The 49,809-nt window shown below is 42.8% G+C and carries 52 protein-coding genes and 3 pseudogenes; 16 read left to right on the forward strand and 39 right to left on the reverse strand.

From position 1 onward, the window contains the following. The 3 genes from K941_RS17490 to cmoA all read right to left on the reverse strand — a co-directional run. A partial coding sequence (locus K941_RS17490) for an IS1/IS1595 family N-terminal zinc-binding domain-containing protein (protein ID WP_029103026.1) occupies positions 1 to 218 on the reverse strand: 218 nt, incomplete at its 3' end. Positions 219 to 649: 431 nt separating this feature from the next. Further along, entirely contained in the window at positions 650 to 1,654 is a 1,005-nt protein-coding gene (gene cmoB, locus K941_RS0106815; RefSeq protein ID WP_029103027.1) for a tRNA 5-methoxyuridine(34)/uridine 5-oxyacetic acid(34) synthase CmoB, read from the reverse strand. Positions 1,655 to 1,773: 119 nt separating this feature from the next. After that, on the reverse strand, positions 1,774 to 2,574 hold the full coding sequence (gene cmoA / locus K941_RS0106820) for a carboxy-S-adenosyl-L-methionine synthase CmoA (protein ID WP_051225934.1): 801 nt from the start codon (positions 2,572 to 2,574) through the stop codon (positions 1,774 to 1,776). A gap of 76 nt (positions 2,575 to 2,650) precedes the next feature. Between cmoA and msrA the strand changes: the two genes are divergently transcribed. Further along, positions 2,651 to 3,169, forward strand: coding sequence for a peptide-methionine (S)-S-oxide reductase MsrA (gene msrA, locus K941_RS0106825; RefSeq protein ID WP_029103029.1), 519 nt, complete (start codon positions 2,651 to 2,653; stop codon positions 3,167 to 3,169). 235 nt (positions 3,170 to 3,404) lie between these two features. Here the strand turns inward: msrA and K941_RS18080 are convergent. Beyond that, positions 3,405 to 4,423: pseudogene (locus K941_RS18080) on the reverse strand (PhoX family protein). Between K941_RS18080 and K941_RS18085 the strand changes: the two are divergent. Then, the gene (locus tag K941_RS18085) at positions 4,352 to 4,573 is read left to right on the forward strand and encodes a hypothetical protein (protein WP_029103032.1); all 222 of its coding nucleotides are present in this window, start codon (positions 4,352 to 4,354) and stop codon (positions 4,571 to 4,573) included. The pseudogene K941_RS18080 and the gene K941_RS18085 sit on opposite strands and share 72 nt — an antisense overlap. A gap of 6 nt (positions 4,574 to 4,579) precedes the next feature. Here the strand turns inward: K941_RS18085 and K941_RS18090 are convergent, their stop codons facing one another. The 26 genes from K941_RS18090 to K941_RS0106970 all read right to left on the reverse strand — a co-directional run bounded on the left by K941_RS18090 (position 4,580) and on the right by K941_RS0106970 (position 26,708). Beyond that, on the reverse strand, positions 4,580 to 5,077 hold the full coding sequence (locus K941_RS18090) for an alkaline phosphatase PhoX (RefSeq protein ID WP_228130380.1): 498 nt from the start codon (positions 5,075 to 5,077) through the stop codon (positions 4,580 to 4,582). Beyond that, positions 5,011 to 5,220, reverse strand: a complete 210-nt coding sequence (locus tag K941_RS17730; RefSeq protein WP_029103034.1) for a DUF839 domain-containing protein — start codon at positions 5,218 to 5,220, stop codon at positions 5,011 to 5,013. The genes K941_RS18090 and K941_RS17730 overlap by 67 nt, the downstream gene beginning before the upstream one ends. Continuing rightward, a complete protein-coding gene (locus tag K941_RS17735) occupies positions 5,217 to 5,498 on the reverse strand; it encodes a hypothetical protein (RefSeq protein WP_029103035.1) in 282 nt (93 codons plus the stop codon). Before K941_RS17735 ends, K941_RS17730 begins: the two co-directional genes overlap by 4 nt. Before the next feature lie 185 nt (positions 5,499 to 5,683). After that, positions 5,684 to 6,634, reverse strand: coding sequence for a glutathione synthase (gene gshB, locus K941_RS0106860; RefSeq protein ID WP_029103036.1), 951 nt, complete (start codon positions 6,632 to 6,634; stop codon positions 5,684 to 5,686). Positions 6,635 to 6,656: 22 nt separating this feature from the next. Next, a complete protein-coding gene (locus K941_RS0106865; protein ID WP_029103037.1) occupies positions 6,657 to 7,118 on the reverse strand; it encodes a type II toxin-antitoxin system VapC family toxin in 462 nt (153 codons plus the stop codon). Further along, a complete protein-coding gene (locus K941_RS0106870) occupies positions 7,111 to 7,353 on the reverse strand; it encodes a hypothetical protein (protein WP_029103038.1) in 243 nt (80 codons plus the stop codon). The genes K941_RS0106865 and K941_RS0106870 overlap by 8 nt, the downstream gene beginning before the upstream one ends. 8 nt (positions 7,354 to 7,361) lie before the next feature. Beyond that, the gene (gene pyrE / locus K941_RS0106875; protein ID WP_036387776.1) at positions 7,362 to 8,000 is read right to left on the reverse strand and encodes an orotate phosphoribosyltransferase; all 639 of its coding nucleotides are present in this window, start codon (positions 7,998 to 8,000) and stop codon (positions 7,362 to 7,364) included. A gap of 122 nt (positions 8,001 to 8,122) precedes the next feature. Then, the gene (locus tag K941_RS0106880; protein ID WP_029103040.1) at positions 8,123 to 10,471 is read right to left on the reverse strand and encodes a TonB-dependent receptor domain-containing protein; all 2,349 of its coding nucleotides are present in this window, start codon (positions 10,469 to 10,471) and stop codon (positions 8,123 to 8,125) included. A gap of 425 nt (positions 10,472 to 10,896) precedes the next feature. Next, positions 10,897 to 11,775, reverse strand: coding sequence for a translation elongation factor Ts (gene tsf / locus K941_RS0106885; protein ID WP_029103041.1), 879 nt, complete (start codon positions 11,773 to 11,775; stop codon positions 10,897 to 10,899). Positions 11,776 to 11,933: 158 nt separating this feature from the next. After that, positions 11,934 to 12,743 (reverse strand): 30S ribosomal protein S2, encoded by an 810-nt coding sequence (gene rpsB, locus K941_RS0106890; RefSeq protein ID WP_029103042.1) that lies wholly within the window; start codon positions 12,741 to 12,743, stop codon positions 11,934 to 11,936. A gap of 300 nt (positions 12,744 to 13,043) precedes the next feature. Further along, positions 13,044 to 13,499 carry a chemotaxis protein CheX gene (locus tag K941_RS0106895; RefSeq protein WP_029103043.1) on the reverse strand — a complete coding sequence of 152 codons (456 nt, stop codon included), beginning with the start codon at positions 13,497 to 13,499 and terminating at the stop codon, positions 13,044 to 13,046. Positions 13,500 to 13,634: 135 nt separating this feature from the next. After that, entirely contained in the window at positions 13,635 to 13,997 is a 363-nt protein-coding gene (locus tag K941_RS0106900; RefSeq protein WP_029103044.1) for a response regulator, read from the reverse strand. 231 nt (positions 13,998 to 14,228) lie between these two features. Beyond that, entirely contained in the window at positions 14,229 to 16,403 is a 2,175-nt protein-coding gene (locus K941_RS0106905; RefSeq protein ID WP_029103045.1) for an ATP-binding protein, read from the reverse strand. An 833-nt stretch (positions 16,404 to 17,236) separates the two neighbouring features. Then, entirely contained in the window at positions 17,237 to 18,319 is a 1,083-nt protein-coding gene (locus tag K941_RS0106910; protein ID WP_167539590.1) for an SPOR and LysM peptidoglycan-binding domain-containing protein, read from the reverse strand. 160 nt (positions 18,320 to 18,479) lie between these two features. Next, entirely contained in the window at positions 18,480 to 19,775 is a 1,296-nt protein-coding gene (locus K941_RS0106915; protein ID WP_029103047.1) for a bifunctional folylpolyglutamate synthase/dihydrofolate synthase, read from the reverse strand. 125 nt (positions 19,776 to 19,900) lie between these two features. After that, positions 19,901 to 20,788: an acetyl-CoA carboxylase, carboxyltransferase subunit beta gene (accD, locus tag K941_RS0106920; protein WP_029103048.1), complete on the reverse strand. Its 888-nt coding sequence runs from the start codon at positions 20,786 to 20,788 to the stop codon at positions 19,901 to 19,903. A 70-nt stretch (positions 20,789 to 20,858) separates the two neighbouring features. After that, the gene (trpA, locus tag K941_RS0106925; protein WP_029103049.1) at positions 20,859 to 21,677 is read right to left on the reverse strand and encodes a tryptophan synthase subunit alpha; all 819 of its coding nucleotides are present in this window, start codon (positions 21,675 to 21,677) and stop codon (positions 20,859 to 20,861) included. A gap of 24 nt (positions 21,678 to 21,701) precedes the next feature. Then, positions 21,702 to 22,301: a hypothetical protein gene (locus tag K941_RS0106930; protein WP_029103050.1), complete on the reverse strand. Its 600-nt coding sequence runs from the start codon at positions 22,299 to 22,301 to the stop codon at positions 21,702 to 21,704. 65 nt (positions 22,302 to 22,366) lie between these two features. Then, on the reverse strand, positions 22,367 to 22,780 hold the full coding sequence (locus K941_RS15025) for a type II toxin-antitoxin system VapC family toxin (RefSeq protein ID WP_051225936.1): 414 nt from the start codon (positions 22,778 to 22,780) through the stop codon (positions 22,367 to 22,369). Further along, on the reverse strand, positions 22,777 to 23,034 hold the full coding sequence (locus tag K941_RS0106940; protein WP_029103051.1) for a hypothetical protein: 258 nt from the start codon (positions 23,032 to 23,034) through the stop codon (positions 22,777 to 22,779). The genes K941_RS15025 and K941_RS0106940 overlap by 4 nt, the downstream gene beginning before the upstream one ends. Positions 23,035 to 23,042: 8 nt before the next feature. Further along, on the reverse strand, positions 23,043 to 24,245 hold the full coding sequence (trpB, locus tag K941_RS0106945) for a tryptophan synthase subunit beta (RefSeq protein ID WP_029103052.1): 1,203 nt from the start codon (positions 24,243 to 24,245) through the stop codon (positions 23,043 to 23,045). A gap of 158 nt (positions 24,246 to 24,403) precedes the next feature. Then, positions 24,404 to 24,673: a PIN domain-containing protein gene (locus tag K941_RS15030; RefSeq protein WP_036387762.1), complete on the reverse strand. Its 270-nt coding sequence runs from the start codon at positions 24,671 to 24,673 to the stop codon at positions 24,404 to 24,406. Further along, positions 24,670 to 24,921 carry a hypothetical protein gene (locus tag K941_RS0106955; RefSeq protein ID WP_019520372.1) on the reverse strand — a complete coding sequence of 84 codons (252 nt, stop codon included), beginning with the start codon at positions 24,919 to 24,921 and terminating at the stop codon, positions 24,670 to 24,672. The genes K941_RS15030 and K941_RS0106955 overlap by 4 nt, the downstream gene beginning before the upstream one ends. An 8-nt stretch (positions 24,922 to 24,929) precedes the next feature. Further along, positions 24,930 to 25,682, reverse strand: coding sequence for an SDR family NAD(P)-dependent oxidoreductase (locus K941_RS0106960; RefSeq protein ID WP_029103053.1), 753 nt, complete (start codon positions 25,680 to 25,682; stop codon positions 24,930 to 24,932). Between the two features lie 29 nt (positions 25,683 to 25,711). Then, the gene (locus K941_RS0106965; protein ID WP_029103054.1) at positions 25,712 to 26,050 is read right to left on the reverse strand and encodes a hypothetical protein; all 339 of its coding nucleotides are present in this window, start codon (positions 26,048 to 26,050) and stop codon (positions 25,712 to 25,714) included. A gap of 1 nt (position 26,051) precedes the next feature. Further along, on the reverse strand, positions 26,052 to 26,708 hold the full coding sequence (locus K941_RS0106970; RefSeq protein ID WP_029103055.1) for a phosphoribosylanthranilate isomerase: 657 nt from the start codon (positions 26,706 to 26,708) through the stop codon (positions 26,052 to 26,054). 313 nt (positions 26,709 to 27,021) lie between these two features. Here K941_RS0106970 and gdhA point away from each other — a divergent pair, with 313 nt between their 5' ends. From gdhA to K941_RS15040, 9 genes are all read left to right on the forward strand, one after another. Continuing rightward, on the forward strand, positions 27,022 to 28,362 hold the full coding sequence (gdhA, locus tag K941_RS0106980) for an NADP-specific glutamate dehydrogenase (protein WP_029103056.1): 1,341 nt from the start codon (positions 27,022 to 27,024) through the stop codon (positions 28,360 to 28,362). 324 nt (positions 28,363 to 28,686) lie between these two features. Beyond that, the gene (locus tag K941_RS0106985; protein WP_051225937.1) at positions 28,687 to 29,715 is read left to right on the forward strand and encodes an aspartate carbamoyltransferase catalytic subunit; all 1,029 of its coding nucleotides are present in this window, start codon (positions 28,687 to 28,689) and stop codon (positions 29,713 to 29,715) included. A 164-nt stretch (positions 29,716 to 29,879) separates the two neighbouring features. Next, the gene (locus K941_RS0106995) at positions 29,880 to 30,284 is read left to right on the forward strand and encodes a nucleotidyltransferase substrate binding protein (protein WP_029103058.1); all 405 of its coding nucleotides are present in this window, start codon (positions 29,880 to 29,882) and stop codon (positions 30,282 to 30,284) included. Then, positions 30,277 to 30,573 (forward strand): nucleotidyltransferase family protein, encoded by a 297-nt coding sequence (locus K941_RS0107000; protein ID WP_019519549.1) that lies wholly within the window; start codon positions 30,277 to 30,279, stop codon positions 30,571 to 30,573. Before K941_RS0106995 ends, K941_RS0107000 begins: the two co-directional genes overlap by 8 nt. Positions 30,574 to 30,640: 67 nt before the next feature. Continuing rightward, positions 30,641 to 31,111, forward strand: coding sequence for a tetratricopeptide repeat protein (locus K941_RS16370; RefSeq protein WP_051225938.1), 471 nt, complete (start codon positions 30,641 to 30,643; stop codon positions 31,109 to 31,111). Continuing rightward, positions 31,089 to 31,430 (forward strand): tetratricopeptide repeat protein, encoded by a 342-nt coding sequence (locus K941_RS16375; protein WP_051225939.1) that lies wholly within the window; start codon positions 31,089 to 31,091, stop codon positions 31,428 to 31,430. The genes K941_RS16370 and K941_RS16375 overlap by 23 nt, the downstream gene beginning before the upstream one ends. 14 nt (positions 31,431 to 31,444) lie before the next feature. Beyond that, positions 31,445 to 32,587, forward strand: a complete 1,143-nt coding sequence (locus K941_RS0107010; protein ID WP_029103059.1) for a dihydroorotase — start codon at positions 31,445 to 31,447, stop codon at positions 32,585 to 32,587. Between the two features lie 259 nt (positions 32,588 to 32,846). Beyond that, the gene (locus K941_RS18030; protein WP_036387765.1) at positions 32,847 to 35,093 is read left to right on the forward strand and encodes a TonB-dependent receptor domain-containing protein; all 2,247 of its coding nucleotides are present in this window, start codon (positions 32,847 to 32,849) and stop codon (positions 35,091 to 35,093) included. A gap of 336 nt (positions 35,094 to 35,429) precedes the next feature. Next, complete coding sequence (locus K941_RS15040) at positions 35,430 to 36,965, forward strand: mechanosensitive ion channel (protein WP_036387767.1); 1,536 nt, start codon at positions 35,430 to 35,432, stop codon at positions 36,963 to 36,965. Between the two features lie 133 nt (positions 36,966 to 37,098). On the opposite strand, the gene efp is transcribed toward K941_RS15040, so the two are convergent. Continuing rightward, entirely contained in the window at positions 37,099 to 37,668 is a 570-nt protein-coding gene (efp, locus tag K941_RS0107025; RefSeq protein ID WP_029103061.1) for an elongation factor P, read from the reverse strand. Between the two features lie 98 nt (positions 37,669 to 37,766). On the opposite strand from efp, the gene epmB reads away from it, so the two are divergent. Then, positions 37,767 to 38,771, forward strand: coding sequence for an EF-P beta-lysylation protein EpmB (epmB, locus tag K941_RS0107030; RefSeq protein WP_029103062.1), 1,005 nt, complete (start codon positions 37,767 to 37,769; stop codon positions 38,769 to 38,771). A 79-nt stretch (positions 38,772 to 38,850) separates the two neighbouring features. Here epmB and K941_RS0107035 read toward each other — a convergent pair whose 3' ends face one another. Continuing rightward, on the reverse strand, positions 38,851 to 39,423 hold the full coding sequence (locus K941_RS0107035) for an FxsA family protein (protein WP_029103063.1): 573 nt from the start codon (positions 39,421 to 39,423) through the stop codon (positions 38,851 to 38,853). A gap of 140 nt (positions 39,424 to 39,563) precedes the next feature. On the opposite strand from K941_RS0107035, the gene ruvC reads away from it, so the two are divergent. Together ruvC and K941_RS0107045 are read left to right on the forward strand one after the other, a co-directional pair. Further along, positions 39,564 to 40,166, forward strand: a complete 603-nt coding sequence (gene ruvC / locus K941_RS0107040) for a crossover junction endodeoxyribonuclease RuvC (protein ID WP_029103064.1) — start codon at positions 39,564 to 39,566, stop codon at positions 40,164 to 40,166. A gap of 144 nt (positions 40,167 to 40,310) precedes the next feature. Beyond that, positions 40,311 to 41,615 (forward strand): solute carrier family 23 protein, encoded by a 1,305-nt coding sequence (locus K941_RS0107045; RefSeq protein ID WP_029103065.1) that lies wholly within the window; start codon positions 40,311 to 40,313, stop codon positions 41,613 to 41,615. A 93-nt stretch (positions 41,616 to 41,708) separates the two neighbouring features. On the opposite strand, the gene K941_RS0107050 is transcribed toward K941_RS0107045, so the two are convergent. The 5 genes from K941_RS0107050 to K941_RS15050 form a co-directional block, all read right to left on the reverse strand. After that, positions 41,709 to 42,209 carry a redoxin domain-containing protein gene (locus K941_RS0107050; RefSeq protein WP_036387769.1) on the reverse strand — a complete coding sequence of 167 codons (501 nt, stop codon included), beginning with the start codon at positions 42,207 to 42,209 and terminating at the stop codon, positions 41,709 to 41,711. A 59-nt stretch (positions 42,210 to 42,268) separates the two neighbouring features. Continuing rightward, positions 42,269 to 43,663 carry an FAD-binding oxidoreductase gene (locus K941_RS0107055; protein WP_029103067.1) on the reverse strand — a complete coding sequence of 465 codons (1,395 nt, stop codon included), beginning with the start codon at positions 43,661 to 43,663 and terminating at the stop codon, positions 42,269 to 42,271. A 390-nt stretch (positions 43,664 to 44,053) separates the two neighbouring features. After that, positions 44,054 to 44,755, reverse strand: coding sequence for an MBL fold metallo-hydrolase (locus K941_RS15045; RefSeq protein ID WP_208854364.1), 702 nt, complete (start codon positions 44,753 to 44,755; stop codon positions 44,054 to 44,056). 156 nt (positions 44,756 to 44,911) lie between these two features. After that, complete coding sequence (locus K941_RS0107065; protein ID WP_029103068.1) at positions 44,912 to 45,652, reverse strand: MvaI/BcnI family restriction endonuclease; 741 nt, start codon at positions 45,650 to 45,652, stop codon at positions 44,912 to 44,914. Continuing rightward, positions 45,642 to 45,899 carry a helix-turn-helix domain-containing protein gene (locus K941_RS15050; RefSeq protein ID WP_167539591.1) on the reverse strand — a complete coding sequence of 86 codons (258 nt, stop codon included), beginning with the start codon at positions 45,897 to 45,899 and terminating at the stop codon, positions 45,642 to 45,644. The genes K941_RS0107065 and K941_RS15050 overlap by 11 nt, the downstream gene beginning before the upstream one ends. Before the next feature lie 95 nt (positions 45,900 to 45,994). On the opposite strand from K941_RS15050, the gene K941_RS15055 reads away from it, so the two are divergent. Continuing rightward, a complete protein-coding gene (locus K941_RS15055) occupies positions 45,995 to 47,287 on the forward strand; it encodes a DNA methyltransferase (protein ID WP_036387773.1) in 1,293 nt (430 codons plus the stop codon). 47 nt (positions 47,288 to 47,334) lie between these two features. Here K941_RS15055 and K941_RS15060 read toward each other — a convergent pair. Continuing rightward, positions 47,335 to 48,392, reverse strand: a pseudogene (locus K941_RS15060) (NAD(P)-dependent alcohol dehydrogenase). 165 nt (positions 48,393 to 48,557) lie between these two features. Further along, a pseudogene (gene fghA / locus K941_RS15065) lies at positions 48,558 to 49,402 on the reverse strand (S-formylglutathione hydrolase). Positions 49,403 to 49,571: 169 nt separating this feature from the next. On the opposite strand from fghA, the gene K941_RS0107090 reads away from it, so the two are divergent. Beyond that, a partial coding sequence (locus tag K941_RS0107090) for a helix-turn-helix domain-containing protein (RefSeq protein WP_029103069.1) occupies positions 49,572 to 49,809 on the forward strand: 238 nt, incomplete at its 3' end.

A 49,809-nucleotide genomic window follows, 5' to 3' on the forward strand; every position in this document is an offset into this window, starting at 1 on the left:
ATACCTAATATGCGACCAATTGAACGAAAGCCCAAACCTTCTAGATACATATTGATTGCCATTTGCTTGGTTTCTTCGCTTTTATGATGCGTTGGTTTATGTACTGAAAAGTAATGATTGCAACCTTTGCACTTATAGCGTTGTCTGCCATTGTTAAAACCTGCTTTGACAAAGTGTTTGTGCTTACATTTAGGACAACTATCAAATGTTTCGTTCATTGGTTTTTACTCTATGGTAAAGTATTGAGCTATTTTAACTTATGTATTTGTTTTTAACAATACCTAAATTTCTACTGTTTGTAGATCCCAATAATGGGCGGTGTGGTCTCACTCGTCTAACGACCTTTTAAATTTCTACTGTTTGTAGATATAGGAGGTAAAGGCTTTGCAACCGTTGGTCTAACGACCTTTTAAATTTCTACTGTTTGTAGATATCACAAATTTTCTCGTATTGGTTGGAAATCTAACGATTTTTTTAAACTTCTAGGTGCAATACTTGTAATCCATTTCAAAATTAAGGGTATCTTTATGAAAACATCAAACCTCTTTCCAAACTAAAAACAAACCCTTATAAACACTGGGGTTGAAGTTTTTAAAAATCTATAAAAATCGGGGGTTGGAAAGAAGTCTATTAAATTTTTAGAATTGCATTAGGGCTTTTTGGCAATCATCACCGCCCGTTTGGGGGCAGGATAACCTTCGGCAGTCTTGGTCTTATCATCTTTATCCAAAAAGTCCACCAATGACTGATAATTCATCCACTCGGTCGCACGCTGTTCATCAGTGCTGGTTACATCAATATCCACACAACGCACATCAACAAAACCCACCTTGCCAAGCCATTTTGTCAACGCAGGCACGCTCGGCAAAAAATACACGTTATTCATCATCGCATAACGCTCAAACGGCACCAACACGGTATGTTCATCGCCATCAACAATGAGTGTTTCTAGGACGAGCGTGCCACCGTGACGTAGCTGAGCCTTTAACTGCTCCAAATGCTCAAAGGGCGATGAGCGATGATACAGCACCCCCATGCTAAACACAACATCAAACCACCCCCCAGATGGCAACACTTCTAGTCCCACAGGCACATAATGCACGTCGCACGCCCCCACAAAGTGCTTGATTGCCATGAACTGATGATAAAACAAGCACGACGGGTCAATGACCACCACCGACGTCGCCCCCGCCCCGAGCATGCGAAAGCCATGATAGCCCGAACCACCACCGACATCTAACACTCGCTTACCTACCAAATCCAAATGCGGAGCAACTCTCTGCCACTTCCAATCCGACCGCCATTCGGTGTCTATATGGATGAGTTTGTCATCCGAACCGATAAAAAAAGGGCCTTTTCGCCACGGCATGAGTGTTTTTAGCAGTGCCGTAGTTTTTTTATACTCGCCCATTTGCCAATCACCGCCCAGCGTAATGGCGACTTTATCGGTCAAATCTGTCGCCACAGGATGAACATTCGGCAGTTTATTGATGGCGGAGGTATAATAAGGAGCGTGGGCGTAACGGGATTTGTCCTTGACATCACCAAGCCATGTCGGCAGATGAGCAAGCCACTCATGAGCGACTGGATTGTTTTTGGCAATGTTTAATAAAAACAGATACAAATCTTTTTCAAAATCGGCAATGGTAGTCATCAGTGATTCATGTAAAAGTTAAAATTTGGTGTATTTTTAGCAATAAGGGCGATTACAATTTATCTTGTAAATGGGTTTTAAAACCATCAATGATTTGTAAGATAAAATAAATACAGACTTTATTTAAAAGCAATGATAGAGATAAAATTTAAAAAGCGAAACCACGTCATCTGTCTGGCAAAACCCACCGCCGTCAGTCGCTCGCTGTGCTGATATTCGCTGTCCGTGATAAGTACATTTTCTAGGGCATTTCGCTTACCGCTGATTTCAAGCTCACTGTACCCATTGGCACGCTTAAAGTCATAGTACCGCTCAACTTGCCATGCGTCATTTTGCTCATCAAGCAAATGCACTTTTTCGGTCAATATCAAAATCCCCCCATCCGCCAATGCGTCATGGCATTTTTGCAAAAGTTCCGCCCGTTTGGCAGGCGGTAAAAATTGCAAAGTCAAATTCAGCACAATCATGTCGCACTCTAAAAGTGCCATCTCATTGATGTCATCGCAGATGATACTGATGTCATGATTGGGATAATGCTCACCCAACAAGGCAGTGGCACGCTCGGTCATGGGGTGCGAGTTGTCAATGCCGATAAGCTCCACTTCATCCGCCCCAAACTCGCCTGCCAATGCAAACAGCACCGCCCCAAGCGATGTGCCTAAGTCATAAACACGGCTGATTTTTTTGCCCTTTTTGTGTTGGCGATGTCTCAGATGACGACGGGCAAAAATCGGCAACATGGCAAGCACCTGCCCATAACCAGGGACGCTTCGGCGTATCATGTCAGGAAAGCACGCCACCACCTGCTCATCAAAGCTAAAACGGGCGTGTTTGTCAAGAGGCGTGGTAAACAGTGTGTCCGCACCAGTATTAATGACTGAGTTAATGGTCGGACTGGGGGTATGGTCGCTGTGTGGCATGGGTCGTTGGATTTTTATAAAATATGTGCTATTCTACCACTATTAATCTATTTTTTCATAAATTAAAGGTGTGATTATGCAAGAGATTATCCTAGGGGGCGGTTGTTTTTGGTGTACCGAGTCAGTATTTTTGGCGGTCAAAGGCGTTATTTCTGTAACTAGTGGTTATGCAGGCGGACAAGCAGAGACGGCAGATTATGAATCAGTGTGCAGTGGACAGACAGGGCATGTGGAAGTCATTAAAGTTGTTTATGATGAGCAGGTCATTGATTTATCAAACATTTTGGATATTTTCTTTGCCACGCACGACCCCACCACCCTAAACCGTCAGGGCAATGACATTGGCACGCAGTATGCGTCTGTGATTTTTTATACCGATGAAGCGGATTTACCCATCATCAACGACAAAATCGCCATGCTAAAAGCAGACGGCATTAACGTGGTCACACGCGTGGAAAAAGCTCCAGCCTTTTATCAAGCAGAAGATTATCATCAAAACTTTTTTGCCAAAAACCCCACCCAAGGTTATTGCAACTTTGCCATCCCACCAAAGTTACAAAAATTAAGGGCAGGATTTAGCACTCTTCTTAAATAATGATTCTCTCTGGTTCAATTGTAAGAGATAATTCCATTATAGAAATATTTTAGAAACAAAGCGATGTTTCTGCATGAAAAACTGTCATTCAACCACTTAATTTAAAAACTTATACAATTCAGTGGTCGGATTATTTTTCATTGCAAATGCAAAAGTTGAGACTGAAGTAGCGTGTACAATGAAAATATCCGTTTAAAAGGCAGGAACCCCTACCCCTCCAGCGACTCCGCCAAAATCACGCCACCGTCTTTTTGGTAATCACCACCGTGCCAGAGCGTGGGGTTTTGCCCCCTGCCACCGCCCCAAATGTACCCTCAGGGTGCTGAATATTGATAAACAACGCCTTACAATCAGGGGTCATGGTAATGCCTGTTACTTCACACCCTTTTGTTCCAACAAAAAAGTGTTTTAGCGTGTCGGGCGTGGCTTTTGCCCCCATGTGGGTGGTTTTGCCTGTGCTTGTGGTCAGGCTCGCCCCGTCTCCGATGTGGTTTGGCAGACTTGCCAGTAGCATACAGTTGGTCGTTTTGGTGTACGCCCCGTCATCGGTCTGAATCCACAGCACGCCACAGGGGTCAAAAACAGCCCGTCAGGGGACGATAAGTTATTCTCGGCGGTCAAGCCCGACAGTTTTTGCTTGTGCTTGTCATGGGGAGATGCAAACAAATAAATATCCCAAACAAACGTACCACCCGCGCCCCCTGCTGTCTCAGCAAAGCGAATGATATGCCCGTGCTGATTACCCTTGCCGTCATAACTTCTGGGGTTGGCTTCGTTCACGCCTACTTCTTTACGCTTAGAATTGTTGGTCAAAGTTACATAAATCTCACGAGTCAAACGGCTTACCGACACCCATTTAGGTCTGTCCATTTTGGTCGCTCCCACCTTGTCGCCTGCCATACGGGCAAACACGGCAATCTCGGCATCGCTCTCAAAGTCGGCAAGCATGGGATTTTTCTTAGAAAGCTCACGCCACTGCCCCATGCCGTCATCGTGAAACACCGCCACAAACAGCGTGCCTTTATCCAGATGTTTATCGCCCACCGCAAGCCCACCGCCCACATCGGCATTTGTCCATTTGGCATCGGAGACAAATTTATAAATGTACTCGCCCCGAGCATCATCGCCCATATAAAACACAAGCGACTCGCCTTCGTTTGGCGGAGCAAAGGCACGGTTTTCATGAGCAAATCGCCCAAGGCTTGTGCGTTTGACCGCCCTTTCTTTTGGATTAAAAGGGTCAATCTCGGTAATGTAGCCAAAGGTGTTAAAGGTATGGCGATAATCGTCCGTGGCGGTTTTGCCTGCCTTGGCAGTGATGTCCCAATGGTCAAACTCGCCTGCCTGTCCGTCTTTTGGCGTGTGCCAACTGTACGCAGGGTCGTCTATCGTGTCTTCTTTTAAGCCATATCAGGCAAGGCGTTTGTCGTTTTTGTCGCCGATGATGTCCTTATCCGCCCCACGAGCGAACACATTCAAAAAATTCTCTTCGGTCGTCAAATACGTCCCCCAAGGCGACAGCCCTGCCCCACATTGGTTGTTAATACCCACGCTCAATAAGCCTTTTGGGTCAAGGCGTGTTTTGACAAATTCACTGCCCTTTGCCACGCCTGACAATCGGGCTGGCGTACCGCTCGTATAGCGTTTGTTAAAGGGCGAATCCTTGATGAGCTCATAACCTGTGGGCGTGCGTTTGACTTCCGCCACCGACACGCCATGAACGTGGATTTCACGGCGAACGTCATTGGCAAGTCGTCTTTTTTGAAAAATCTTGGGAGCAGTGTCGTCTTGGTCGGAGTAGTTTTCAATGGGATTTAGGTTTGAGTTGGTGTATGCGTGGTTCATGGCAAGCAGTCCCCGTTCGGACACATCGGGGCGTAACTGCCGTTTTTTAAGCCAAAAAACCACATTCCGTCATGGTTGTCGCCCATGCGGTATTTAAAAGATTCGCCCACCACCATACGGTCGTCCGTCCACTCGCCAAGTCCGCTGACAATGGGCGTTCCCATGGGCAAAATCAGCTCGGCACGGTAGCCGTCCGCCACAATCATGTCGCCCCCGTGTGATGGGGAACGGCGGTAAATTTTAGGGCGGTTGGGCGTTTTGGGCGTTTGCCTGCCCCATTGGTTGCCATTTTTGCCACTGCCCCTGTTACACAGCCCATAAAAGGCAATGAGCCAAGGAAACTTGCGGTCATAAGCCCTGCCCCACCCTTTAAAATGGAGCGTCTTTTGATGAGCATATTGGCAAATTCAGGGTTGTCGGTCGGGTTTGAGTCTTCGATGATTTCGTCATCGTGGTCTAGGTCGGTGTTGCTGTGCAATGGCATGGCGTACTCCAAAAGTTATCAAAGTACGCATAGGATACGAGCTTTTTATGACGGTTTTGTGAATGGTTTATGATGATTTGATGAAAATTACCGCAGTTGGTAAGGGCGTGATGAACATGCCCCACGTGGCATTTCCTTAGAGTAAATTGCAATTTACCCCACAATCATAATAAATCAACCATAACTTATTTTACCAAATTCTCAATAAATTCAATAAAATCCACCGCAATGGTTGTGCCACATTGCTCGTCAATCTCACGCACGCACGTTGGCGAAGTTACGTTAATCTCGGTAATTTTTGCCCCGATGAGGTCAAGCCCCACAAAATACAAGCCTTTTTCCACCAAAGTAGGGGCGACTTTTTCGGCAACGGCTCGCTCAGCGTCCGTGAGTGGCATGGCAACGCCACGCCCGCCCGCCGCCAGATTGCCCCGAGTCTCGCCCCCTTGCGGGATACGAGCCAAACAAAACGGCACAACCTTACCACCAACAATCAACACTCGCTTATCACCGTCTTTAATCTCGGGCAGGTATTTTTGAGCCATGATAGGCAGAGTTTCTAATTGGGTCAGCATCTCCAAAGTTGAGCCGATATTTGGGCTGTCCGCCATCAAACGAAAAATTCCCATACCGCCCATGCCGTCAAGCGGTTTGACAATCACGTCTTGATGTTCGTCAATAAACGAGCGAATGTGCGACTCTTTGGCGGTAACAATGGTCGGACTCATCAGCTCGCTAAACTGCGTGGCAAAGAGCTTTTCGTTGCACGCACGCACCGAACTTGGGTCGTTTGCCACCAGCACGCCTGCCCGCTTGGCGTATTCTAATAGGTGCAAGGCGTACAAAAAATTCATGTCAAAAGGCGGGTCTTTACGCATCAAAATCACGTCAAATTCAGTGGCTTTGACGGTTGATTTTTCGCTAAGCCTATAAAAATTATCAGGATTTTTAAAGACTTCCACGTCCTGTTTATCCACACACAGCTCGCCCTTATCAAGCCACAAATCATGAATGCCACAATACGCCAAGCCATGCCCACGCTCGGCTATCGCCCACATCATCGCAAGGGACGTGTCTTTTTTGTAGTTAATGGTGGCAATATCGTCCATGACGATAAGAAAGTTAAGTTTTTTCATCAGATTTTCCAGTTAAAAATGGTTAGAAATGTTTAAAAATACCACGCCAATCCGCCAACGCACAGACATTGCCATGCTTTTTGGCTTTGGCGATATGGCGAGTGTCGGCACTGACAAACGTGATGTTGCGATTGATTGCCATTGCTTGATAAATGCTGTCATACATGGACGGATAGCCACTTTTGGCATTGCCGTCTTGGCAGATTTTGGTCGCCAGTTGCCAGTCGTCAAGCGTTGGTTCATACAGACTAAGACTGGCTTTATAATAGACATTTAGGCTAGACAACAACTTATCCAAATCCACGCCTTTTTGCACGCACACGCCAATCACTTCGTATTCAAAAAGCGTGGGGGCGATAAATACTATGTCATTTTGATTGCAAAATGACAAAAATTCACGGGCGGTTTGACTGTCTGGCTCGGGTGCAAAAATTTTGATAAAAATATTGGCATCCACAACCACTTTTGGCAATACGTCATACATGATAATGTGTGTCTCGCAGTTGTCTTAAAAGCTCCGTACCTGTTTTTTCGCCTTGTTTGGGCGTGCTGTCATCAAAATGCCAAATGATATTTTCAATGGCTTCACGGTTTTTTTGCTCAATCAATGACGCAAACAGCCGATTGACATACTCCGACTGCTTGTCAAGCCCATATATCTTATCCAACGCCACGGCAAGCTCTTCATCAATCACAAAAGTTCTTTCAACCACCGCCATAACGCCCCCTATACGCCATATTGCTCACGGTAGGCTTGCATTTTTGCCAAATGCTCAGTCTCGCCTTTGTCTTGCAAAAAGGCAATAATATCATCAATATCCACCAAGGCAAACACAGGCACGCCAAAATCATCTTTGATTTGCTCTACTGCCGAACGCTCGTCCTGTCCACGCTCTTTGCGGTCAAGGGCGATGACAATCCCAGCTAGGCTTGCCCCTGCATTCCTTAAAACCTCCACCACTTCACGCACAGCCGTCCCTGCGGTCATGACATCGTCAATCACCCACACCGATTTGCCTGACAAATCCGCTCCAACAAGGTTACCCCCTTCGCCATGCGTTTTGGCTTCTTTGCGGTTATAGCCCCAAGCGGTGTCAATGCCATGCGAACGCCATAGAGTCTGAGCGGTGGTCGCCACAAACGGAATGCCCTTGTACGCCGCCCCAAAAATCGTGGGATTATCGCCCAACTGTCCTGCCAAAATAGCGGCATAACCATTTGAGAGCATATCCAACGCCTTACCGCTAGACAGTAGCCCTGCATTAAAAAAATAGGGACTCACCCGCCCTGATTTTAGGGTAAATTCACCAAATTTTAAAACGCCATAGTCAAGCAGCAGCCCAATAAATTCGTTTTTGTTAAACATAAAAATCTCCGATAAAATAACGATTAAAATAAATGATAAAATAATCTCTATTGTACTCTGTTTTGACAAATTTCCCAAATTTTTTACAATAAAAAACGCACTGAGATAGTGCGTTTTTGTCATTAAAATCGTGCTGTGACACCAACGGTAAAAGCTCTGGCAGGTAGCGGGGCGATATAACGCAAGGGTGAGTTATGCGGGCGAGCATCCTCATTAAGCAAATTTGTACCACCAAAACGCAACGTCATCGGACTGCCCAACCAATACACGTCTTTTTTCACATCTGCACTGATAAGTGTGTAGGCAGGTAGTGCTGTCTCGCTCTTGGCGTTTTGATAACGCGGCTCATCATAATACACACCATCAATACCCACTTGCCAATCCTGATACTGCCACTTCACCCCAAGTCCGTAGCGATTGGTTGGCATATTTGGCATATAGATACCGTCGTTATGTAAAGCCACTTCACTAGCATTTAGATGTTTGTTTTTAACCAAATCAGCAAATGACGATATCGTCATACTGCCATAACGCCCCAAATCAAAATCCCGACTCACATCTACCTCAAAACCCGTTACCTGAACGTCATTTTGTTGCCAGTATTTTAATGGCATCCTCGCTCCACCTGTAATCGCCCCACTTGACGCCATATGAATGTAGTCGGTGAACTTATTTGCATACACTGATGCATTTACATCAAAATCCGAACCATCAAATGATACAGACAATTCTTTGCTTTTTACCCGCTCTGGTTTTAGGTTTTGATTGCCTTCTTCGTGTGCCATGATGCTATAATGTAAATTGGATGCATAAAGCTCATTAATGTCGGGTGCTCTTTGGCTATCGGCATAGCGAGCCTTAATGCCCACTCGGTCAAACGGACGAAAAGATGCTTGGATATCATAGCTATCTAGCCCATATTTTCTGCCTTCTAGCTTTGTATTCTTGGCGTTACGATGTGTGGCAAAGTCACCCACAATATCGTGTTCAACACGTTCATGGCGGTAACCCAATGTCAAATCCACAGGCTTAAATGATAGCGTTTCTTGTAAAAACACCCCATAAGTTGTTGTATTCACATTAGGCAGATACACCGATTCGCCCGCTCCTTGAACCTGTCTTTTAGAGCCGTTTACCCCTACCACACCCGACATAAATGATTGGGGCTGATGATAAGCCGATGTGGCAAATTGACTGGTGCGAAAACGGTAGTCATTAGCCAACTGCTCCCCCACATTCTCTTTACTCTGCTCATCAACCCAACCAGCACGAACGGTCATGCGATTTAGCCAAGGCGAAGCATGATGTGTCTGTGCTTCGACGGCCAGTTTATTTTGCGTGCCATCAATACGCACGGGCTGACCGCTTTTATAATCAAGCCCTGCTCCTAGATTTGACATGGAAAAACCCGGCAGTCCATAGCGACTGTGCTTTGTATCAGCAGATAAAGCGATGTAATTGCTTTTGCCATGTCCTTGCCAGAAATAACTACCTGCCACGCCCAAGCGATGATTTTCAAGATCGCTGTTGCCTAGCTTCTTATGATAATTTTCGGTAATGTCCAAAATTTTATCCACTTTCTCTATCTTGTCGGGGGTACCTGCGACATAATAGGGATTGTCTTTATACCTAGGATTTGGCGTATTGGTGAACACATCTGTCAATTCAAGTCCCCAATCGCTGTATTTATCATGAATCTTGCCCGTTGTCATGTCATAATAATCGGGCATATAGTATTTTTTGGAAGCGATGTTAAATTCGCTTTTGATGATAGGCTGGCGTTGACATGAATTCACCAAATTCATATCATAGCCAAGCCCGTATTGGTTACGTGAAATTAATTGACTATCACACACACCCGCCTTACTTGCCCCCACAATGTCGTAGCCATCTAACTGCTGAGTAGAATACAAGACATTGACACTGATGTTTTTTTGGTTGTTAAAATTCGCCTTGACGCCATGCGAGTCAATGTCATTAAAACCTTTTTGCAAATGCACTTCAAGCCCCACAGGCTCATTATTAAGATACTTTGGCACAAGACCGCCATCAATCTCTACGCTACCACCAATGGCATGACCACCTTCTTTTACGACATTATTAAACTTTTGCACACCGACCAAACGATGAAATACTGGGTCAAAAGCGATATTTGTCCCTGCACTCATGGCATTTAGTCCATTGGCCGCCATGCCATTTTCTGTGATATTAACTCGATTGCCAGATAAGCTACGCACCACGGGCGAGCCTGCATGCGGACCAAAACTACTACTCTGCACGCCTGAGATGCCTTTAACTGCATCGCCAAGTGTTTTATTATCTGATAATTTATTATAAATATAGGTGGCGTTTGGTGCTTTTTCATCAAGATAGATGGTCATTGCCGGCAATTGAACGTTGGGCAACTCTTCTGCCATTGCCACCTGAGCCAATATCGCCAACATCGTCAAATTTAATGTACGTAAATGCATAATTACCTCAAAAAATATATATTATTACATAACTATTACATAAAAACAACAAATATCTTTACACAAATTTCAAGCTTACATACCAACGGAACCTAAAAATTAACACAAATTATAATGCGGGCAATGCACCATTTTGGACTTAGGCTTTTAATAGCACGTATTGTACACCTTAGCCCAAAAACAAGCTTGTAGCACTTTTGGAGTTGTTTGGGTATATCATGACATATAATTAATTAAGCTCAAAATACACCACATTAGGTTTTCCGTTCGTGGTGAGCTAAGTCGAACCATGACGGAAACCGACCCTTCGACAAGCTCAGGGTGAACGGTTTTGGTGTTTTTTGAAGTTAAATTGCTATACAAACCGTTAGTGCAGACAATAAAAAAACCCAATCACAAGATTGGGTTTTTTAGGTAGTGGCATATTAACCTTGGGCGGCGGCTTGGGCGGCAGCAACTTCAGCAGCGAAGTCTTCTTGCTTTTTCTCAATACCTTCGCCAACTTCTAAGCGTTTGAAGCTGATGACAGTGGCGTTTTCAGCTTTTAGGACATCGCCAACTTTTTTGTCATTGTCGATGACATAAGGCTGATTTACCAAAGTCACTTCGTTTAGGTACTTTTGAACACCACCAGTAATCATCTTCTCGACAACCGCTTCTGGCTTGCCTGACTCTTTGGCTTTGGCTTCGATGATGTCTTTCTCACGAGCTAGGATGTCAGCAGGCACGCTCTCTTCGTTTACCGCCAATGGGTTAAAGGCAGCAACTTGCATGGCAACGGCTTTACCAAGCTCTTCTGAACCACCTTCATAAGACACCACAACACCGATACGCAGACCGTGACGGTAAGCGGCTAGGTTAGCACCTTCGATGACTTCGGCACGGCGAACTTGTACGTTCTCACCGATTTTTTGTACTAGGGCAACACGAGCTTCTTCTACACTCACGCCATCTTCATAAGACAATGCAGAGATAGCAGCCACGTCAGTGGTGTTATTTGCTAGGGCAAGTTCAGCCACTTTGTTGGCAAATGCGGTGAAGTTTTCGTCTTTGGCAACGAAGTCAGTTTGGCAGTTTACTTCTAGTAGTAGTGCCTTGCCAGCCGTTTGGGCGATGATAATAGCACCGTCAGCGGCGATGTTACCTGCTTTTTTGGCAGCTTTGGCTTGACCTGATTTACGCAAGTTGTCAATGGCAAGCTCGATGTCGCCATTTGCTTCTTCTAGGGCTTTTTTACATTCCATCATACCAAGACCAGTGCGGTCACGGAGTTCTTTTACGGTTTTTGCAGATACTTGAGACATGGATTTTACCTTTTATGTGCTAATGATTGAATTTAAAATGCAATGACTTGCACACAGCAAGTCATTGATGGAGCGTATCGAGCATTTGTCATAACGAGCGTATCACCTTAGATTGACATGCTTGATAAATAACATAACACAACACGCCCAGTGCCAAATCAATAGTTATTTACCACTTGACCCGCTTGATCGATTTTATCTTCAACATCGGCAGTAGCATTATTGCGGCTGGCTTGTTTTTCAGGGTCTAACTCATCGCCTTTACCTTGAGTTTTGGCATACTCTTTACCAGCGATGATGGCATCTGCCATGGCAGTAGCGTATAAAGTAACAGCACGAATGGCGTCATCATTGGCGGCGATAACATAATCTACATTATCAGGATTTGAGTTGGTATCAACCACACCAATCACAGGAATGCCTAGGTTTTTGGCTTCTTTAATGGCAATGGCTTCATGGTCAACGTCAATCACAAAAATCGCATCAGGCAGACCATTCATGTCTTTGATACCACCCAAAGCACGCTCTAGCTTTTCCATGTCACGGGTACGCTCTAAGGCTTCACGCTTGGTTAGCTTGGCAAAGGTGCCGTCTTCAGCTTGCTTTTCTAACTCTTTTAGGCGAGTGATAGACTGGCGGATGGTTTTCCAGTTGGTCAGTGTACCGCCGAGCCAGCGATGGTCGATATACGGCATGCCTGCACGCTGTGCTTGCTCACGGATGGCCTGACCTGCAGCACGCTTGGTGCCGACAAATAGGATTTTGTTACGGTTGGCTGCTTGCCCGTTAGCAAAGGTTAGGGCTTCATTGAACTGCTTAACAGTGTGTTCAAGGTTGATGATATGAATGCCGTTACGTGCGCCAAAGATGTATTGGTTCATCTTTGGATTCCAATAGCGGGTTTGGTGACCGAAGTGAGCACCAGCTTCTAACAAGTCACGCATGGCGATTTGAGTAGGGTTTGACATGATGTGTCCTTAAAGTTTGGGTTATGCCTCCACGAATGAGTCTTACCGAATTCATCTTATTAAAGTCCATCAAGACTCTTAAATAAGACAAACACCCCAATAAGCCAAAAGCAAGTCCTATAAAAATAAAAGCGTACATTTAGGACTTTAATTCGTGTGTGTCATTAAAGTTAAAATTAAATGCTTAAAAAGCCATTTATTATAGCATAGATTGATGTTCTTGACAACAAAACCCGTCCACTCACCAATAAACTTTTAAAGTTATTTGCTTTGTGGAGAGATGTATGACAAAGGTTAGAATTAACTGCTATAGCCCACACAAATGCCAATCACGCCATCATGCTCACGCCAATGAAAAGGAATGACATAGGTACGCTTGTCTTTGGGCAAGAAATTCACACTTGGCGCCCCATCAACAATCTTAGGTGGCGAGATGATAAAATCTGAACCAAACTCTGTGCGTGCGTTACCTGACACTGTATTTGCAACCTCGCCAATAAGGTCTTTTAGTAATGCCAAAGAATTCTCAGGCTCACCTAAAGTGATGAGCAGGTCACGCAGTAATGGGGTCTCTGCACTCACATACACGCAGCCCGTCAAAGGACCTGTAATGGTAATAATACCACTATAATCATAAGCCAATGGCGTGGCATTACTGTTTAGATAAGGGGTGTCCACCTCGGTTAGTTTTTCACCAACTTGGTCAAAAAACGCCATCACTGAGCTGATAAAAACATTTAATTTTTCTGCTTTCATAATACTTCTCTTAATTTCTATGCCATGCCCTATGTCAAAATAATTTTTCAAGTAAAGCAGGCAGGAAGCCACCCAAGGACTTCCATTGGTTACAAATTCTCAACAAGCGTACACTTAACACTCATCAAACAACAATCAGTCATGCATCAACTCATCGAGTGCTGCAATGAGCTCTTCATCAGAAAATGGCTTGCATAGAAAACCGCTAGCACCCAGTGATAATGCTTGAATGCCTGTGGCTTTGTCAGAAAGTGCTGAAACCACCAAAATACGCACCTCTTCATCTAAAGCAACCAGCTTTTCAATGCACTCCAAACCATCCATCTGAGGCATGGTCAAATCCATGGTTACAACATCAGGTTTGTGCAGTTGAAATTTTTCAACTGCGTCCGCCCCATTGGATGCTGTGGCAACCAACATGAATTTTTCGTTATTGTAAGCACGTTGAATGCGATTTCTGATAATGTTTGAATCATCAACAACCATTAATTTATACATATAAACTCCATTATAATACCCGTAAGCCTTCTAAATAATACAGCACTTGCAGGTTTTTGTAGGGTGTGCCTGCCCTTGATGCATTTTTATGAAATATGATTAAAATTCAACACTTTCATCTAAGACGTACCTACCATTGATGGTGTTTTATCAAATTCGGTAGAAACTTAAAGTTTTGATTGATTTTTTTCATTGCAAATATCAAAGATAAGCATACCCTATTAAAATTAATCACATAGGCAGTTTAATTACAAAGCGACAGAATTGACCATCTTCACTTTGAACATTAATTTTACCACCAAATTCCTTCACACGATCTTTGACAATGTCTAGTCCCACGCCACGACCTGCATCTTCATCGGTTTGATCTTTGGTGCTAAATCCTGATGAGAACAAGGTGTTCAATAAGCGACTCTTTTCAAAGGCATACACCTCATCTTCAGTATAAGTGCCTTTGGCAATAATACGCTGACGAATCGCTTCATAGTCAATGCCCCTGCCGTCATCTTCCATACTAAAAATAAAGTCGCTCTTATTATCTCCTGCGTAAGACTGCGCCATTACTTTTACGGTACCCATCTCGTTTTTGCCATTTTGGACACGAGCGGTGGGCGAGCCAATACCATGAACAATGGCATTACGAAGTAGCTGAACACACAGTTCTTTGGTGACGGTTTTTAGGCGTGCAGGAATATGTTGACCCTCCAACCCTTGAGTGTCTAGTTGTACAAGTTTACCTTGACGTTCGGCAATGTCTTGGGCAAACTGCTCTAAATACTCACCCAGCTCTTCTTTGGCATCCACAGCTTCTTCTTTTGCCACCTGAGTCATTTCACTTCTTAGGTAGTCTTCTTGGACTCTGGCACTAACCTCTTGACAACCATGACTCATCAGATTACGTGCTGCTGCATTGATACGTTCGCCCAAACCAGCAATGGTATTAGACAGATTTAACAACTCATCTAGATGCACCGTTAATGGCAAGAAATCATTACCTGAGAGTGTTGCTTGGTTTTGTAATGCATGCAGTTTATTTTCTGCCTCAGAAGCAATCTTGGTAAAACTGTGTAGCTTAAGGGCTGACGCTTCACCTTTTAAACTATGCATCTCACGATATAGTGATTTGGTTTTGTTTTGCAGTTCAAATTGTGAACTGCCTGGATTTTTAAGCGTATTGTTCATCTTCTCAATATGCTTGTGCGTATTGTCAATAAACTCACTAACAACCGTAGGATTTACATTTAAAATGGTGGTCAGCATCTCAACCTGCATGTCGTTTTGGGCACGCTCTTGTTCTAGACGCTGTTCTAGACGTACCGCATCAGAGATGTCATTGACGTTCACCAAAATACGAGCAATGTCTTTGCCTTCATATACCCGAGAGAATTTAAAGTCAAGATAGCGGTTCTCACTGGTACCATCTTCACTCTCACGCTGAATCATTACCTTATTTAAAGGGTTTAAGCTGTCCACCAGTTTTTCTTTAACACGTGGGTTGTATAGCTGGTCGATGAATTTTTGTGTGGTGTCAAGGTCTTTATCTGAGATACGATTACGAAGCACAGTGGTCAAGTTCTCGCCACCTAAGCGGTTAGTGCCAATGATGTCACTTAGGACTTTTGAGTGTTGCTGACCGATATTTAGGTCTCTGTCAAGCAGGAACAAGCCGGTGTTTACCGTCTGCATGATCTCAGCGGTTTCTTGACGTGCCGCTTCGGTCTTAGCATCCGACTCACGCAGACGTCTTAGTACAATGAGAATAAACACAGCAAAATACGCCAAAATCGCACCCACCCCAATGAGCTGAATAATACGAATATTGCGAGCCTGAGTTTCGGCAATGCTCGTTACGTCAGAAGTTAGATTATGCAAAGCGTCATTCATCGCCAAAGATGAAATTTTGGCTTGCTCGCCTGCCAAACGCAGTGGCGTACTAGAATCTGCAGCAATATCGCTCGCCACCGCCAGATACGCATCTACCCTAGGTTTTAGAGCATTCCATTGTTCTCGTGCCACCTTTAACTGGGCGATTGCACTTTCATCTGTCACCTTTGACAGCTGATGAGTATCACCATGCAAGTCATGGTAGATACCAGCATTTTCAATGGCAGTCAAAGTTGTATCAATAGATTTACTGGTAGCATCTAGACGAGTCAATACCGTTTTCATGTGGGGGGATGTGATGTCCTCACCATAGCTTAATTGCATGTCAAAAATGTCTTTAATGAGTGATTGCGTGTCGTTGGCAACCCAGTGTGTGGCGTTCGCCAAGGTAGAGTTGCGTTCTAGCACGTTTGATGCATAAAAGGTAAATACAAGTAAGACAAAAATCAATACCATAAAAAGCGACATCGAGAGAATCAAACCCTGATAACGCCCTGTGGCTGGTGTGGCATTTTGAGACATAAATACTCCTAACGAGAAGTGACTAACAACCTTATTGTGGCGCTATACATTCCTTTAATATTTTTATTACATCATAAAAATACCCAAACCAAGCAACAAGGCATCTTATTAAGGTCCGCCCAGATCATATCATCACACCCAAACCCATCATGAAACGACCTCCATCAGCCATCGCAACAGGTTGTTACAAGTGTTACAGATTTATTTCAAAATTTGGGCATATACCTAACATTATAACACAACCAGCACAATTATCATCAAAAAATTATTAATTTATCAGGGCAATTGCACTTATATTTAATTTTCAGCAAGGCAAATTATCCTCATAAAGAAATCGTCAATTTCCAGACATAAACCATTAGAGTGCGCCTACCATTGATAAGATTTTATTGAAATTTGATTAGAATTTGATGATTTAATCAAATTTTGCACGAAAATGGCTATTCGACCATTCAATCGTGTAAATTTTCAAGATTTTAACTTAATTTCTTTAGATTAAGTGATTGGATTGTTTTTCTGCGTCAAAAACTTGTCTGATAAAAACTCACAGCCTACGATTTTTCCTTGACAAACGTGTGATTTTTCTCATTTTTTAGTGCAAATACCAAAGTTTAACACGCCCTACACAAATTTATTGATAAAAATACCAATCAATCCCACCAAACTTGTTTTGTGATAAAACCATCAATCCTTATCGCTCATCACTTATTTTTGTAAGATTTTACAGCCCATTCATCCCACCAAAAAAAATCGCACAACTTCATCGGTCATGCGACTATATTTTATCACGGTTAATCAATCACAATAATCAATTTATCCAAACCCTCTTAGAGCTACTGCACACGTTTTACCCATGCACCACTGCCGTCCACACGACTGTCGTTTTTGATTTTGTCACGCAAAGCGGCGGCGGCGTCTTGGTTTTTCTCTGAACCGACCAGCACTCGTACGCCACGACTGGTCTGACTGGTGCTGACCTTATAGCCAGCGTCTTCGTATTTTTTGGCAAGCTCATCGGCTTTGGCTTGGTTGTCAGCCAGCGACACCTGCACGCCATAGCGGGCATTACTGTCGCCGTCACTACCCTTTTGGCGGGCTTCTTTTAGGCGTTTATCAGCACTGGCGGCGGCGGCTTTTTGAGCTTCTCGCTCTTTGGCTTCATGTTCTAAGCGTGCTACTTGTGCTTTTGATGGGATTTTGATGGTTTTGCCAAGCGGTAGGGGGTCGTGTCGCCCCATGTTGTTGGCTTCGGCAAGGACGGAGACAGGCACGCCATACTGACGAGATAGCTTAATCAAACCGTCGCCACGCACCACTTTGTGCTGACCATTATTGGCATTTTGTGGGGCTTCATCACGGGCTTTTTTGGCTTGTTCTTTTTTCTCTTTCTCGGCTTGTTCTTTTTGGGCTTTTAGCTTATCCGCCTTGGCTTTTTCGTCCTGTTCTTTTTTGGCTTTTTCTTTGTCGTCTTTTTCACGCCGTTCTTGCTCTTTTTTGGCTTTTAGCTCTTTTTCTTTGGCAAGTTTTTCCAAACGTTCACGCTCTGCCTGTGCCTTGGCGACAGCAATGGCTTCGGGGCGTGTCTCCACCGTCAACGTGTCGGCAGGCGTGGCTGTGGCTAGGGCTTTTTGCTCAGCGGTTGCCTTATCAAGAGCCAGTTGCTGGGCTTTTTCTTGGGCTTCGATGAGTGCCATGGCTTCTTTTTCTTGGGCAAGCGTGCGAGCTTCTCGAGCTTCTTGTTTGGCGGTCAAAAGTTTGCTCTCGGTCGCCATGTCCACGGTCAAAGGCTCAACGGTCGGGCGAGCCACACCGTCATCGACAGTGGTCACCACGCTGTCTGCTAAGGGGGTGGTCTTAGCAGTTTGTACATTTTGGGCGGTGTCGCTTTGTCCTTGATTGACGGCATATAAAATCACACCACCACCCAAAACCAAACTTAATCCTAATAATAACTGTTTTGGAATCATCGTCTTATCACGTCTGTTAGTAATGTTTTTATTTTACCATAAAAGACAATAAAGCCAATCGGATTTATCTTGATTTTACAATTTTCTTAGACAGAACATGGGTTGTCCGCTACCCCAACGCAATCAAACTCTCGCCTATCGTATGAAACGAGCCAAAACACAAAATCACGTCATCATGAGTCGCCTGCATCTCTACACCCTCTACCGCTTGGGCAATGCTGTCATGGGCATAAACAGTACTGTTTGGCAAATGCGTGGTGATTTTGGTGTGTAGCTCATCCACTGCCACGGCTCGCACACTATCAATCTTACCAATATGCCAAGCGGTGATGGGCAACTCAAAACTGCCAATCAAGGCTAATACTTCATCAATGTCTTTATCAGCAAGCATGCTAAATAAAAAATGCAATTTGGTATTTGGATTACTGTTTTTAATATTTTGCCAAAAAGGGATAAATGATGTCATCAAAAAGCTAATGCCATGCGTATTATGCCCCACATCGAAAATCCATTGTTTGCCATTTATCATTCTTTTGTCAAATCGCCCTGATAATTTGACATTGTTTAAGCCATTTTTAATATCGTCTATGCTGATGGTTAATTCACTTGCCAATATCGCACTGATGGCATTACTGGCATTCATCAGGGCGATATTTGGTTTGGGTAAATCTAATGCCATCGCCCCATTGGCATATATCCAATCTTTATCATGTGCTTGATAAATAAAGTCCTTACCATATTGATAGTATTTGGCGTTTTTGTCATGAATCATTTGGGATACGCTATTAGGCATATCACGCTCGCCATATATAACAGGCATATTATCACGGATAATCCCTGCTTTTTCAAAACCGATTTTTTCTCTATCATCGCCCAGCCAATCAATATGGTCAATGCCGATATTGCTAACCACGCCAATATCAGGGTCAATGATATTCACCACGTCAAGCCGTCCGCCCAAACCAATCTCTAATACCCAAACATCGCATTTTAATTCTTTAAAAATCCAAAATGCCGATAACGTCGTCATTTCAAAAAATGATAAAGAGACATTGCAGTCCGTGCGAGCTTTTTCACAGGCATTAAAGGCTTTTATCAATAACTCATCATCAACATCTACCCCACCTATTTTAATGCGTTCGTTAAAACTTATCAAATGGGGGGATTGATATAGGGCGGTTTTGTAACTAGCTTGGGTGCAAATCTCGCTGATGAGAGCGGTGGTCGACCCTTTACCATTGGTGCCTGCAACTGTGAACACATAAGGGCGGTATGGCAAGTCGTCTTTTAAAACGCCCAACGCTTGGGCGACAGGTAGCACACGGTCAAGCCCCATGTCAATGGCTGAGACGTGAATGTTGCCCATATAGTTGAGCCATTCGGAGACGGTTTGGAGGGTGTTCATGGGTGTTTTTGGTGTTAAAAATTTGGGGTATTGTGCATGATTTTTGGGGTTTTTTCAATAAAATTTAAGGGCGTTAAAAGAAAAACCCCATTTAGCAAGCCAAATGGGGTGTTATGCGTGATGATTTAGCTCACATTCGGCAATTTCATCATCTTGGTCAGCAGTCTATACACCGTATCCACAAGCTCATGGCGGTGTACCACCATATCCACCGTGCCTTTGTCGAGCAAAAATTCGGCACGTTGGAACGGCTCGTCAAGCACTTCACGCACAGTCTGTTCAATCACACGCTTACCTGCAAAACCAATCATCGCACGTGGCTCGGCAATATGCACATCGCCAAGCATGGCAAGGCTTGCTGTAACCCCGCCATAGACAGGGTTGGTCAGCACCACGATATACGGCACGCCCGCCAAACGCAAGCGTTCGATGACCGCAGACGTGCGAGCCATTTGCATGAGTGATAATAAGCCTTCTTGCATTCTTGCCCCACCGCTAGACGCAAAGCAGACCAGTGGTTTACGCTCGGCAAGGGCTTTTTCGCCCGCCATGACAAACCTATCGCCCACCACCGAACCCATAGAACCGCCCATGAATTTAAAATCAAACGCACAAGCAATCAGCTCCAAATTCTTGATTTTGCCATTCATGACAATCAAGGCTTCACTCTCGCCCGTGGTCTTTTGGGCTTCACTCATACGCAAAGGATAAGGCTTGGAATCTGTGAATTTTAAGGGGTCGCCTGCTTGGTAGTTTTGCCCAAGCTCGCCTGTAATGCTGTCAAAAAACCACGCCAACCGCTTACGAGCCGACATTGTCAAATGGTGGTCGCAGTCGGGGCAGACGTATTGATTAAAAATCAAGCTGGTGTTGGTCGTCAGCGTGTGGCAATTTGGGCATTCTGTGGACGGCTCGGTCTCCACCGCAGACGGCTGAACGATACGGTCTCGCTTGATAGACGGTACAGGGCGGTTTAGCCATGTGGTTGGCGTTTGGGCTTGGGTGTCAGTCATGGTATTCCTAATTCAATATCCAAATAGGCATAGTTTACAGTTGTTTTGATGATTTGGCAAATGGTTTTTGTTAAAGGCCATCAATGGCTTGGCGTAACTCGTCCATTTTTGAAAGCACCTTATCAATGGCAAGCTCCAACTTGTCCTTGTCATCACCCACATCGGCAAAATGACGCACCAATTCACTACCGACAATCACACCATCGGCAAATTTTGCCACCGCTTTGGCACTCTCGCCATCTCGTATGCCAAAACCCACGCACACAGGCAGGTCGGTATCCGCCTTAATCGCTTGCACTTGGCGAGCCACTTCGTCAGTATCCAAAGCCTTTGAGCCTGTTACGCCCTTAACCGAGACATAATAAATAAAGCCAGAACCTCTGTTTAGCACCGCTTTTCTACGCTCGCTTTGGGTCGTGGGGGCAAGTAGGAAAATTTGGTTAATCTCTTTATCAGCGAGTTTGGCGGACAAATCATCAGAAGTTTCATTGGGCGGTAAATCCACCAGTAGCAAGCCGTCCACGCCATTTTGCTCGCACAACGCCAGAAAATTATCATAACCGATAATCTCCACAGGGTTAAGATAGCCCATCAATAAAACTGGCGTGGTGCTGTTGGATTTTCTAAATTCACCCACCATTTGCACGGCTTGGGTGGTACTCGTCCCAGCATTTAAGGCTCGCTCGCCAGCCAATGAAATGACCTGCCCGTCCGCCATCGGGTCAGAAAATGGTAAACCAATCTCAATAATATCCGCCCTATGAGCGACAAGCTTGTGCATTAAATCCACCGTAACGGACGGATTTGGGTCGCCTGCCATAATATAAGGGATTAGGGCTTTTTTGTTTTGCTGTTTTAAAGTCGCAAAAGTTTGGGAAATTCGGGTCATTTGGATTCTCTCTTTTTACACAAATTAAAGTTGTTTGGCAACTTCTAATTTCATCAATATTCTTGCCTTTGGTTTAAAGGTTAATTGCAATGGATTGTCTTTATTTGATGAATTTAAATGTTGTAAATCATCATAAGTCTTGCCGTTAATTCTTAATTTATAAGTATAACGGCATTTTTGGTATTTGGAGTTGCAAGAATCGGGGTTATTTTTATCATCAAATACCAAATAATAAATCTTTTCGCCACGATAAAGTTCATAATAAAAACGATAACTATCGCTCACAACCGTTTGATGATTTTCAAAAAGTGGATAATAAATACCATCTGTCAAATCAGCAAACAACATCAAAAATACCACAGGGCAAGCCAATACCGCCAATAAATCTTTAAAATCTTCCCATAATGTCTCATTGCCTTTTTTAAGCTGTGTCAATGAAAAATAAGCCACAGCTGGCAATAGTACAAGCATTATCAGACTGGTTGATATTCTAGATAAAACACCCCAATAGCCTTCTTGCACACCCACATATGACCTGCCAAGCATGGCATACATCATAAGCCCAAAGAATGCAAAAACCAACACGGTCAAAATCTTTGGGACAGGTTTATTCTCTTCGGTCATGGTTGCAGTGCTTGAATTTTTTAAATTTTAAAGCGATTTATTATATGATTTTTTTGGTGTCATTTTTAATCACTTGGATTTTCTACCATAATTCCACATTGCTTATCAATTTTATTGGCTTTTTTGTCAAAACTTAATAATTTTGCGTTATCAAATTGCGTGGTTTGATACACAATAATACCGTCCGCAAAATCGCCATTTTTTTCCAAAAACCTTAAAGAAAGTTTTACAGCCGATACATTAACAATCTGAACATTTGGCAAATTCAATAAAGTAAGCATAATAGATAAGATTATCATATTATCCACTTTCATTGTCTTTTTTAATACCCAATATAACTCACACAAAGTCTCTGATGTGATAACAAGCTGACAATCCTTATTTTCAAAATAAGGCGTTACAAGCTCGGTTTGATTTTTATCATCATCATGAAAATAACGCAATAAAACATTGGTATCCACAACAAAAGTTTGGTTCATGACATCATTGCCCTTTGCATAATACCTTGATGAATGCCATTTTCAATATCTTCATCAGTCAAAGGTTTTGGGTAATGCTTATTTAAAATCCCCTTTAATTGGCGAATATCATCATAAACCATGGGTTTTTGTAGCTTGGTTTCAATGGTAATGACATTGGCTTTATCTTGATGTTGCCCGATAAAGCCTTCTATGACCGTTTTTAACTCTTCAATCAGATGATTTTCAGCTATTACAACAAGTTGTGATTGCATAACACCCCCTAAATCTCAATCCCGTCAATATTCATCACCGTATGCAAATCTTTATCGCCACGCCCTGATAAATTGATGATAATGGATTTGTCTTTGTCCATTGTTTTGGCAAGTTTTAGCCCATACGCCACTGCGTGCGAGCTTTCTAATGCAGGGATAATGCCCTCACATTTGGTCAAAATACGAAAGGCTTCTAACGCCTCATCATCATCAATTACCACATAATTCACACGCCCCATATCCTTTAAAAAGCTGTGTTCAGGACCGACCCCTGGATAATCAAGCCCTGCTGATATGCTGTGCGTTTCTATGATTTGTCCGTCATCGTCCGCCATCAAATAAGTGCGATTGCCGTGCAGTACGCCCACACGCCCTGCATTTAACGGAGCCGAATGCTTGCCCGTCTCAATGCCGTGTCCGCCTGCCTCCACGCCATACATCTGCACATCTTTATCGTTCAAAAACTCATAAAATAGCCCCATGGCATTTGAGCCACCGCCCACGCACGCCACCAGTGCGTCAGGCAATTTGTCTTCAAATTCAAGGTGTTGCAAACGAGCCTCACGCCCGATAATCGCCTGAAAATCACGCACCAGCATCGGATACGGGTGCGGGCCTGCCACCGTGCCAATCACATAATAAGTGTCGTCCACATTGGTTACCCAGTCTCGCATCGCCTCATTCATCGCATCTTTCAATGTGCGAGAACCACTTGTTACAGGCGCGACTGTCGCCCCCAAAAGTTTCATACGATAGACATTCATTTTTTGGCGTTCTACATCGTCCGCCCCCATATAGACCACGCATTCTAGTCCAAGCCGTGCCGCAATCGTAGCGGTTGCCACGCCGTGTTGCCCTGCCCCTGTTTCGGCGATGATGCGTTTTTTACCGACCAGTTTCGCCAAAAGTGCTTGCCCAATGGTGTTATTGACCTTGTGTGCGCCTGTGTGGTTTAAATCTTCTCGTTTTAGATAAATTTTTGCCCCACCTGTCTTTGCTGTTAAGCGTTTGGCAAAATACAAAGGTGTGGGACGACCGACATAATTCACCAAATCGTCATTATATTCTTTCCAAAATTCTGGATTATTTTTAACGCTTAAATAAATGCGTTCTAACTCTTCTAACGCACTCATCAATGTCTCGGACACAAAACGTCCGCCATGAATGTCAAAATGCCCTGTGGCGTTGGGGAATTGGGTGTAATCTGTCATAAGTTTTTGCCTTTTGAATTATTTGTTTAAGGGGATATGTGCTATATCAAATTTTTGACAAAGTTTATGTAACTTCTTGTCAAAAGTTAATAAATTAGAATGCTGAAATTTTGTTGTAGAATAAGCAATCACACCATCCGCAAAATCACCATTATTTTTCAAAATTCCATTGAAAAATTAACCACTTCTTTATCAAAATCAATATGGGATTGTGCCAAAATTCCCTTTAATACTTTTACAATATAAGCATTAGGAAATTTTAGTTTCTTTTTCATAATCCAAACCATTTCACACAATGTCTGAATGGGTAGATATAACTGATAATTTGGATTGGTTAAATAAGATTTTGCAATAACAAACTGATTGTCATCATCTTGTAATAAATATCGCATTAAAACATTGGTGTCAATAATATAAATATCAGTCATGACATCATTGCTCTTTCACAAATGGCATCTGTAATGGCATTATCCATTTCTTCATCAGAAATATAGCCATTAGTATAAGGCGACAAAATTCCTGCCAAATCTTCAATGGAGTTAACCTCTGGTAAAGGTTGCAATTCATCTTGCACATTTGTTTTGACAGAGATAATCTCTTTTTTAGGGAAATTGGCAATCACAGCCAAAATACTATCTACAATATGATTTTCTGCGGTTAAAGTCAAAGTCTTCATAAAAAATCCTATAAATCCTTCACCACCGTCAATCCCGCAAAGGTCTGAGCGGTTGGCATGACTTCTAGTCGGTTAATGTTAATATGTTTGGGCTGATTGATAAGCCATAATACCATATTACTAATGTCTTCGGGGCGAATAAATTCCACATTTTCATAAACCTTGCCCGCACGGTCATCATCGCCATGAAAACGCACGTTACTAAATTCTGTGCCACCGCACAAACCAGGTTCTATGTTGGTAACTCGCACTTTTTTGCCAATCAAATCGGCTCGCAAATTGAGACTAAACTGCGTAACAAATGCCTTAGTCGCCCCATAGACATTCGCTCCAAAATACGGATAATTGCCTGCCGTTGATGAGATATTGATGACATAGCCGTCATTTTTGGCAACCATAAATGGTAAAATCTCGTGCGTGATATTAACAAGCCCCAAAGTATTGGTATTTATCATTGCTTGCCAATCGCTAATATCCGCTTTATCGGCACTTTCTAAACCCAATGCCAATCCTGCATTATTGATAAGCACATCAATATTCGCCAAAATGTCATTAGGCAAAGTTTGCAAAGCCATTTTTGTGGCGGATATGTCGCCAATATCAAAGCACAGCGGAATAAAATTATCACCAAGCTCGTTTTTTAATTCATCAAGTTTATTTTGACGGCGACCTGTGCCAATAACGGTAAAGCCGTTTTTAATACAATCAACGGCAATTTGTTTGCCAAAACCTGATGTTACGCCTGTGATTAGAATGTTCATTTGTTGCTCCATAAAAATAAAGATAATAATTAACTAACATAAGAAATATGTACAAAAACCACAAAAATAATCCAACACAAAAACAATATTAACCAAATTAACCTTCTATATCTAAAATACCAAAATCCAGAACCTAAACTTAGCATAAAACACGCAGATAAAAAATGAGTTTGTTTAATGGCTTCAACGCCTTCATGATAAGTGGTTCTAGCACCCCTAACACCGCTAATACTAATCGCCTGTTCGGTTAGGGCAATAAAAATCATCGTGCCAAATACTATCATTCCCAAAATACCAGCACACCAAATGATGATTTTTAGACTTTTATCGTGATTGTCTCGAATGATTGGTTTACCAATTTGACTCATTTTATTTTCCCATATTTTTTATAAACTCACTCATTTTAATTTCACACTTCACCCCCTTTTCCTTTTCAATCCCTCCACTCACATCAACACCTTTTATTTTTGCTATTAACGCTTTATTATTTACAATTTCGCCAATCGTATCAGGTGTTAACCCCCCTGCCAAATAAATCGGCAAAGGCGAATTGTCAGGGATTTTTGTCCAATCAAAGACAAGCCCCGTTCCGCCATACGCCGTATCACTAAAAGCATCCAAAATCACACCGCTTGCCCCACTTGTCTTTAAGGCATTGATTTGAGTTAAAATACTTGTGGCGGTGTCGTCATTTTTGACCCGAATGGCTTTTATCCAGCGTTTATTAACCGCACGAGCAAGTATTTGGCACTTAGCAGGCGTTTCATCACCGTGAAATTGCACAATGTCAAATGGCACTTCTTTTGCCAAATTGACAAGCTCATCTTGCCCCATATTGACAACTAACGCCACAATGGTGGTAAACGCAGGCACGGCTGACACAAGCGTCTTGGCAGTGGCAATGCTGACAGCACGGGGGCTTGGCGGATAAAACACCAGTCCCACCGCATTCACGCCAAGAGCAATGGCGGTCTGTAAATCGTCCGTGCGAGTAAATCCGCAGAATTTGACGGCTAACTTTTTCATTTTAACGACTTATTTATGGGGTAAAATTGTCTTAACTTACCATTATTTTGTGTGATTGTCTATGGTCTGTGAGACTATTTTCTAAGAGATTTTAATTTATAATAAAAATTAATTAAATATTCATTTTTTATGATAATTATCCAACAATCAATGACATAAAATCCTTGTTTTTTTGGCAAAAAGCAGGTATTATTAACTTCACTGATATATTCATTAATTTTTATGATATAAATCATTGTGGCGATAGCCATTAATTAAATCAATGAATGTACCTTTCACTCAATCCATACTTGACCAACCTAAGGAATATGCCATGACTATCCAGTCCGCCATCGCCAAAGTTGAGCAAAACTACGCTCATCAGCCAGAATTCATCCAAGCCGTCAAAGAAGTTGCCATGACCATTGAGAAGGTCTATGCCGACAACCCAAAATTTGAGACCCTACAAGTCTTTGAACGCCTATGCGAGCCTGATCGTATCATCTCTTTTCGTGTCAATTGGGAAAACGACAAGGGTGAGATTCAGGTAAACCGTGGCTGGCGTGTCCAATTTAGCAACGCCATTGGTCCATATAAAGGTGGTATCCGTTTCCACCCAACCGTAACCGAAGGCACCTTAAAATTCTTGGGCTTTGAGCAGATTTTCAAAAACGCCTTGACTGGTTTGCCCATGGGCGGTGCCAAAGGTGGCTCTGACTTTGACCCCAAAGGCAAAAGCGAGGCTGAAATCCGCCGTTTTTGCTATGCGTTCATGCGTGAACTTCACAAAAATGTCGGCAAAGACATGGACGTACCAGCAGGCGACATCGGTGTGGGCGGTCGTGAAGTGAACTATATGTTCGCGATGTACAAAAACCTAACCCGTGAATTTGAAGGCGTACTCACTGGCAAAGGCGTCGGTCACGGTGGCTCGCTCATTCGTACCGAAGCGACTGGTTATGGCCTCGTGTACTTCCTTGACAACATGCTAAAAGTCAATAACGAAACCCTAGAAGGCAAAACGGTGCTGGTATCAGGTGCAGGCAACGTGGCACAATACGCCGCCGAAAAATGCCTACATCTAGGCGGTAAAGTCATCACCTTCTCTGACTCAAAAGGCACGCTTGTGGATAAAGACGGCTTTACGGCAGAGAAAATCGACTGGGTCAAAAACCACAAAGCCAATGGTAAAGCACTCGCTGATTATGTGAGCGAGTTTGGCGGTGAATGGCTAGAAGGTCAAAAGCCTTGGCAGTTTGATGCTGATGTGGCTCTGCCTTGTGCCACCCAAAACGAAGTCAGTGAAGATGATGCACACGCCCTAGTTAAGCATGGTGTAAAATACGTTGCCGAAGGTGCAAACATGCCACTGACTGCCGAAGCCATCGATGTGGTGCGTGAGCATGGTGTTGCCTATGCCCCTGGTAAAGCTGCCAACGCTGGCGGTGTGGCGGTGTCTGGCTTAGAGATGAGTCAAAACTCGGTGCGTAAATATAAGTCGTTTGAAGATTTGGACTTAGAACTACAAAAAATCATGAAAAACATTCATGAAAGTGCGTTGGAGGCTGGCAAAAAATACGGCACAACCGAAGGTGCGATTGACTATATGACAGGTGCGAACGTGGCAGGCTTTACCCAAGTTGCCAATGCGCTGGTGGCGTATGGTTATCTGTAAATCGCTGACTTGCGTGAATTGTTAATAAAGAAAATCCGTCCAAATGGGCGGATTTTTCTATTATCTTAGTGCAGGTCTAGCTTTTGCATCTTTGCAATCAAAAATGAGAAAAATCGCCCATTTTCATTGCAAATACACAAAAGGCAGGCACGCCCTAATTTTGTGTCTAAAAATTACCAATTTTTTAAAAACATAATTTTATCTGCTAAAAATTAAATATAGTGCGATTGCTCTGAAAATACCATCAAGAAATATTCCCAAATTCTCCAAACTTTGCTAAAATGGCTTAATTTGTTTTTTTGGTAAGTAAAAAAGGATAAGAAAATGCATTCCACCCCCAGTCTAAACCTTAGTCCAAATGACCTAACCGCCAAACTGCACCGCTCCCAATCCGCCCCCCAGCTTACGCCTGACGGCAAACTCTGCCATTTTTTAAGCGTGGAAGGGTTAAACAAAGACATTTTGACCCAAATTATCCATAAAGCGGGTGGTTATTTGCTCCCAAATGGGCAAATCCAAAACTCCACCGAGCTTGACGGCTGTACGGTGATGAATTTGTTTTTTGAAAATTCCACCCGCACCCGCACCACTTTTGAAGTCGCCGAAAAACGCTTGGGGGCAAATGTCCTAAACCTTGACATTGCCAAATCGTCCACGAGTAAGGGCGAGAGCCTTGCCGACACGCTGTGGAATTTGCAGGCGATGACGGCGGATATGTTTGTGGTGCGTCATTATTCGTCTGGGGCAATGCATTTTATGGCTCAAAAGGTCTGCCCAAGCGTTGCCGTTATTAACGCAGGGGACGGTCAGCACGCCCACCCCACGCAGGCGATGCTAGATATGCTGACCATTCATCGTGAAGCCAAAAAGCCCTTTGACGAACTCTCCGTTGCCATTATTGGCGATGTTAAGCACAGTCGTGTCGCTCGCTCGGACATTTGTGCTTTGCAGACTTTGGGTGTGAAAGATTTGCGAGTGGTCGCCCCCAAAACCTTACTCCCCAAAGGCATTGAACGCTATGGTGTGTCGGTGTTTGACGATATGGATAAGGGCATTGCAGGCGTGGATGTGTTGATTGGACTTCGCATTCAAAATGAACGCATTGGTTCGCCCCTTTTGCCGTCCACTGCTGAGTATTTTAAAATGTACGGCATTACCGACAAACGGCTAAAACTTGCCGACAAAGACGCAATCGTAATGCACCCCGGCCCGATGAATCGTGGCGTAGAAATTGCCTCCGATGTGGCGGATGGCGTGCAATCGGTGATTTTAAAACAGGTTAATAATGGCATCGCTGTTAGAATGGCGGTAATGGCAATGGCAATGGAAGGGCAAAGAAGTTTGAGAAATTAAATAATGAAAAAGTTAATTTATTCTCATCAAAAGTCAAAGTCCGAAGTTTATGATTTTGTGATGAATTTACCAAAAGCCAACTATCAAAAAGACGGTTTAACCATTCAAAGGCAATTAAGAAATGAATGGTTAAAAAATTCTTGCAAATTAGCTGAGAAATAAAAATGATAATCACCCCTTTAAAAAACGCCACACAAAAATTGTCCGAAGGCTTAATTCGTTATCAATCCGATATTAACGATGAACAAATCCGAGATGGACTAATTCAGCGTTTTGAATTTACTTATGAATTAAGCCATAAATTTATCAAACGCTATTTGGAATATAGCTCGCCCACGCCTGATGATATTGATAAACTGGCATTTGGCGATATGATACGCACCGCCAATGAAATTGGGCTTTTGTTTGGCGACTGGTCGGATTGGCGAGTATATCGTGAAATGCGAAATTTGACCAGTCATAGTTATAATGAACAAAAAGCCCTACAAGTGGTTGCCAATATTCCAAAGTTTTTGACAGAAATAGAATTTTTATTAAATGAATTAGAAAACAGATTAAGCAATGACTGATATTTTATTAAGCGAAAGCGAAAAACGCATTGTACAAAACATTTTAAAAACCCATTGCAAAAATGCCAAAGTTTTTGCTTTTGGTTCTCGTGTGAATGGCAATGCCAAGCCTTATTCGGATTTAGATTTGGTGATTAAAGCGGACAATGCGTTGCATTTATCAGACATTGCGTGTCTAAAAGATGAATTTTGCCATTCGGATTTGGTGTTTAAGGTAGATATTTGTGACTGGCAAAGTTTGGACGATGATTTTAAAAGAAGTATTGAAAATGAGTTGGTGCTGATATGATGTTGGGTTTAATGGGCGTAAGGTGCGTATTACACACCTTACCAATCACTCATTTAAAAAGAGAACAATGATGTTTAAAAAACTTTCCCTATTAACCGCAGGGTTATTATTATCGGTGTCGGTATTTGCCAATGATTTGCAGGATTTAATTAAAAAGGAAAAAAATGGGGATATAGAATCACAAATAGAACTGGTAGATTATTATAGGCATAATCAAGATAATGTGAATTATTTGCATTGGTTGGAAAAAGTTGCCTATCAAGGCAATAAAATTGCACAATACAATCTTGGTCAAGCATATAGAGTGGGCGATATTGTCAAACAAGATTATGCACAAGCGATTGAATGGTATCTTAAATCCGCCAACCAAAATTATTCAGAATCTCAATTCGTACTTGGTAGTATGTATGAACATGCTCTTGGTGTTGAGCGAGATTACCAAAAGGCAATGGAGTGGTATTTAAGAGCATCTGACAATTATCATCAAGAAGCGATGTATAATATTGGTGTTATGTATGATATGGGAATGGGGGGTTGAAGAAGATAACAAAAAAGCAATAGAATGGTATCAGAAAGCGATTGAGTTAAACAATGAAAAAGCTCGCTATAATTTGGCGATAAAATATTTTAATGGCGAAGGCGTAGAGCAAGATTATGAGCAAGCAATGATACTTTATGCCATTTCCGCCACTCGGGATTATGCACCAGCTCAATATAATATGGCGGTTGCTCTTAATACAGGCATAGGTGCAGAGCAAGATATTCCATTGGCAAAAGTTTGGTTTGAAAGAGCTTGCGAAAATGGACTAGAATTAGGCTGTGAAGCTTACCAAGAATTAGTTAAAGAAGGCTACTAACAAAAGAGAAATTTATGAAAAACCTACTCCCCCCCACTTGGCAATCGCCAAACCTAACCAAAAGCGACACCAACGACAAATGGCTGATTCCGCCCATTGTGGATTTGTGCGGTGTGATTGCTAACGATGAACACGCCACGATAGAGAGCGAGAGCATTTCGGCATATCATAATGGCATTTTGCACATTTGTACACCGCCTGCCAGCTCTCGCCCACAGGACAACCCGTCTTTGATTGACAACATTCGCCACAAGGCAAGTAAATCAGGCGTCAAGCTCTATGCCATTGGAGCTTTGACCGCATCGCTTGGCGGTGAAAAACTTGCCAACATTGCAGGGCTAAAACCCAAAACGATAGCGGTGTCCAATGGGCGATGTGGGTTTGCCAGTGATGATGTGCTTTTGCGAGCGTTGGAATACGCCAAAACCTTTGATGTTCAAGTGTTTTTTTACCCAGACGAGCCGTCCTTGACCAAAAATGGCGTGGCTCACGATGGCTATGTGGCAAGCTATCATGGTCTTTCGGGCATTCCGTGGATTGCTGAGACGGTCGCCCTTGCCAAACAGCTCCTTATCGTGGAAGAAACGGGCGTGTCGGCTCATTTTAGCTGTCTTAGCTGTAAATCGTCTGTGGAGCTGATTCGCACCGCCAAGGCAAAGGGCTTGCCCGTTACCTGTGATGTGGCGATGCACCAGCTTCATCTGACGGACGATGCGATTGACGGCTACAATACTTTGGCGTTTGTCTATCCGCCCCTTCGCTCCGAGACCGACAAGCGGGCATTGATTAAGGGCTTGCAGGACGGCACGATTGATGTGATTTGTTCTCATCATCAGGCGGTTTCTATGACCGCCAAACTTGCCCCATTCCCCGAAAGTACGGCTGGGATTAGCAATTTTGATACTTTTGTCAGTTTGGGTTGTCAGCTGGTGGCGGACGGTATTTTGACGGCTGAACAACTGGTGGAAAAGATTTGCACCAATCCTGCCAAAATCGCAGGCATTGAAACGATTTATCACGAAAAAGGCGGGGCGGTGCTGATTGACTCAAACTGCGAATGGACAGTCAGCGATAAGACGATGTTGTCAATGGGCAAAAATACGCCGTTTATTGGGCAGGCATTGAAGGGGAGAGTGGATCGGGTGTTTTTTGATTGATTTTATAAATTAAAAAATCATTTACTATTTAAATTACCTATCAAATAAAAAGGCTTACTATATGTAAGCCTTTTTTGTTTATAAAAACTTAGCAATGGACATTATTTTACAAAGAAATAAAATTATCAAATAATAAAAAATATTATTTACTTTTAAAAATAAAAATGTTAATATTATTGCCAGTTTATTACCAATCCTTACATGATGTAGGGTTTGTTCCTTTGTTTTGATAGTTATATTTTGCTATTTAGGTGATTTTATGAAACAAAAAACCTTTGCACTACGTCATCTGACCTTTGCAGTCATTGGCACGATGACAGCGACCGTTGCCATGGCAAACACTGCCGAGAGTGGGCCGACGGTTGATTTGGGGCGTGAAGTGATTACCATTGACCGTCAAGGCACCAAGGTTAAGACAAACGTGGTAACTTTGCAAGAAAAAGACGAGTCTACCGCCACAGGACTGCGTGAGCTATTAAAGTCTGAACCTGCCATTGATTTTAGTGGCGGCAATGGCACATCATCTTATCTAACCATCCGTGGCATGGGTCAAAACTCTGTTGATGTTAAAGTGGATAATGCCTACTCTGACAGCCAAATCCTATATCACCAAGGTCGTCATATGTTAGACCCAAGTTTGGTGAAAATCGTCAGCGTACAAAAAGGGGCGGGGTCAGCCAGTGCAGGTATTGGTGCCACCAATGGTGCGATTGTTGCCAAAACGCTAGATGCTCATGATTTATTAAAAGACAGTGATAAAGATTGGGGTGTGAAAGTTAATGCGGGTTATAGCTCAAATGACGAACACAGCTATGGTGTTACAGGCTTTGGTAAAGCAGATAATTTTGATTTCTTGGTAAGTTACAACGAAGCCAGTCAAGATAACTACAAACCTGGTAAAAAAACAGGTCAAAAAGACAGTGCAACAGCACCTGGCAAATATCGTAGCCCCTACACTGCCAGCACAAACCCAGCTCCTGCCTCAGAATGTGCCTATCGTACTAAAAAAGATGGCACTATTACAGATACGTTTTGTAAAGACCCAAATCACCCCAGTGATGAAGTGGCATTCCAAGCAATGGATAAAGAAAGCTACTTAATTAAAGCAGGTTACAATCTGGGTGAACATCGTTTTGTACTTAGCCATTTTAACACAACCAATAAAGGTATGCGTAACGTACGTGAAGAATTTGATTGGGTTGTTATTCCAGGAGAGCTAGATACTTCAACCAAGGTTAAACTTGACAAAGAAGGTAATCCAAAGGCTGGCGCCATCAACTATGGTGGACATCGTAAATTATCCATGCAAAACACCAACCTCGAATACAAAGGCAAAGCAGGATTGTTGGGTGAGGCAGAAGCCAATGTTTATTTTATGAAAAATGAACGCAAATCTGGCAATGATAAATTCAGTGGTTATGCAGGCAATGTAGATGCTCCAAACGACACTTCGGTTAAAACCACAGGAGCAAATTTAGGTTTTGATAAATACATCAATGATGACACACTATTTAAATATGGTGCAAACTATCGCCATCAAGAAACCACCCCTAACCGTGCTCACAACGACAAACTACAAACCACTGAAAAAGACGATATTGGCGTTTATGGTGAAATTATTGGTAATATTGGCAATTTTACCCTAACTGGCGGTATGCGTTATGACCATTTTGACTATACCTCAGTATCGGGTAAAAAAGTGTCTGATGGTGCATTCAATCCAAGCGTAGGCATTATTTGGCAAGCCACGCCCGATCTTAGCTTCAATGCTGTGCACAACTACGCCACTCGCAGTCCACGTCTTGTAGATGCTCTGCTATCATCAGGAAGTCGTGCTGCTGATATTGCTGATGGTACAAAAGCAGAACAAGCCAAAAACACCGAGATTGGTTTTAACTACAACAACGGCAATCTATCAGTTGATGGTACCTATTTTTGGCAAGAGGTTGATAATCTGCTAACCAGTGGTACACGTCATCGCCTAGGTGATAAACATAATACAATCTTTAATGTAGGATTTGCCAAAAATAAAGGGTATGAAATCAATACTCGTTATAGATGGAATGGCTTGACAGCTCGCTTAGGTGTGGCTGAGAGCGATCCTGAATATCACAGTGGTAACAATGCAGAGGGCAACCCAATCCGCTTTGATAACCGTGAATTTGGTAGTACCATTGGTCGCACTTGGACAGCAGGTCTTGCCTATCGCTTTGCCAATCCAAATTTAGAAATTGGTGTCAATCACCGCAAAGTTGATGATGTAAAAGGTCAAAGTGCCTACATGACCCCAATCTCAGGCTCTCGTGGTAACAACTTAAATCTAATCAAGTATGGTTATGACGTAACTGACATTTATGCCAACTGGAAACCATTCAATAACGACAAATTAAATGTAAACTTTGCCGTTAACAACGTCGGTGATGAGTTCTACTATTCACATTCTGCTATCAATGGTTTGCCTGGTGCTGGTCGTGAATACCGTGTCGGTGTAAACTTCACTTACTAATCTTTTACCAATCCCACCCTAAATATTGTCCTTTTCTCCACCACCCAACTTTCATGTTTGAAGGTTGGGTTTTTAATCATTAAAACAAAGGATAAAAAAAGTTTTGTGAAAAATTGGTTATATCGCTAGCATTGTAGCGGGTGTCTGCGATAAACTGATGGTGGTAATGTGTTGTTTTGTTAATTTACCTTGGCTTTTGTAAACTTTGTGTCACTAAAAGCGGTTATCATGCTATTGTATTACAAGCAAGGCATAATTTTTGCAACGCTGTTAGCTGGATTTATTTTCCATTGTAAAAATTTATCTGTAATATTAGTTTTAATTTAAGGGGCGTATATGCATCCAAATTCTTTTATGGTATTTAACCATTACATGACCAGTCCGATAGGCTCGGTTATTGGGGCGATTTTGATTTTCTTGGTGGGCTATTTTGCCGCCTTAATTTTTGGCTCTTTGACCAAAAAAGTCTTAACCAAAATCAATCTTAATCAAAAAATGAACACTCAAACAGGCAAAAACTACGATTTGCATAGCCTACTTAGCAAAATCGTCTTTTGGTTTGTGTTTGTGATAGCCATCTCGGCAGCTCTAAATCAGCTTAATCTTGCCACCATCTCAGCACCGTTTGCCAACATGGTCAATCAAGTACTGCTATTCGTGCCAAACCTGCTTGCCGCTGCTGCTGTGGGTGTGATTGGCTGGGTGGTTGCCATCGTTGCCAAAAACGCCACATTGGCAGGTCTATCCAAAACCACGCTAGATGAGAAATTAGCTCAAGAAGCGTCAGTTAAACCCATGAGTGGCACGATTGCTGACATGGTGTATTGGCTAATTTTGCTTGTGGTGCTCACCATGGTACTGGGTCGTTTGGGTCTAAACGGACTATTCACACCACTGACCAACATGATTGATAAGATGTTTGCCTTTGTACCAAATATCTTTACCGCAGGCGTGATTTTCTTTATCGGCTTTGTTGTTGCCAAGATTGTTAAGGGCATCGTCTCTAACTTGGTCGGTTCGCTAAACATCCAAGCCCTAGCCACTCGTGCAGGTATCAGCGAGAAAAACAGCTTGCCAAATATCGCAGGTTCGCTGGTGTTCTTATTTATCATTGTGCCGTTTACCATTGCTGCCCTTGATGCCCTAAAAGTAGAAGCCATCAGTCGTCCTGCCACCAACATGCTTAATAAAATCATGTCCGCCTTGCCAAACATCTTTACGGCGGCGGCGATTTTGGTGGTTACGTACTTTGTGGTGCGTATGGTTGCCGACATCATCAAGGGACTACTTCAAAGCACCCAAGTGGACGCACTACCTGCCAAGCTTGGTGTACAAGAAGCCCTAGGCGAGCAAAAAGTATCAGGCTTGGTGCGTTGTGGTATCATCTTCTTTGCCATGCTGTTCGCGTCTGTGGCAGCCGCTGATGTGCTAGGCTTTGTCCAAATCAGTGACATCGTCACAAGCTTTATCCACTTTGGCGGTCAGATTATCCTAGGTGCAGTTATCTTGGTTATTGGTTTTTGGCTCTCTGGCATTGTTGCTGGTGTGATTGAGCGTTCACAGCAAGGCTCAAAATGCCTAGCCAACATCGTGCGTACGCTGATCATCGGGCTTGTGCTTGCCATGGGTCTAAAAGCCATGGGCATTGCTGATAGTATCGTCAACCTCGCCTTTGGTCTAACGCTAGGCTCTGTGGCGGTGGCGTTTGCCCTTGCCTTTGGTCTGGGCGGTCGTGAAGCAGCGGCTCGCTATCTGGCTCGTATGCAAGACAAGCTAGAAGCCGAAAGCGACAACAAAATCATCTTGCCAACCGATGAGACAACCAAAACAGAAGTATCATCAACGTTTGATAGCGATGATTTGAAAAAATAATCAGCTTATCATACAAAAACCCAAAAGTGTTATGCTTTTGGGTTTTTTATTGCCATAAAAAAGCAAGGTATGCTATGTACTGTACTAAAAACAAAAAAACAGCCCATTTGGACTGTTTTTTTCGTGTCAAATATCACACACGAGACAGATATTCACCCGTACGGGTATCTACTTTAACCACTTCATTTTGTTGGACAAATAGTGGCACACGCACCACCGCCCCTGTTTCTAGTTTGGCAGGCTTACCGCCACCGCCTGAGGTGTCGCCACGCACACCAGGGTCGGTCTCAACGATTTCAAGCTCCACGAAGTTTGGCGGGGTAACCGACAGTGGCGAGCCGTTAAATAGGGTAATGGTGCAACGAGCGTTTGAGTTTTCTTTTAGCCATTGTGCCGAGTCGCCCATGGCGTTTTTGTCGGCTTGCATTTGCTCAAAGGTCTCAGGGTGCATGAAATGCCAAAACTCGCCGTCATTGTACAAGTATTCCATCTCGGTATCCACCACGTCCGCCCCTTCTAGGCTGTCGCCTGATTTGAAGGTTTGTTCTAGGACTTTACCGGTTTTTAGGTTACGCAGTTTGACACGGTTAAAGGCTTGACCTTTACCGGGTTTGACGTATTCGTTCTCTAGGATAGAGCAGGGGTTGCCGTCAAGCATGACTTTTAAGCCTGCTTTAAAATCGTTGGTAGAAAAACTTGCCATGAAAATTACCTTTAAAAAATAAAAATAAAAAGTAAAATGCGTTATAATGACGCACTTTAACCGTCTATTATACTGAAAATTACTAAGTTTTGTCAAAAATGAACGACATTTTTTTTAATCAGCCCAACTGGCAAAAAGAGTTATCGAATGCCATAAGCGACGTGGCAAGCCTTTACGAGTTGTTAGAGTTGCCCTTACCAAACGAATTTCATGCCCCTACCAAGTTCCCCTTAAGAGTGCCACACGCCTTTATCCAAAAGATGAAAAAGGGCGACCCCAACGACCCTTTATTACGTCAAATCCTACCCGACATTGCCGAGAGTTTGCCTGTGGCGGGCTATACTGCCGACCCATTGGACGAAAATACCCATAACCCTATCAAGGGATTATTGCACAAATATCAAAGCCGAGCCTTAATCACGGTAACGGGGGCGTGTGCGGTGCATTGTCGTTATTGTTTTCGTCAGCATTTTGACTATGGGGCAAATTTACCAAACAGCCAAGACATTCGCCAAATCTGCCACTATATCGCCAATGACAAAAACATCAATGAAGTGCTATTAAGCGGAGGCGACCCATTAAATATTAACAATCGCCGTTTTAATGAATGGATTGGGGCATTGTCTGATATTGATAATATTAAGACCATTCGCATTCATACCCGACTGCCTGCGATATTGCCAAACCGTATTGATGATGAATTCATTGATATATTGGCATATTGCCCAAAAAATATCGTCATGGTGCTACATATCAATCACGCCAATGAAATAGACAACGCCCTTGCCCAAAAATGCCAAACCCTAAAAAAACATGGCGTGGTATTATTAAATCAAAGCGTGTTATTAAAAGGGGTTAATGATAATGTAGAGATATTGTGCCAATTAAGCCATGCGTTATTTGATATTGGGGTGTTGCCGTATTATTTGCATATTTTAGATAAAGTGGCAGGGTCAGCTCATTTTGATTTGCCGATAGACAGAGCGATACAGATTTATTGGCAACTTTTGGAAAAATTATCGGGCTATCTTGTGCCGAAACTGGTGCAAGAAGTGGCGGGTAAACCATATAAAGTGCCGATTGATATTTATAAAAATTGTTAAATTTAAAAATCGCCTAATTTGATATTAAGCGATTTTTTATTAATATTAAGATTAATTTAAATAATGATTTAAGGTTAATTTAATCATCATTTGCTGATTTTTTAACTGTTTTGGCTTGTCCGTCAATGGTGGTGCGAGAATTGCCATAATTACCGCCAAAACCGCCATTACCAAAGGGATTGCCTTGTCCAAAAGGGCTATTGGGGTTCACACCGCCCATGCCACCAAAGGGGCTTTGTCCGCCCATTTGTTTTGCCATCATTGCCATCATTTTTTCTTGGTTGTTCATGGCGTAGTTTTTGGCTTTGGTGGTCAGCACCTTTTGAATGGCAGGTAGGAGTAGCAAAAACGCCCCGATGTCGGTCAAGATGCCCGGTAGGACAAACAAAATCCCTGCAATGCCCATCGCTACTGATTTGGCAATGGTGGACTCTGGGGGCTGATTGGCAGGGTTGGGGATAACGCCATTTTTCATCTGCTGAGCCATGGGGTTTAGAGTGCTGGCAGCTTTTTTGATGAGTGCCAAGCCAATAAAAAACGCCACAACAAACCACAAAAACACAAGCCAACCGCTCATGAATTGAGCCAACAGATACCAAATCAGCATTTCAATGATGAACCACACCAAAGCAATACCCACAACAACGCCCATACGTTTTCCTTATTAGTTTAGAAATTTAACACAAAATAGTTTATAATACCAAATGTTTGTGCTAACGCCAAATTTTTAAAGGCAAGGGTAACAATTTTTAACATTTATCTTTTAATATTTTTTGGGTAGATTTCATCAATATGACACTCATCATCGGCATAGACCCTGGCTCTCGCATGACAGGTTATGGCATTGTGCGTGCGGTGGGCGACCGCTTGACCTTTATAGATGCAGGGACGATACGCACTGACAGCACGGATATGCCAGTGCGTATCAGTCAGATTTTTGATGGCATTGCAAGGATTGTCAGTCATTATCAAAAATACCATGATGAGCCGATACATTCTGCCATTGAGCAGGTGTTTATGGCGACCAACCCTGATAGCGCCCTAAAACTCGGGCAGGCTCGGGGGGCGGCGATTGCGTCTTTGACGGCACAGGGTTTGACGGTGTCAGAATACACCGCTCGGCAAATCAAGCAGGCGGTGTGTGGCTATGGGGCGGCGGACAAAGAGCAAGTAACGGCAATGGTGTGTCGTCTGCTCGCCCTTGATGTTGTGCCACAAGCGGACGCGGCGGACGGGCTGGCGTGTGCGATTTGTCATGCTCACTCTAGCCATTCCATGCACAAACTTTTGGGCAACACTGCCCTAAAAGGTCGCTCGGCAAGCAAGAAAAAAGGGCGTTGGCGACTGTCTGAGACCGATTTGCTAAGCCAAAATAAACTGATAAAGCCACAATAGTTAGGGCGTGTCTGCCCTTTATAATACAATTGCATTTTAAAATTTGTAGAAACAGAAAAGACAAGCATACCCTAAGGCGATGATTTTTAATTGTCGCTTTTTTATAACAATGAAAATCTAAATTTAAAACGATAAGGTAAAAATATGTCATTCTTTCCCAAATTCACCCCCTACAAAGGCGACATTGCCACAAGCCCTGTCGCCACTTATGAATACCTGCCCCCTGCTCAGACGGTCATGCTTGGCATTCAGCACGTCCTTGCCATGTTTGGGGCAACGGTGCTTGCCCCCATTTTAATGGGCTTTGATGCCAATCTTGCCATTATGATGAGCGGGATTTGTACGATTTTGTTTTTTGTGATGACAGGCGGACGAGTGCCGAGCTATTTGGGGTCGTCCTTTGCCTTTATCGGCGTTGTGGCGGCGGCAACCGCTCATGCGACAGGCTCTGGGGCGAACCCCAATCTTGGCGTGGCACTCGGTGGTATCATCGCTTGCGGTGTGGTCTATGCCTTGATTGGTTTTATCGTCATGGGAACAGGCACTCGCTGGATTGAAAAGCTCATGCCTCCTGTGGTAACAGGTGCGGTCGTCATGATTATCGGGCTAAACCTTGCCCCCGTTACGGTGTCATCTGTGACAGGTAAACCCTTTGAGCTTGCCATGACACTAGTTACGGTACTGTGTATGAGTGGTATTGCGGTGTTTGCCAAGGGCTTTGTAAAAAGACTATTGCTCCTTTTGGGCTTGGTGCTTGCTTATGCTATTTATGCCATTGTTGCCAATGGCATGGGATTTGGTAAGCCGATTGACTTTGGCGTGATTGGGCAGGCAAGCTGGTTTGGCGTGCCAAACTTCTCCGCTCCTGTGTTTGACATGAACGCCATGCTTATCATCGCCCCTGTGGCGTTTATCCTTGTGGCGGAGAACTTGGGGCATATCAAGGCGGTGGGGGCGATGACAGGCGAGAATCTCACCCCACAGCTTGGCAAAGCGTTCGTAGCGGACGGTGTGGCAACAGCACTCTCGGCAGGGGTAGGCGGTACTGGCATGACGACTTATGGCGAGAACATTGGGGTCATGGCGATTACTCGGGTGTACTCTACGCTCGTGTTTGTTGTGGCGGGGGTGTTTGCTATCTGTCTAGGCTTATCACCAAAATTTGGGGCGTTAATCCAAACTATTCCCACGCCTGTGCTAACAGGTGCATCCATTGTCGTGTTTGGTCTGATTACCATTGCAGGGGCAAAAATTTGGATTGACAATAAGGTGGATTTTAGTGATAACAAAAACCTGATGGTCGGTGCGATTACCGTGATTTTGGGAACGGGGAATTTTGGTTTGATGATTGGTTCGTTTGATTTGGGTGGCATCGGCACGGCAACCTTTATGGCGATTTTGTTAAATTGGGTGCTGGGGATGGGTAAGGATAAAGATGAGGTTATGTAGAGCTACATAGAACTGCCTAGAACTGATGCACGATGGAGCAAAGTGGGCATGGTAAGTTTTTGGTATTCATACTAAAAGAATTGGGGGTAAGCCCTAATACAGTCCTACCCACCACAGCCGTAATTTTAACAGCCAAAGCGGTGCAATGCCTGTAAAACTTTGGGCGACTTTGCCGTCATCTAATATCACAAAGGATGGCGTTACCTGCCCACCCCACTCGCCAAATACCGCCCCATGTTGGTCATTGATGGTATAAAAATCATAGCCGTGTTTGTTCATATAAGCAAGTAATTCATTGTCATCGCCCGATGACACTGCCACGCTTAGCACATCACGACCATCAGCGTGCAGGGCTTGGACGTTGGGACTGGTCATGCGACAGACACTACACCACGACCCCCAAAAGTAGATAAGCACAGGCGTATCATAACTTTGTGAGACGACATCGACCACCTGCCCTGTGCTGTTTTGATAGACAAGTTTGGGACTGTCAGGCATGACAGGCGACCGCCACAGATTGACCGCTGTGTAGATGACGACAAACATCACAAGGTAAGTCAAGGCGGAAAATAAAGTTTTGCGAAGTTTTTTCATAATTTATAAATAAAACTTATCTTGATAATTCTAAAATAGGTTTTTAAATTTAAAAAGCTCTAAATATCAAACACCTTGCCACGGTTCATGATGCCATTGGGGTCAAACACTGCCTTGATGGCTTTCATGTATTCAATCTCGACAGGCGAGCGGGTATAATCCAAATACGGCTTTTTGGTCATGCCCACGCCATGCTCGGCAGAGATTGAGCCTTTGTATTTTTTAATCGTTTCAAAGACGTATTTATTGACCGTTTGGCATTTTGCAAAAAAGTCGTCTTTGGTTAAGTTGTCGGGTTTTAGGATATTTAGGTGCAAATTACCATCGCCAATATGCCCAAACCAGCAAATCTCAAAATCTGGATAATTGTCCTTGACAATCTGTTCAATGTCATTGATAAAATCGCCCAAATGCGTAATCAGCACCGACACGTCATTTTTGTAAGGCGTAAATACCGAAATCGTCTCAGAAATGCTCTCACGCAACTTCCACAGCTCGTGCAGTTGCCCCACGCTTTGGCTCATCACACCGTCTTCAATAAGACCATCTTCACAACACGTCTCAAACACGCTCATGGCGGTGTCTAGCACGTCATCGGAGACGGCTTCAAATTCTAGCAAAACATAAAAAGGCGTACGGCTCTCAAAGGGTTCTTTGGCGTGTCCTGCGGTCAATACCTTATCGATTGCCACGCTGTCAAAAAATTCAAAAGCAGTTAAGTTTAATGCTTTACCAAACTTATCAAGCAGTTTGACTACCGAGCCAAAATCAGGCACACCCAAAACCATTGCCGTTAAATTAACAGGCTGTTTTTCAAGTTTTATCAATGCACGAGTTACAAAGCCAAGCGTGCCTTCTGCTCCAATAAACAGATGACGAAAATCGTACCCTGTGGCGTTTTTTAGCATACCGCCATTGAGCTCCAAAATATCGCCCTTGCCTGTTACCACCGTCAAGCCTAGGATTTGGTTACGAGTCATGCCATAGCGGATTACCTTAATGCCACCTGCGTTCGTGCCGATGTTGCCCCCGATTTGGCTTGACCCCGATGAGGCAAAATCCACCGCATAGTATAAGTTTTTGGACTCGGCAAACTCTTGCAAGGCTTTGGTAATCACGCCAGCTTCGACCTCCACCATGCGGTCGGCTTCATAAAACGTGCCAATGGCATTCATTTTGTCAAAACTTACCACCACTTCACCATTGCTTGCCACCGCCCCTGCCGATAGCCCCGTACGCCCACCGCTTGGCACAAGGCAGATGCTATGGGTGTTGGCAAGGCGGACGATGCGGGCGACTTGTTCGGTCGTCTTGGGAAAAACAACGGCATTTGGCGCAGGAGCAAAATGCTTTGTCCAGTCCTTGCCCCAGTTGTCTAAGCTGTCAGGGTCGGTTTTGATTTGGCTGTCGTCAAGTATATGACGAACTTCATCCAAAAACGTGGTGTGGTTCATGATGGCTCTCTATGTCTCATTAAAATTTGAAATGCATTAATATCATACAATGACGCATTATAACCTTTCAAACGTGCGGTGTAAACGACAAAAAAGTTGTGATATTAACAACAAAAAATTAAGCACTCATCCAAAAAGCACACTGTAACAAAAACCAAAAAGACAGCTTAAACAAAAGTTAATATTTTACGGTTTGAAGACGCACACTGGGTGTTTCATTATATTAACCATGGGTGGGTACAGCATGGTTTTTGGACTACTACCATATCTTCAATTATCACAAAAACCCCAAAAATCACTCTCTTCTTAACGCCCTATCCCCCCACCAGTTATCGTTCACAAAACCGTCCGCATATTTCTCGCCCATTTTGGGGACATCAATGGGCAAATCTAATTCTTTGGCACTTTTACCGCATTATCAATGGACTCGTACCACGGATTTCTACCAAGACTAAACACGCCCCAGCCCAGTTCGGTGATTTTATCGGCTGGCACGCCCCACGACTCTAATCTTACCCCCACGCCAAGCGGTGCGATAAAACGCCCTGCCTTGTCCACCAAATGGCGAATGGTGGTCGCTTCCAAATGGTCGTAATGGTCGTGGCTAATCAGCGCCACATCAATGGCAGGCAGGTTTTGGCGTGTGATTGGGGCTTTTTGAAGGCGTGGGGCAATCAGCGGTAAATTTAGGGGGTTGGCGTTGTCAAACACGGGGTCGGTCAAAAAGCGTTGTCCGTCCAATTCCAAAATGGCACTGGCGTGTCCCAGCCAATAATAGGCGAAGTTTTTGGGCTGCCCAAAATGGGTTTTATCCAATAAAATCATCGGTAAACGACCGTTTGGCGTGTAACCATCATGGCGAATAAAACCGCCTTTGCCTGTGGCTTGGTCGGGACAATAGGGCAAATCATCGGTATAAAGGTTCACAAATTGCCCATTTTTGTAATACGGTAAATGGGCAAAACGGCTCTCAATAGGCAATCCGCCCAAATTGCGGTAGAGCATTATGCCCAAAATCGCCACAATCAGCGTGAGTACGCCCAAAGTGGCTAGGGTGAATTTTAGGAGTTTTTTAAAAATAGGTTTCATCATACATCAAATAAATCAAACCATTAGGATTTGGGCGTCCTAATGGTTTTGGCTTAGATTGCAAGTGCGTTATTATAGCAAATTGGGGATATTTTGGAAAATTGAGTGTTGTTATAGGTGGGTATAAGGTGGGGTTGTGGTTTAATTGATATTATTCAACTATTCCACAATATTAAATTCACCATATAGCCTAGCCATATTTTCTCTTTTAATTCTGAATCCAGAGCCATGATCATGGGTTTTTCCTTTTTTATTGCCTGTTTTATACGCACCAACTCGCACATCATACATAATCACACCTCCATCAAGCAAAAGCAAAAAATTTTCAAAAGAAATAAAACTAGAAAAAATTGTGGCTTGAGTAAAGTGAAAATGTTCTATATCATCAATTCTTTGCGTTTCAGCCCTAACAAAAGCTAAATTTTCTATTTTTTGAATGGCTCTTCTTAACTGTTCAAAACTATAATAAACGGAACGGTCAATTCTTCCGTTACAATCAACTAAAATATATAATCTTTCATTTGTATAATCTATCTCTAATGAAAAACTAGCTCCCGATACATGCGTATTAAATCTCCCGCAAAAAATTGAAGTATGCAATACTTTAATATCGGGGTAACAGCTATCAGGAGAGCCGTAATTTTCCCTTAAGTATGTATTAGCTCCCTTTGGCATTGTTGGACTTTTAGTAAATAAAGTTACATAACTTTCACTTAAATTACGTTGAGACTTAATTTCAAAGCCGTGTAAATCAGCTTCTCTAAGATTATTTTCAGCAACACCTATCAAATCCTCAAAAGTCTTACCAATACCTGTACTGTTACTACGTCTACTAGGGGAAAATCCTAAATTTTTGACTCTGTGAAAGTCTGCGATGAAAAGTTCTAGATTACTTGGCATATTTATCTCCTAAATTAAGATGTTTATTGGGTAAAAGATCATGAATGGAGCATTGTAAAATTGTTGCTAGTTTGTAAACATGCTCAAGATTACAATCTTTTTGACCACTTTCAATCTGATTGATGAAAGCCTGGGAATATCCCAATTCATTAGCAAGTTGTTCTTGAGTGAATGCTCGTTCACGCCTAAATCGGATAATATTTAGTCGAATATTCGACTGAATACCTTCAAAATTATCTAATTGCATAAATTTCATCCCCAAAATTGTTTTTACTTAACATTTTTCTCATTATGTGATAAAATTATTGTGGTTTCAAAAACTCATAGGTTATAAAATACACAATGAATACAGATTTATCATGGTTGCTTGAATGGTCTTTCAAAGAAAGAAGTGCTGTTTTACTGGCTCATAAAATTCATCGTTATCCAGCAATGTTTATTCCTGAGCTTGCTGAAAAAATCATTCTTACCTTCTCAAAAGAAGATGATGTTGTTTTGGATATTTTTTCAGGCAGTGGCACTACTGTGCTTGAAGCAAGGAGATTGCATAGACAAGCCAAAGGAATAGAAATAAATCCTTTGGCAATTCTTATATCAAAAGTTAAAAATACATATATTGATAGATTGTTATTGGAGAAAGAAATCAAACAATGGCAATCCATTTTCCTACAAAATAGTTTTCCAGAACATCAAATCACAAATAAAGATTTTTGGTTTCATCATATTACTAATAAGTCTGTAAATGATGCAGTTGGTGCTATTAATCTTATAGAAAACAGAAATGTTCAAGATTTTTTAAAAGTATGTATTAGTGAAATTATTCGTGAAATATCTTATTGTGTTCATAGCGGTTTTAAAATGCATAAGGATAAAAAAAAGACAGAAAAGGAGCTTTCCTTTGATAAGTTAGAATTTTTGGAAAAAATCCAACCAATTATAGAAAGAAATAAGCAAGCAGTTCAAGAATTAAAAAAAATCAATGAGAGACAATACTCTTTTAATGTGTATTTCCATGATAGTAGAGAGAAACTAGAATTAATTGGGAATAATAGCGTAGATTTGATTTTAACGTCCCCACCTTATGGAGACAGTCGAACAACGGTTGCTTACGGTCAATTTTCTGCTTTCTCTTCAGAGCTATTTAATTTAAAAGGGTTTTATGATAGACCAATTCGTCATTTAGATAATGATTTACTGGGGGGGCAAACTAAGAATATTGATATCTACAACTTAAATCAAAAATCCCTAACACTCAAAAATATTCAAGAGTTATTTCTAGCTAGAATAATGACGGCTCAAGATGAAAAAGAAAAGAAAAAAATATCAGATAGACTAAAAGACATTTTAGCTTTTTACAATGATCTAGATATGTGTATTGACAATGGTTCTGACTATCTTAAAACCAATGGTTTTTTTGTAATGGTAACGGCTTCGAGAGTAGTGCATAATACAAAACTACACACAGATATTATTATTGCAGAATTAGCCATTCATTATGGATTAAAATTAAAAAATATTTATTATAGAGACATTTTAAATAAAAGAATGCCAAGCAAAGTAAGCGCAACAAACATCAAAGGTGAAACCACAACAACCATGACTCAAGAAAGTATTATAGTTTTGCAAAAGATATAACAAAAAAACACCGCCTTTCCCAAGGCGGTGTTCCCCCTATCCCCAAATTACCCCCTCAAACTCCCCATATCAATCACAAAGCGATATTTCACATCACTCTTTTGCATTCTTCATAAGCGGTGTTGATGTCTTGCATATCAATCATTTCCACATCCGGCACGATATTATGCTCGGCACAAAAATCCAGCATTTCTTGCGTCTCACGAATTCCACCAATCACAGAAGCCGAAATACTACGGCGACCCATAATCATCGGCACGGTGTTGATGGTTTGTTCCAGCTCGCCCACCAAGCCGACTAGCACCAGCGTGCCGTCCAATGCCAAAGTCAGCACATAGGGTTTTAAATCGTGGGTGTATGGCACCGTGTCAATGATTAAATCAAAGGTGTTTGCCACCTCGAACATCTGACCCTCATCGGTAGACAGCACCACACGGCTCGCCCCCAAACGGTAAGTGTCATCGGATTTGCCGACAGAGCGGGTAAACAGCGTTACTTCCGCCCCCATTGCGTGAGCGAGTTTGACCGCCATATGCCCCAGTCCGCCAAGTCCGACAACAGCGACTTTTGAGCCAGCCTTGACATTCCAATGTCTAAGGGGCGAGTAGGTGGTAATGCCTGCACACAAAAGAGGGGCAACCGCTTTGGTGTCCAATTCTTCAGAGACTTTTAACACAAAATCTTCGCTCACCACAATGCCTGTACTGTAACCGCCTTGTGTTGGTGTGCCGTCAAAGCGGTCAATACCGCCATAAGTGCCTGTGTTGCCGTGCTCGCAATATTGCTCCAAACCGTGTAAGCAAGGACTGCATTCACGGCACGAATCCACCATACAGCCCACGCCCACCAAGTCGCCAACTTTGAATTTATGGGCATTTTTGCCGACTTGGGTAACTCGTCCGATGATTTCGTGTCCGACCACAATCGGGTAAGTGTGGGTAAAGCCCCAATCGTTCCTAGCGGTATGCAAATCCGAATGGCACACGCCACAATATAAAATATCAATCAAAACATCGTCATCACACAAGGCACGGCGTTCAAAGGCGTAAGGAGCTAGTGAGGTGGTTGCCGAAAAAGCGGCGTAGGATTTGACAGGGTGGGTCATTTGGTGTTCCTAAAATGGTTAAAAATATGGGTATTATAAGGGATTTGAATTATTGGGGATAATGGATAATTTTGATAGGTAGATATTAGTTAAAATGATGATTGGATTTTCAGGCTGCCTGAAAACAAATGCCGTCCAAAATATCAGACGGCATTTGTTTTGTGCTTATTTTAAATACTTCGCGTGAAACGCAATATGCTCACCAATAAAACTAGCAATAAAATAATAAGAATGGTCAAAACCTGCTTGCAAATTAAACTGATAATGCACGCCCAATTTATCCGCCATTTGACAAAACAATTCAGGTTTTAATTGCGTGTGCAAAAACTCATCTTTATCGCCCTGCTCAATCAAAATAGGTAGATTTTTTTGTTTAATTTCAAGATGATGTTTTTCTAATAACGCCACGCTATCATAATCCGCCCACGCCTGTTTGTCATCACCCAAATAAGCAGTAAATGCCTTTTGCCCCCAAGTCACTTGCGTGGGTGCGACAATCGGTGAAAATGCCGAAACACTTTGATAAACATCGGGATTTTTAAAGGCAATCATCAACGCCCCGTGTCCCCCCCCATTGAATACCCAAAAATGGACTGTGTGCCGCTCGTGGGGAAATGCTCGTTAATCAACGCAGGCAATTCTGTCGCAATATAATCATACATTTGATAATGGCTTGCCCAAGGCTCTTGTGTGGCATTGACATAAAATCCCGCCCCTTGCCCCAAATCATAAGCGTCATCATCTGCCACGCTCTCGCCACGGGGCGAAGTGTCGGGAGCAACGACAATCAGGTTATACTCATCGGCATAGCGTTGATAGCCTGATTTGGTGATGAAATTTTGCTCGGTGCAAGTTAAGCCAGACAGCCAATATAAAACGGGTAATTTTTGATTTTTGGCGGTATCAGGTAAATAAATGGCAAATTTCATTTCACAATTTAGGCAATCTGAAAAATGTTGCCAAATTTGTTGTTCGCCGTTAAAAATGCGGTGGGTTTGAATTAAATTCATAAATATTATTCTCTGATAATAATGACAGGAACGGTAAATTCGGTCTGCACGAAAATATCATTCGATGCTATCTACACTTTTAAAAAGCACAGAATCATAATCAATAAGTTCAATATTCATATGTTAGAAACAGTCGCGTTATTTACAGTATTAAGGTAAAATACTGCAAATGAACATACACAAAAACACAAGACTGCTTCCCCACCATAGGGAAGCCATTTGGACTGCTTACCATAAGAACAAGCAATCAGTGACTTCACTGGCACTCGAGTACAAAGTATCAAGACCTACCATTTACAAGGTCTTAAAACTTGCTCGTGTTAAACTGCTTAAACCCCAAACCAGTACCAACAATCGCTTTAAACAAGCCAAGTATGGCATTAAACGCTTAGCTAAGATTGAAAAAT

Source organism: Moraxella caprae DSM 19149 (assembly GCF_000426885.1).
Classification (GTDB): domain Bacteria; phylum Pseudomonadota; class Gammaproteobacteria; order Pseudomonadales; family Moraxellaceae; genus Moraxella; species Moraxella caprae.

Coding starts and splice junctions, on each gene's coding strand:
- K941_RS0107065 (WP_029103068.1), bottom strand. CDS start 45,652: ATGCCAAGTAATCTAGAACTTTTCATCGCAGACTTTCACAGAGTCAAA.
- gshB (WP_029103036.1), bottom strand. CDS start 6,634: ATGAAAAAACTTAACTTTCTTATCGTCATGGACGATATTGCCACCATT.
- rpsB (WP_029103042.1), bottom strand. CDS start 12,743: ATGTCAAACCCTACTCAAATCGCCATGCGTGACTTGTTAGAAGCTGGT.
- K941_RS15040 (WP_036387767.1), top strand. CDS start 35,430: ATGCATCCAAATTCTTTTATGGTATTTAACCATTACATGACCAGTCCG.
- K941_RS0107010 (WP_029103059.1), top strand. CDS start 31,445: ATGAAAAACCTACTCCCCCCCACTTGGCAATCGCCAAACCTAACCAAA.
- K941_RS0106900 (WP_029103044.1), bottom strand. CDS start 13,997: ATGTATAAATTAATGGTTGTTGATGATTCAAACATTATCAGAAATCGC.
- epmB (WP_029103062.1), top strand. CDS start 37,767: ATGAACGACATTTTTTTTAATCAGCCCAACTGGCAAAAAGAGTTATCG.
- K941_RS0106865 (WP_029103037.1), bottom strand. CDS start 7,118: ATGTATGACGTATTGCCAAAAGTGGTTGTGGATGCCAATATTTTTATC.
- K941_RS15045 (WP_208854364.1), bottom strand. CDS start 44,755: ATGATGAAACCTATTTTTAAAAAACTCCTAAAATTCACCCTAGCCACT.
- cmoA (WP_051225934.1), bottom strand. CDS start 2,574: ATGCCACACAGCGACCATACCCCCAGTCCGACCATTAACTCAGTCATT.
- K941_RS0106930 (WP_029103050.1), bottom strand. CDS start 22,301: ATGACCGAAGAGAATAAACCTGTCCCAAAGATTTTGACCGTGTTGGTT.
- K941_RS0106970 (WP_029103055.1), bottom strand. CDS start 26,708: ATGAAAAAGTTAGCCGTCAAATTCTGCGGATTTACTCGCACGGACGAT.
- pyrE (WP_036387776.1), bottom strand. CDS start 8,000: ATGTTTAACAAAAACGAATTTATTGGGCTGCTGCTTGACTATGGCGTT.
- K941_RS0107000 (WP_019519549.1), top strand. CDS start 30,277: ATGACTGATATTTTATTAAGCGAAAGCGAAAAACGCATTGTACAAAAC.
- K941_RS0106960 (WP_029103053.1), bottom strand. CDS start 25,682: ATGAACATTCTAATCACAGGCGTAACATCAGGTTTTGGCAAACAAATT.
- K941_RS17735 (WP_029103035.1), bottom strand. CDS start 5,498: ATGCCATTGCACAGCAACACCGACCTAGACCACGATGACGAAATCATC.
- K941_RS0106985 (WP_051225937.1), top strand. CDS start 28,687: ATGCATTCCACCCCCAGTCTAAACCTTAGTCCAAATGACCTAACCGCC.
- efp (WP_029103061.1), bottom strand. CDS start 37,668: ATGGCAAGTTTTTCTACCAACGATTTTAAAGCAGGCTTAAAAGTCATG.
- trpA (WP_029103049.1), bottom strand. CDS start 21,677: ATGACCCGAATTTCCCAAACTTTTGCGACTTTAAAACAGCAAAACAAA.
- K941_RS0106955 (WP_019520372.1), bottom strand. CDS start 24,921: ATGAAGACTTTGACTTTAACCGCAGAAAATCATATTGTAGATAGTATT.
- K941_RS0106880 (WP_029103040.1), bottom strand. CDS start 10,471: ATGCATTTACGTACATTAAATTTGACGATGTTGGCGATATTGGCTCAG.
- K941_RS0107050 (WP_036387769.1), bottom strand. CDS start 42,209: ATGAAAAAACTTCGCAAAACTTTATTTTCCGCCTTGACTTACCTTGTG.
- K941_RS15025 (WP_051225936.1), bottom strand. CDS start 22,780: ATGAACCAAACTTTTGTTGTGGATACCAATGTTTTATTGCGTTATTTT.
- msrA (WP_029103029.1), top strand. CDS start 2,651: ATGCAAGAGATTATCCTAGGGGGCGGTTGTTTTTGGTGTACCGAGTCA.
- gdhA (WP_029103056.1), top strand. CDS start 27,022: ATGACTATCCAGTCCGCCATCGCCAAAGTTGAGCAAAACTACGCTCAT.
- K941_RS15030 (WP_036387762.1), bottom strand. CDS start 24,673: ATGACTGATATTTATATTATTGACACCAATGTTTTAATGCGATATTTA.
- trpB (WP_029103052.1), bottom strand. CDS start 24,245: ATGACAGATTACACCCAATTCCCCAACGCCACAGGGCATTTTGACATT.
- K941_RS0107055 (WP_029103067.1), bottom strand. CDS start 43,663: ATGAACCACACCACGTTTTTGGATGAAGTTCGTCATATACTTGACGAC.
- K941_RS18085 (WP_029103032.1), top strand. CDS start 4,352: ATGAGCAAATCGCCCAAGGCTTGTGCGTTTGACCGCCCTTTCTTTTGG.
- K941_RS15050 (WP_167539591.1), bottom strand. CDS start 45,899: ATGCAATTAGATAATTTTGAAGGTATTCAGTCGAATATTCGACTAAAT.
- ruvC (WP_029103064.1), top strand. CDS start 39,564: ATGACACTCATCATCGGCATAGACCCTGGCTCTCGCATGACAGGTTAT.
- K941_RS0106965 (WP_029103054.1), bottom strand. CDS start 26,050: ATGAGTCAAATTGGTAAACCAATCATTCGAGACAATCACGATAAAAGT.
- K941_RS18030 (WP_036387765.1), top strand. CDS start 32,847: ATGAAACAAAAAACCTTTGCACTACGTCATCTGACCTTTGCAGTCATT.
- K941_RS0106915 (WP_029103047.1), bottom strand. CDS start 19,775: ATGAACACCCTCCAAACCGTCTCCGAATGGCTCAACTATATGGGCAAC.
- K941_RS0107045 (WP_029103065.1), top strand. CDS start 40,311: ATGTCATTCTTTCCCAAATTCACCCCCTACAAAGGCGACATTGCCACA.
- K941_RS0106995 (WP_029103058.1), top strand. CDS start 29,880: ATGATAATCACCCCTTTAAAAAACGCCACACAAAAATTGTCCGAAGGC.
- accD (WP_029103048.1), bottom strand. CDS start 20,788: ATGACTGACACCCAAGCCCAAACGCCAACCACATGGCTAAACCGCCCT.
- K941_RS0106905 (WP_029103045.1), bottom strand. CDS start 16,403: ATGTCTCAAAATGCCACACCAGCCACAGGGCGTTATCAGGGTTTGATT.
- K941_RS16370 (WP_051225938.1), top strand. CDS start 30,641: ATGATGTTTAAAAAACTTTCCCTATTAACCGCAGGGTTATTATTATCG.
- K941_RS0107035 (WP_029103063.1), bottom strand. CDS start 39,423: ATGGGCGTTGTTGTGGGTATTGCTTTGGTGTGGTTCATCATTGAAATG.
- K941_RS0106940 (WP_029103051.1), bottom strand. CDS start 23,034: ATGCAATCACAACTTGTTGTAATAGCTGAAAATCATCTGATTGAAGAG.
- cmoB (WP_029103027.1), bottom strand. CDS start 1,654: ATGACTACCATTGCCGATTTTGAAAAAGATTTGTATCTGTTTTTATTA.
- K941_RS16375 (WP_051225939.1), top strand. CDS start 31,089: ATGATATGGGAATGGGGGGTTGAAGAAGATAACAAAAAAGCAATAGAA.
- K941_RS17730 (WP_029103034.1), bottom strand. CDS start 5,220: ATGATTGTGGCGGACGGCTACCGTGCCGAGCTGATTTTGCCCATGGGA.
- K941_RS15055 (WP_036387773.1), top strand. CDS start 45,995: ATGAATACAGATTTATCATGGTTGCTTGAATGGTCTTTCAAAGAAAGA.
- K941_RS0106870 (WP_029103038.1), bottom strand. CDS start 7,353: ATGGCGGTGGTTGAAAGAACTTTTGTGATTGATGAAGAGCTTGCCGTG.
- tsf (WP_029103041.1), bottom strand. CDS start 11,775: ATGTCTCAAGTATCTGCAAAAACCGTAAAAGAACTCCGTGACCGCACT.
- K941_RS0106895 (WP_029103043.1), bottom strand. CDS start 13,499: ATGAAAGCAGAAAAATTAAATGTTTTTATCAGCTCAGTGATGGCGTTT.